Below are 54,627 nucleotides of genomic sequence, written 5' to 3' on the forward strand. Positions count from 1 at the left end.
CAGAATGTCTTCGTCCGAGTATCGCTTCCGAGCCATCCCTTGTTCCCCCTTCTCGGCCAAAGTAGTGGCACAATTTTAGGGGGCAAAGACATTATCAAATCGTGGATGATAAGGTGCGCAAAACAGTTGGTTTGCTCCATGAGCTTTTCTGTAGTGACGAATGACCTAACAGAGTTCGCTTGCCGCTCTCGTTAAACTGCCTCATATCCCCGGCATGGCCACTTGGCCCCGACGAATCCCATTTGACCTCCACGAAGAACTAGAAGCGCGCGCGCTCAATGACTGGCAGGCGGCGCTGCGTGTCTGGGCAAAGCGTCACGCGCTGAAACTCAAGCTGATGTGGTGGGCAGACCTCGAGCGCAAGATATCCGATCTCCACTCAATGCGATTCACACCCAAGCCGCAGGATCACTGGGCCGCTATACGTGAATGGCTGGAGTGTCACGACGTACCAGCGCCGGACAAGCTGCCGGGATGGCCTGAACAGGATTCGGTTCATGGGTACTAATTTCGTGGGACACTCGTCCTGTAAGCCATTGGAATCATATGGGCCACTATCTTCGAATCGTGGGACACACGATCGTTGATTTTAAAGGAAAATTTGCGGATTTTGGTAGGCCCGGCAGGACTTGAACCCGCAACCAAAGCGTTATGAGCGCTCTGCTCTAACCAATTGAGCTACAGGCCCGCCTGAGCGCTTTGAGTACCACGGTGAACGCCCGCGTCAAGCCTGACCGTTGCAACAAGGCGCACAATCGACTAACCCGCGCGGGAACCATTCATGAGAGGCTGGCCATGACGACGGGCAAGAACGGAATCACCTATGCCGATGCGGGTGTTGATATTGATGCGGGAAACGCTCTGGTCGACCGGATCAAGCCTGCGGCCAAGCGAACCAAACGCTCGGGCGTGATGAGCGGGCTGGGCGGATTTGGTGCCCTGTTCGATCTGAAAGATGCCGGGTATCAGGATCCGATTCTGGTGGGCGCGACCGATGGCGTCGGTACAAAGCTGCGGATCGCCATTGATACCGGTGTAGTGGACGGTGTGGGCATCGATCTGGTGGCGATGTGCGTCAACGACCTGATCTGTCAGGGCGCCGAACCGCTGTTCTTTTTGGATTATTTCGCCACCGGCAAGCTGGATACCGACACCGCAGCGCGGATCATCGAAGGCATTGCCGAGGGCTGTGTGCATTCCGGCTGCGCCCTGATCGGTGGTGAAACCGCCGAGATGCCCGGTATGTATCCAGATGGCGATTTCGATCTGGCCGGGTTTTCGGTCGGCGCAATGGAACGTGGTGCGCTTTTGCCTGCGGACGTCCAGCAAGGCGACGTTCTGCTTGGGCTGGCTTCGAACGGGGTGCATTCCAATGGCTATTCGCTGGTACGCAAACTGGTTGAGATTTCGGGTCTTGGCTGGGATGCGGCGTCTCCGTTTAGCGACGGTTCTTTGGGCGAGGCCTTGCTGACCCCGACTCGGTTGTACGTCAAGCCTGCACTGCAGGCGATCCGGGCAGGGGGCGTGCATGCGCTGGCCCATATCACCGGTGGTGGCCTGACCGAAAACCTGCCGCGCGTACTGCCCGAAGGGCTGGGCGCCGAGATCGACCTGAATGCCTGGGATTTGCCGCCCGTCTTCCGTTGGATGGCGGAAACCGGTGGAATCGTCGAGGCCGAGATGCTGAAGACCTTCAACTGCGGCATCGGCATGATCGTTGTCTGTGCCGAAGACCGCGCCGACGAGTTGACTGCGCTTCTGGACGAGGCAGGTGAGACGGTTTCACGTCTTGGTACCGTCACTGACGCCCCCGGTATGGCCTATTCGGGCCAGCTGCTGTGAGCCACAAGCGCGTCGCGATTTTGATTTCGGGCGGTGGGTCCAACATGGTGTCGCTGGTCGACAGCATGGTCGGAGACCACCCGGCGCGTCCCTGCTTGGTTCTGTCGAATGACGCCGAGGCGGGTGGGTTAAAAAAGGCCGCCGCGCGCGGCATTCCGACGGCCTCGGTGGACCATCGCCCGTTCAAGGGCGACCGTGCGGCGTTTGAAGCTGAATTGCTGAAACCACTGGAACGGGCGCAACCGGATATCGTCTGCCTTGCCGGATTCATGCGGGTTCTGACCGGCGAGTTCGTTTCACATTTTCAGGGGCGGATGCTGAACATCCACCCTTCGCTTTTACCGAAATACAAAGGCCTCAACACTCACGCCCGCGCTATCGAGGCCGGGGATGCGGAACACGGATGTTCTGTTCATGAGGTGACGGCGGCGCTGGATGATGGCCCGATCCTTGGACAGGCGCGCGTGAACATCGAACCCGGTGATACGCCGGAAGAACTGGCCGCGCGCGTATTGGTGTGGGAGCATAAACTATACCCCGCAGTGTTGCGCCGTTACGCCAATGGTGATCGGACTCCAGTGCTGCTGCCGTGATCCTCGCAGGGTGATTTACACACGCGTCATATTCGGCCTATGGTCCGCATTACGGCTAGGTACGGAACCTACGAACAGCCGAAGAAAACAAGAGCAAGAATAGCACCGCGCATGAAAACCCTGACAACGACGCAAGAGCTGGCCGATTTCTGCAAGGCCGCGGCGGAATACGACTATGTCACCGTAGATACTGAGTTTCTGCGTGAACGAACTTATTATTCTAAGCTTTGCCTAGTACAACTTGCGGTTCCGTCCGAAGGTGAAGACAGCGCGGTTTTGGTCGATCCTCTGGCCCAGGGCCTGTCCTTGGACCCCTTGTATGAGCTGTTCGGCAACGAGAACGTGGTCAAAGTGTTCCACGCCGCCCGTCAGGATTTAGAGATTTTCTGGGTTGAGGCAGGCGTATTTCCTAATCCGCTGTTCGATACACAAGTCGCGGCGATGGTTTGTGGGTTTGGCGAACAAGTGGGTTATGAAACGCTGGTGCGCAAAATTTGTAAGCAGGGTGTCGACAAGACCTCGCGCTTTACCGACTGGTCCCGGCGGCCATTGTCCGAGGCGCAAAAGACCTATGCGTTGGCCGACGTGACCCATCTGCGCCGGATCTACGAACATCTTGCTGCACAGCTGAAAAAGTCACAGCGCAGCCATTGGGTCGCTGAAGAACTGCAGATTCTGACCCAACCGACGACGTACGACGTTCGCCCCGAGGATGCGTGGAAGCGGGTAAAGACCCGGACGAATTCCGCCAAATTCCTGGCCGTGGTGCGCGAGCTGGCGCAGTTCCGCGAGGCCTATGCGCAGGAAAACAATGTCCCGCGAAGCCGGGTATTCAAGGACGACGCGCTGATCGAATTGGCCTCGACCAAGCCCAAATCGCCGTCCGATCTGGGTGGCTCGCGTCTGCTGTTGCGCGAGGCGCGGAAGGGCGCGATTGCTGAGGGCATTCTGACCGCCGTGAAGAAAGGCGTGAACTGCCCGGCGGACCAGTTGCCGCGCGTGGACAACAGCCGTGACAAGCTGAAGGTAAATCCCGCGTTGGCGGATTTGTTGCGCGTGCTGCTTAAATCTAAAACCGAAAGCTCGGGCGTCGCGGCAAAGTTGATCGCCACAAGTTCGGAACTGGATCAAATCGCTGCGGGTGAGCGGGAACTTCCTGCAATGTCGGGTTGGCGCTTTGAGGTGTTCGGCGAGGACGCGCTGAAACTGTGCGAAGGTAAAATTGCACTGGCCGCTAAGGGTCAGAGCGTCAAGGTTGTATCCCTATAAGCGCGGTTAGCGGCGCCGGGATTCCAGTGCGTTCTGTTGCCCCACGACCCGAACCAGTCGGGTGTTCTTCAGATCTTTCCGGCTGACGTTGATGGCATCAGAAACCATGCGTGAACGCTCGGTTCCCTGATTGGTTGGCTTTTCGGGATAGTCTACGCGGAATGTGAACTCCAGAACGCCGTTCTTTTGGTTCTCTTCGCTGTCCACTCGTACAAGCCGAGCGTTATAGGCCCCTTGCCGGGCGGCCGTACCGGCGGCATAAACTATCGCCCCGTTGGCGGTCGGATCGATCCTCAGCTCATCAATTTTTGCGATTGGAACGCTGATATCTTCGGGCTCTGGGCGTGAGAACAGCCCGCCGCCTTTTCTTCTGTCCGGCACCAAAGCATCCGCATCATTTACCGCCGTTTCAGCCGGATCAGCCGAAGTGCTTGATCCAAACCAGTTGGACGGGTTCGCCCGAGAGTCCCTCCAACCGCTGCAGGCAGAGAGGGTCAGGGTGGCGACCAGAAGAACAGTAAACGATTTTTGCATGGTGCAGACGTCCAGAGCAGTAATTCCTGCAATGGGTTATCGCAAAATCCTCGGTTTGAAAAGCCACGCTTGGGGGTGGACAGGCGCAGGTTGGAGGCATAGGTCACAGATGTGATCGCAACAAAAGGACCGCCGCAACATGGCCACGCCTGCCTTTGAGGAAATCGTTGAGGATTTCGAGTTTCTGGAGGACTGGGAAGACCGGTACCGCCACGTCATTGATCAGGGCAAGGCGATGGACCCGTTGGATGATGCGCTCAAGGTGCCGGCCACCAAGGTTCATGGCTGCGCCAGTCAGGTCTGGCTGCACCCGATCATCGAAGGCGGTGTCTTTCGTTTCGATGGTGACAGCGACGCATTGATCGTGCGGGGGCTAATCGCGGTTTTGCGGTCGCTCTATAACGGCCTGCCGGTCGCCGAGGTTCCCACGGTGGACGCAGGGGGTGAACTGGCGCGGCTGGGTCTGAACGATCACCTGTCGGCGCAGCGCTCGAACGGGTTGCGGGCGATGATCGAACGCATCCGGGACGTCGCGCAGGAAAACGCCTGACGCGGATCAGTCCGCCGGTTTGCGGGTTGCCCAATCCGTCAGGGTGGATTCCAGATCGCCATAACCGGTAAAGCGGCGTTCGAACTCCAACCCCATCCGCTCGGCGCATTCACGAGCGCGTTCGGTCAGGTCCGGATCGTCGATCTGTGCCTGATAGACCAGCTTGGTGTAATTGCCGAAATACATGTCACGCAGTTCGGGGTGCCGGTCGAGTCCCAAGGGTTTCCAGACAAAGGCATCGAACTGCCGCGCCAGAAAATCGGTCAGGTAAAAGGCGGTGGTCTCATCCTCGCCCCGGGCCTCAAAGGCCTGATTTCCTTCGAAGAAGGAATAGCAGTGGGGACCTTTGACCATCTCGACGCCCAATTCCGCGCAGGCTTTTTCCAGCAGACCGCCGGTGCCGCAGTCGGCGTAAACGACAAAAATCTGGTCGTACTGATCGCGATGCTTGGCGACCGCGTCCTGAACCGCCTGAGTGATCCTTTCCGGGTGGATATGAAGAATCGCCGGCAGGCAGGTCAGGGCCATGTGATCCCAGCCGTTTCGTCGCTTCAGATCCAGAATCTCACGCGCAAGCGCGCCGCAGGCCAACAGTAGAATCTGCCCCTGCGTGTCAGAAGCGTAGCCCTTGGTCGTCAGGCTGGCATCGTCCGGCCATTTGTCCTGCTGCATTGGGTGCCCCTCTGAAGATAGGCGACAGATAGTGTGGCTTGCGGAAACAAAAAAGGGGCGCCCGATAACCGGACGGCCCCTGAACAGTCTAACGTGTCCGATCAGCCGGCCAGTTGGTTGTGTTTGCGCGAAACGAAGTCCTTGGCCATTTCCACGGCCACGGCTGCGTCACGGCAGTAACCGTCTGCACCGATCGCTTTGCCGAACTCTTCGTTTAGCGGCGCGCCGCCAACCAGAACGATGTACTCTTCGCGCAGGCCTTGCTCGACCAGGGTGTCGATCACGACCTTCATGTAGGGCATGGTCGTGGTTAGCAGGGCCGACATGCCCAGAATGTCGGGCTTTTCGGTTTCCAGCGCTTCCAGGTAGTTTTCGACGGGGTTGTTGATGCCGATGTCGACAACCTCGAAACCGGCGCCTTCCATCATCATCGAAACAAGGTTCTTGCCGATGTCGTGGATGTCGCCCTTCACGGTGCCAATGACCATCTTACCAACGCGCGGTGCGCCGGTTTCGGCCAGCAGCGGCTTGAGGATAGCCATGCCGCCCTTCATTGCGTTCGCGGCCAGCAGAACTTCGGGGACGAACAGGATGCCGTCGCGGAAGTCGTGGCCAACAACAGTCATACCGCCAACCAGAGCTTTGGTCAGGATGTCATAGGGGGTCCATCCGCGTTCCAGCAGGATGTTCACACCTTCTTCGATTTCTTCTTTCAGACCGTCGTAAAGATCGTCGAACATCTGTTCGACAAGTTCTTCGTCGTTGAGTTCGGACAGGACGATGTCTTCTTCGTCGGACATGGGGCGCTTCCCTGAGCTGTGCGGACCATCGGCCCGTGGTGGCATTTTTGCCGTTTTGGCCAAATCGCCGCAGTTTGACTGTGACGATTGCGACCTCAGTGGTTTCGAGACCGACCTATACGCCAGATTTTTGCACGGCTCGACAGAATTTTCTGCAAGATCATCCTGCATCCCATTCATTTTCCGTTGCCGCCTGTCTTGCCGGGACCAAGTGGCTGAATTCTACGCGAAACTGTAAGGCCTGCTTGTCGGATCACGCACTGGTATGTATATCTTGGATGAGAACATAACGGGAACGAGTATGTCTGCACCGCATATCCGGGGCCGGGGGGCCGTCACAAACACAGCAGGCCGGTTCGAGCAATTCGACACCGTGCCCTGCGATGACGGTTGGGAGATTGAAGAGGATATCCCGCCGTTGCGAACCGATGTCAGGGATGAGGTCGCGCGCAGCCTGATCACCTATAACCGCTCGCCGGACCTGCCATTTGATCGATCCATCAACCCGTATCGCGGGTGCGAACATGGTTGCGTGTATTGCTTTGCGCGCCCGACTCACGCCTACCTCGGACTGTCGCCGGGTTTAGATTTCGAAACCCGCCTGATCGCTCGCCCGAACGCGGCGAATATCCTGCGCAAAGAGCTTTCTGCCAAGAGCTACAAAGTGGCAACTATTGCTTTGGGAACAAATACGGACCCGTACCAGCCGGTTGAGAAAAACCGCAAGATAACAAGAGATTGCCTTTCGGTTTTACAGGAGTTCCGACATCCGGTCGGCATTGTCACCAAAGGAGCTTTGATCGAGCGGGATCTGGATATTCTGGCACCTATGGCCGCCAAAGGATTGGTCCGCGTCGGAATTTCTCTGACCACGCTGGACTCCGATTTGTCCCGCCGGATGGAGCCACGCGCGCCGTCGCCCCGGCGGCGGCTGGCCGTCATTCGCCGCTTGACCGAAGCGGGGGTGCCGGTGCGGGTCATGACCTCTCCGGTGATTCCGGGGCTCACGGATCATGAACTGGAGCATCTGCTAGAGGCGGGCAGGGACGCAGGCGCCGATGCCGCCAGTTGGATCATGTTGCGTCTGCCGCGCGAAGTTTCCGAGCTGTGGCAAGATTGGCTAAAAGATCACGAACCCGCTCGGGCGGAAAAAATCATGTCCAAGCTGCGCGAAATGCACGGCGGCCGCGACTACGATCCGCGCTGGGGTCACCGGATGCGCGGCGAAGGTGAGTATGCGGGGCTGATTGCCAAGCGGTTCGCGCTGGCGGTCAAACGTCTGGGATTGGCGACGCGCACACCGCCATTGCAATGCGATCTGTTTGCCCGCCCAGCCCAAATTGGCGATCAGTTGAGCCTGCTGTAACAAAAAAGCCCCGGACGTAGGTCCGGGGCTTTGGCATTCAATCGCAGCAATCAGCGGTTTTCGATGTCCACATAGTCGCGCATGGTCTCGCCCAGATACAGCTGACGCGGACGACCGATCTTGTTCTGAGGATCGGCAATCATCTCTTTCCACTGGCTGACCCAGCCAACAGTGCGCGACAGGGCAAAGATCGGGGTGAACATCGAGGTCGGGAAGCCCATCGCTTCGAGGATGATGCCCGAGTAGAAGTCCACGTTCGGGAACAGTTTCTTTTCGGCGAAATACGGATCTTCCAGCGCTTCACGCTCAAGTTCCTTGGCGACCTGCAGTTTCGGGTTGTCTTCGACGCCCAGCAGATCCAGCACTTCGTCGGCCGATTGCTTCATCACCTTGGCACGCGGGTCGAAGTTCTTGTAGACGCGGTGGCCAAAGCCCATCAGGCGGAACGGATCGTCCTTGTCCTTGGCGCGGGCGATGTATTCGGGGATGCGATCTACCGAACCGATTTCCTCCAGCATTTCCAGGCAGGCCTGGTTTGCGCCACCGTGCGCCGGTCCCCAAAGACAGGCGATACCAGCTGCGATACAAGCGAACGGGTTCGCACCCGAAGACGACGCCAGACGCACGGTCGAGGTCGAGGCGTTCTGCTCGTGATCGGCGTGCAGGGTAAAGATGCGGTCCATTGCTCGGCTGAGGATCGGGTTGACGTCATATTCTTCGGCCGGAACGCTGAAGCACATGCGCAGGAAGTTCGACGCATAGTCCAGGTCGTTGCGCGGATACACGAAGGGCTGACCGGTGTGATACTTGTAGGCCCAAGCCGCAATGGTCGGCATCTTGGCGATCAGACGGTGCGAGGCGATCTCGCGCTGGCGCGGATCTGAAATATCGGTCGAGTCGTGGTAGAATGCTGACATCGCGCCAACAACACCCACCATGATTGCCATCGGGTGCGCGTCACGACGGAAGCCGCGATAGAAATACTGCATCTGCTCGTGCAGCATGGTGTGCTTGGTGATCGTGGTTTCGAACTTTTCCAGATCCTTGGCGACAGGCAGCTCTCCGTACAGCAGCAGGTAGCAAACCTCGAGGAAGTGAGATTTCTCGGCCAATTGGTCGATCGGATAGCCGCGATGCAGCAGCTCGCCCTTTTCGCCGTCGATATAGGTGATGGTGCTGTCGCAGCTGGCGGTCGAAGTGAAACCGGGGTCATAGGTAAACACACCAGCCTGACCATAGAGCTTTCGGATGTCGATTACGTCGGGCCCTGCGGTCGGCGAATGAACCGGCAACTCGTATGTTTCACCATTGACTTTCAGAGTGGCTGTTTTGTTGTCGGTCATTATTGTCCCTTCCTCGTTCATGCGCATGCCGAAACCGTAATCGGCTGTGCGGTCGGCGGTCGTGCACGGATGTGCTGACCGGGTCGTAGCGGAGCAGCGTTACCTGAATATGAACCCAGGATCAGTTTGCTGCGTCTGAAAGCCGCGCCAGGGTTTCGTCGCGCCCCAGCACAAGCATCATGTCAAAAACCGAAGGTGTTACTGCACGACCTGCCAGTGCCGCCCTAAGTGGGCCGGCCAGCTTGCCAAACTTGATCCCCTGTGCCTCAGCAAAGGCGTTGAGGGCCTCCTCCAGTTCGTTCCGCGACCAGCTAACATTTTGCACGTGCGGCGTCAATTCTTTCAGTATACCGTCGGATACAGATTGTAGCGCCTTGGCCGCTTTCTCGTCCGGCTCAATGGGGCGGGAAATCAACGCAAAGTGAGCTTTTTCAAGGAGTTCCGGGAAGGTACGAGCGCGATCCTTAAGACAATACATCGCACGTTCCAGATCACCGGATTGTGTCGCGGTCAAAGGCGGGAGTTCCGCTGCTTCCAGATAGGCTTCGATTTCCTGCCGCAGTGCAGCGTCGTCTGAAATCGCAATATGTTGCCCGCAGAGATTTTCAAGCTTTTTCAAGTCGAAACGGGCCGGACTTTTACCAATGCCGTCCAGATCGAACCACTCTTTCGCCTGTTCATCGGTAAAGAATTCGTCGTCTCCGTGGCTCCAGCCGAGACGGGCCAGATAGTTGCGCATACCTGCCGCAGGGTAACCCATCGCCTGATATTCCTTCGCTCCCAATGCGCCGTGGCGTTTCGACAGTTTCTTGCCGTCCGGCCCGTGAATCAGCGGGATATGCGCCCAGACCGGTAAGTCCCAGCCCATCGCTTCATAGATCATCATCTGGCGCGCGGCGTTGTTCAGGTGGTCGTCTCCCCGGATCACATGGGTCACGCCCATGTCGTGATCGTCCACCACAACCGCTAGCATATAGACCGGAGTGCCGTCCGAACGCAGCAGGATCATGTCGTCCAGTTGGTCGTTGCGGATTGTCACGTCGCCCTGCACCTGATCGCGGATCACGGTTGCACCGTCCTGCGGGGCCTTGATGCGGATCACAAAAGGCGCGTCCGGATGGGTTGCCGGGTCGGCGTCGCGCCAGGGGCTGCGGAACAGTGTCGATTTACCCTCGGCCCGAGCCTGTTCGCGGAAGTCGGCGATCTCGTCCTGCGACGAAAAGCACTTGTAGGCTTTACCCTCGGCCAGCAGGTGATGGGCCACTTCTGCGTGACGCGCCGCGCCTTCGAACTGGCTGATCACGTCGCCATCATGGTCCAGACCAAGCCATTCCATGCCCTGCAGGATTGCCGCAGTCGCCTCGGGGGTTGAGCGTTCGCGGTCGGTGTCTTCGATCCGCAAAAGGAACTTGCCGCCGCGCCCACGGGCATAGAGCCAGTTGAACAGCGCAGTGCGAGCACCGCCGATGTGCAGAAAACCGGTGGGCGAAGGGGCGAAACGGGTGACGACCTGATCGGACATTGTGTGGATTAACCTTTTGGTAACCGTGTCTGGCATAGTTTGGCGTCTGTCTAACGAGCCCGAAGGACGGGGGCAACCATGCGTGTTCTGGCACGGGTCGAGGCCGCATTGCTGAACCAGACAGGGTATTTGTTCCAGTGGTCTCCGGTCTGTCTTGCGGTTGGTATTGGTCTGTACTTCAGTCTCCGGTTTGAACCGGGCTGGCAGGTGGATTCGTGCCTGCTGGCGCTGATGTTGGGTCTTGTCTGGACCGGTCGCAAGATGCGAACCGGTTGGGCCGCGTTGGCAATTGGGGGGGCGTTGATCGCGGCAGGCTTTGGACTGGCCGGCGCGCGGGCCCATTCGGTTGCAGAGCCGGTTCTGTCCTGGCGCTATTACGGCCCGGTCGAGGGGCGTGTCGTAGCCATGGACCGCTCTGCCTCGGACGCGTTGCGGGTGACGCTGGACCAGGTGCGCATAGGGGACGTGCCCATGGACCGCCGACCGCAGCGCGTCCGACTTTCCTTGCATGGCGAACCGGTCTCACTTTCGCCGGGCCAAAGAATCATGACCACAGGCCACCTGTCGCCGCCACAAGGCCCGGTCGAGCCCGGAGGTTTCGATTTCCGCCGTCATGCCTGGTTGCAGCGTCTGGGCGCGGTCGGTTACACCCGCGTTCCGGTGATGACGGTCGCGCGCCCAGAAGCGGCGACCGAAGGGGTACGCGTTACGGCGTTGCGGATGGCGATTTCCGAGCGGGTTCGTTCAATTCTTCCTGGTGAGATCGGCGGGTTCGCAGCCGCTGTCACAACCGGCGACCGCAGTGGCATGGGGCAGGAGACGCTAAAATCACTGCGTGCCTCGAACCTTGCACATTTGCTGGCGATATCCGGTCTACACATGGGGCTGTTGACCGGATTCGTGTTTCTGGTCTGCCGACTGGCCCTGTCTGCGATCCCCGCCGTGGCCCTGCGTTTGCCTTTGCGCAAGCTGGCGGCGCTATGCGCGCTTGTCGCGGCCGTAATATACCTGATGCTGTCCGGCGGCAACGTCGCGACCGAGCGAGCCTTTGTCATGGCCAGTGTCATGCTGGGGGCCATCCTCATCGACCGTCGCGCAATTTCTCTGCGAGTCGTTGCGGTGGCTGCTTTGATCGTTTTGGTACTGCGCCCCGAATCTTTGCTGAGCCCCGGGTTCCAGATGTCGTTTGCCGCAACAACCGCGCTTGTCGCCGTGTTTGGACAATTGCGGGACTATGGGCCGATGCCCGGGCCGAAATGGACGAAACCTGTGGTGGGGTTGTTATTGTCGTCAGCCATTGCCGGCCTTGCGACAGCGCCGATTGGGGCGGCGCATTTCAACACGATGTCGCATTACGGATTGTTGGCCAACATGCTCTCGGTGCCGGTGATGGGAACGATTGTGGTACCGGCAGCCTTTGTCGCGGCGTTGTTGGCCCCGTTCGGGTTGGAGGCCCTTGCGTTGCATGTCATGGGATTGGGGCTGCGGTGGATATTGATTGTCTCGGACAAGGTCTCGGGTCTGGAGGGCGCGCAAGGATTTGTCGTCAGTCCACCGCATTATGTTTTGCCGATGTTTGCCCTCGGTGCTTTGTGGCTGGCGCTGTGGCGCGGGCGGGCGAAATGGATCGGAGTCGCCCCGGTAGCGGCGGCCTTTTTGTTGTGGGGGCAGGGACAGCGTCCCGAAGTTCTGATCGCGGATTCTGGTGGATTGGTGGGCGTCATGACTGAAAACGGTCGCGCGCTCAGCAAGGAAAAAGGCAGCGGGTTTATTGCGACTGTTTGGTTGGAAAACGATGGTGACGGCGCAGATCAGGCTAGTGCCGCCCGACGCTGGCCCGACACGTCGGGCGCGATTCAGCGTTATGTCTGGCAGGGCAAGGAACTGGTCCACGTGACCGGAAAACTCGCGGCACACGGGTTTCAGGAATGCCGAAAGAATCAGATCGTTGTCTCGGCAGTTCCTTTGGATTTGGTCGGAGATTGCGGCCTCTTCGACCCGGATCGCCTGAAAGAAACCGGAAGCCTTGCTTTATCCGGTGGCGATATAGAAACCAGCCGAGAGGCCATAGGTCACCGATTATGGTCCCCGGAAACGGCTGGGAGCCATCGTTCCAAACAAGCTCAGTAGCTGCGGATCAGTCCGACCAACCGGCCCTGAACCTTAACCTTGTCCTCGGGCAGAACGCGGGTTTCATAGGCCGGGTTCGCGGCCTCGAGCGCGATGGCGTTGCCGCGGCGGAAGAACCGTTTCAGCGTAGCTTCCTGATCCTCGACCAGCGCCACAACGATGTCGCCGTTGTCCGCCACTCTGGTTTCGCGGATGACCACAACGTCGCCGTCATTGATACCCGCGTCGATCATCGAATCTCCGCGAACTTCCAGCGCGTAATGCTCACCTTTGCCCGAGACCATGCTGCCCGGAACGGCAACACGGTGTGATACGTGGCTGATCGCCTCAATCGGGACACCTGCCGCGATGCGCCCCATCACAGGCAATTCCATGGCGTCCACAGTGACCGGTTCGAAATTCGCTGGGCGGGGTCCATCGGGCCGGTCGCCCTCGATAACGCGCGGTTTGAACGCGGCGGTGGGTTCACCGCCCAGGCTTTCGGGCAGTTTGACAATCTCAATCGCGCGGGCGCGGTGGGCGAGGCGGCGGATAAAGCCGCGTTCTTCCAGCGCGGTAATCAGGCGATGGATACCAGACTTGGACCGCAGGTCCAATGCAGCCTTCATTTCGTCGAAACTGGGCGGAACGCCGTCCGCCTGAACGCGTTTGTGGATGAATTCCAACAAATCCAACTGTTTCTTGGTCAGCATTGCTCACACCTCGTCGGTCATGCGTTTTCTTTTGTTCTACGCATGTTCACGTTTTGTGTCAACGGATTTGAACGCTGCTTAGATCGGCAGGTACAGCACCTCATCCCCGGCGGGGCGCGCGGGATCGTGCGGTTCGCGCACCAACAGAGCATTGGCCTGCGCCAAAACACTCAGCAGAGAACTGTCCTGATCGGCACAAGCGCGAATGCCCGTGTGGTCCAATATCGCGCGCATATAGTGTTCGCGTGGGCCGTTTTCGCCAATTGGTTCAGCCAGACGGGCCCGCTGAAATGGAGTCAGAGCCTGCTCAACGCCCAACATGCGGCGCACCATAGGGATCAGGAAGAGATAGCCGCAAACCATTGCACTCACAGGATTTCCCGGCAGGCCAACCATTGCGGCATCGCCCATCCGACCGGCCATCAGAGGTTTCCCCGGGCGCATCCGTATTTTGTAGAACGATCGTTCCATCCCCAGAGACTGTGAAACATCGGCGACCAGATCATATTCACCAACTGAGGCACCGCCGATAGTAACAACCAAATCGGCACCCTTTGCCAGCCCAAAGGCGGTTTCAAGCGAGGCGACGGTATCCCGCGCAATCGGCAGGATACGCACCTGTGCGCCCGCGTTTTCCAACAGGGCTTTCAGGCCAAATGTGTTCGAGGCGATGATCTGATCGGGGCCGGGGGTTTCACCCGGCATCACCAGTTCGTCCCCGGTCGAGATCAGCGCAACAACGGGTTTGCGCGTGACCGGCACGGCCGGAATGTTCATGGCCGCCATCAGCGCAACGTCCTCGGGGCGCAGGACGCGTGGGGCTGAAATTTGCGTGCCGGTTTGAAAATCGATACCGGCTGGGCGGATATTGGTCTTCGATCCGGGCGCATCGGTGATTGTCAGCAGATCGCCACGACGGTCGGTATCTTCCTGAATAACGACAAAATCTGCACCTTCAGGCACTGGTGCGCCTGTGAAGATGCGCACAGCTTGACCCGGCCCGACGGAGCCATCGAACCGACGACCAGCAGCGGATTCTCCGATGACCTTAAACATTGCGTGCTGTTCGACCTCGGTCGACTTCAGCGCATAGCCATCCATCGAAGACGCGGCAAAAGGCGGTTGATCGCGGGTGGCGCTGACGTCCTGCGCCAGCACGCGCCCGGCGGCGTTTGCAAGCGGAACCGATTCAACGTTCAGCGTAGAAACAAGATCAAACAGCAGCGCCCGGGCGTCTTCGACCGTAATCATTTCGCCTCATAACGCCCTGATTTGCCACCGTCTTTCAGTAGTACCCGGATACCGCCGATCTCCATGGCCTTATCGACGGCCTTGGTCATGTCATAGACGGTTAGCGCAGCGGTTGAGGCAGCGGTCAGCGCCTCCATCTCAACCCCGGTTTGCCCCGAGGTTTTGACGGTTGCCTCGATCTGAACGCCGGGCAGGTCGGGGTCCAGCGTCAGCTCAACGGCAACCTTGGTTACCGGCAGCGGATGGCACAGCGGGATCAGATCGGGCGTCTTCTTCGCCCCCATGATTCCGGCCAGACGCGCAACGCCCAGAACGTCACCTTTCTTGGCGCGGCCTTCGGAAATCAAATCAAAGGTATCCTGCGCCATTTTGACATGGGCGGCGGCAACCGCCACCCGGTCGGTGACGGCCTTGTCCGATACATCGACCATGTGCGCCTGTCCCTGAGCATCAAAGTGGGTCAGTGGCATCACATCACTCCGGGGATCAGCGGGTTTGCCAGCAATTGACGTGTTGCGGCCGAGACATCGTCCTGACGCATCAGGCTTTCCCCGATCAGGAAACAACGCGCGCCATAGCGGGCGATATCGGCCAGATCTTCCGGCGTGCTCAGACCGCTTTCACATACGATGGTCCGGTCACCCGGAACCAGTTTCGACAACCGGCGCGTGGTATCAAGCGAGGTCTCGAAGGTCTTGAGATTGCGGTTATTTATCCCGATCAGAGGGCTTTTCAGCTGTGTTGCCCGCGCCAATTCAGCCTCGTCATGAACTTCGATAAGAACGTCCATGCCCCAATCAAATGCAGTTTGCTCCAACTCAGCCGCTTGTCCATCTTCGACCGAGGCCATGATGATCAGAATGCAGTCCGCGCCCAAAGCGCGCGCCTCGATCACCTGATAAGGGTCGTACATAAAGTCCTTGCGCAGCGCGGGCAGGGATGTGGCTGCACGGGCTTCGGTCAGGTATTCCTTGGCGCCCTGAAAACTAGGCGTGTCTGTCAGAACCGAAAGACATGCCGCGCCGCCGTCTTCATAGGCTTTGGCCAGTGCGGGCGGGTCGAAATCCGGGCGGATCAATCCTTTGGAGGGGCTGGCTTTTTTGACTTCGGCGATCAGACCATAGCCCTTGCGCGTGGCGGCTTGCAGGGCGGCGGCAAAGCCGCGAACCTCAGGGGCAAACCTTGCCTCACCTTCCAGAACGTCCAGAGGTTTTTCTGCCTTGTCGGCGGCAACCTCCTCCAGTTTGTAGGCTTTGATCTTGTCCAGTACCGTCTTTGTCATGCGGCCTCCTGAGTCATTCGGGCCAGTGCGGCGATTTTTTCTTTGGCTTTTCCGCTGTCTATGCTTTCGACGGCTTTGGCAACCCCGTCCTTGAGGTCAGTGGCCGCGTCTGCAACCACCAGAGCGGCGGCAGAGTTCAGCAATACCGCATCACGATAGGCCGAGGGCTGCCCGTCCAGCAGCGCGCGGAAGGCAACGGCGTTTTCTTCCGGCGTGCCGCCGAGGATATCCTCGAACGGGTGAACCGGCAGGCCCGCGTCTTCGGGATGAAGTTCAACCTCTTTAACAACCCCGTCTTCAAGAGCGGCAACCCAACTGATTCCGGTGATTGTCAACTCATCAGTGCCATCGGATCCGTGCACCAGCCATGCACGATCAGAACCCAATAGGCCCAGCGTTTCGGCCATGGGCCGGATCAGTTCGCGGCTGAACGCTCCGGTCAGTTGGCGTTTGACGCCGGCTGGGTTGGTGAGGGGGCCAAGGATGTTGAATATCGTTCGGGTTCCAAGCTCTTGCCGCGAGGGCATGACATGGGCGATGGCCGGGTGGTGCATCGGTGCCATCATGAAACCGATACCGACCTCTTTCAAAGCGTTTTCAACCACGTCGGGGCCAACCATCACGTTGATTCCCAGCTGACCCAACGCGTCCGCAGCACCGGATTTCGAGCTGAGATTGCGGTTGCCGTGTTTGGCGACGGTCACACCGGCCCCGGCCACGACAAAGGCCGTAGCGGTCGAGATGTTCAGCGTGCCTTTGCCGTCACCACCGGTGCCGACAATGTCCATCGCACCGGCAGGCGCGGTGACTGCGTTGCATTTCGCGCGCATCACTGCAGCGGCAGCGGCGTATTCGTCGACCGTTTCACCGCGCGTGCGCATCGCCATCAAAAGCCCACCGATCTGGCTGGGCGTGGCTTCGCCGTCAAACAGGATGCCAAAGGCCTGTTCGGCCTCGTCGCGGGTCAGAGGCCGGTCGGCGGAGGCCCCGATCAGCGGTTTCAGAGCGTTGCTCATGCGGGTTCTTTCATCTCGGACAGGAAATTCTTGAGCAGTGCGTGGCCGTGCTCGGAGGCGATGGATTCCGGGTGGAACTGAACACCGTGAATGGGCAGCTCTTGGTGCTGCAGACCCATGATAGTGCCGTCTTCCAGTTCGGCCGTGATCTCAAGGCAATCGGGCAGGGTGGCGCGATCAACGATCAGTGAATGATACCGGGTCGCCTCGAACGGCGTGGGCAGCCCGGCAAACAGGCCTTTCCCGGTGTGATGCATGGTGCCCATCTTGCCATGCACGATCTCGTGACAACGGATAACGTCACCACCGAAAGCCTGCCCGATGGTTTGGTGACCCAGGCACACACCCATTAGCGGCGTCTTGGTCTCTGCCGCAGCCTCGGTCAGAGCCAGACAGATTCCCGCCTGATCGGGATCACAGGGGCCGGGGCTTAGCAGGATGCCTGCTGGCTTCATGGCCATGGCTTCCTGAACATCTAAGGCATCATTCCGCCGAATGACCATTTCGGCGCCAAGTTCGCCTAAATAATGTACCAGGTTGTAGGTAAACGAGTCGTAGTTGTCGATCAGCAGCAGCATTTGGGCACTTGTCTCGGCTTGGGCATTTCGGGCTGGCGATACAACCCCGGGCCACGGTATAATGTCGGAACATACATGCTCAGGCTTGCGCGGCAGCGTCAAGGGGACATCCCGTTCTTGGCGCTGCGGTAAGCAGATGCCGCAGCAGACGGCGGACATGTGATCGAAGCAGGACCAGAACGAGAGGCAATTGTTATGGGCGGATTTGTCGGTGGAATGATCGTGGGAACGATCGTTGTACTCGTGCTGGGGGCTGTGTTGTCTCTGAACACGCCTCTGACGAACAAAACCGAAGTGGCTGTGACCGCTCCGGAACCCGAAACAGCAGAGGTTCCCGACACCACTGTAGATGCAACTGATACGGTTGGGGATGCCGATCTGTTGGACCTGCCGCCAACCGCTCCTGATTCCGCCATCGATCAGAACGATACATTGGCCGAGTTGTCCGATGTTGAGATTGAACCAGAAGCCCAACCCAAGGTGAAAGAGCCTGCGGCACAGGTTGACGAACCGACTGCGGCCCCTTCAGTTTCGGTTGCCGTTTCGACAGAGGCTCCTGTCGCGCCTCAGGCACCACCGACAGCACAAGGGGCTCCTGGTGCCGAGGTCCTGCCCGAAGTTTCGCTGAACGTACCAGCCCCTCTGCCAGAGCCGGTTGTCGAGGAAGAAGCGCAATCGGAAATTGCCAAAGTTGAACCTCAACCTGTCCCTCAGGGCGCGGAAGCCGAAACGCAACCCGAACCTCAAGCGGTTGAAGTGGAAGCGGATGAAAACCCCTTTGTGGATAGCCCGATCGCCGTTGAAGGAGACGAGGACACAGCGCCGCGAAATCTGCCCCGGATTGCGTCGGTTCCCCAAATCGGAGGGGAGGAGGCCGCGTCCGCTTCTCCGACCGTCGGCACGCGTGTCGTACCACTAACCGAACGAGATAACGCTGCTCCGGTCACTGAAACCGACACGGAAGAGGTCGCCCCCGGCAAACCGATCGAGGCCTATGCGGCTTCCTTCGAAAACCCAGAAGCCAAGCCCTTGATGTCGATTATCCTGATCGACGATGAGGGGGCCTATGGGGCTGAGGCATTGCAAGATTTCCCGTATCCGCTGAGTTTCGCGGTCAGCCCCTCTGATCCGGAGGCCGTAGAAAAGATGAACAGGCATCGCGAGGCCGGTTTTGAAGTTCTTGCTCTGGCCGATCTGCCCGAAGCTGCAAGCGCGCAGGATGCCGAAGTATCGTTGGCCGTATGGCTGGACACGCTGCCGGAAACGGTTGGCATTCTCGAAGGTGTGGACTCGGGCATTCATGGCAACCGTAAACTGGCCGATCAGGTGGCCGCGATTGCCGGCGGCACCGGGCGAGGCTTGATCACGCAAGACAACGGGTTGAACACCGTGCAAAAGCTGGCAGCGCGGAACGGTGTACCATCCGGTGTAATCTTCCGAGATATCGATGGTGCGCGTCAGGACCCGAAGATCATGCGCCGCTTTCTGGATCAGGCCGCATTCCGCGCCGGACAGGAAGGTGCGGTGGTAATGCTAGGCCGCCTGCGTCCGGACACGATCTCGGCCCTGTTGCTGTGGGGGCTCGAAGATCGTGGTAACCGAGTTGCGATGGCGCCAATTTCCGCAGTGATGATGACTGAAGTTCGGTAAGCTCAGACACTATTTTACGGCTGGCCAATAAGGTCAGCCGCTAATTTTAGCTGTTGCCAGAACCCGTAAATCGGGCGGCATCCGCTGCGGCCCGCCGGATAGCGTTCGATTTGTGGACGGTCTCCATGTATTCGTACTCGGGGTCGCTGTCGTAAACGACACCGCCACCAGCCTGAATATATAGTTTGTGATCCTTCACGATGGCCGTACGCAGAGCGATACACATATCCATGTCGCCTCCGGCACTGAAGTAACCGACACCGCCGCCATATACGCCGCGTTTTTCCGGCTCCAACTCATCGATGATCTCCATCGCACGCACTTTGGGCGCGCCCGAGACGGTGCCCGCAGGCATCCCGGCAAAGAACGCGTCCAGCGCGTCTTTGTCTTCGGCCAGCTCTCCGATCACGTTGGACACGATGTGCATCACGTGGCTGTAGCGTTCGATGATGAACTCTTCGGTCGGGCGGACTGTCCCGATTTTGGCTACGCGACCGGTGTCGTTGCGACCCAGATCTAGTAGCATCAGGTGCTCGGCCAGTTCTTTCTTGTCGGCGAGCAGATCGGCCTCGTTGGCCTTGTCTTCTTCGGGCGTCGCACCACGCGGGCGGGTGCCAGCGATCGGGCGGATTGTAACCTCATCACCGAAAACACGTACCAGAATCTCGGGGCTGGCGCCCACGACCTGAAAGCCGCCGAAGTTGAAATAGAACATGAAGGGCGACGGGTTGGTTCGCCGCAGAGACCGGTACAGGGCAAAAGGCGGCAGCGGGAAGTCCTGCGTCCAGCGCTGCGCCGGGACTACCTGAAAGATATCGCCCGCGCGAATGTACTCCTTGGCCTTTTCAACCGCTTCCATATAGCCGGACTTTGTGAAGTTCGACACCGGCGGCGCGACTTCGGAGGCATCACCCAAATCGCGAGTCTCGGCGGGCATGGCGCGTTCCAGATCGCGCACCGCATCCATTACACGCTCAGCCGCCTGTGCGTAGGCGGCTTTGGCTGATTGCCCCTCGGCCACCCAGGCGGGAGAAACGACGGTGACTTCGCCTTTGACACCGTCCAGAACAGCGATCACCGACGGGCGCAGCATGATCGCATCGGGTAGGCCCAGCGGGTCGGGGTTCACGTCCGGCAGGTATTCCACCAAACGAACCATGTCATAGCCCAAATAGCCAAACAGCCCGGCCGCGGCCTGCGGCAGGTCGTCGGGCAGTTCAATCCGGCTTTCGGCCAGCAGCGCGCGCAGGTTGTCCATAGGGTCGCCGTCCTGCGCATCGAATGCCTCGGCATCAAAACGGGCAGTGCGGTTCAATTCTGATGTTTCCCCGCGGCACCGCCAGATCAGGTCGGGTTTCATGCCGATGATCGAATAACGCCCGCGAATTTCTCCGCCGGTCACCGATTCCAGCATGAACGCGTCTTTCTGCGCTCCCGTCAGCTTGAGCATAAGGGACACGGGCGTGTCCAGATCCGCCGCCAGACGGGTGTAGACGACCTGATTTTCGCCAGAATCGTAGGCGCGGGCGAAGCTGTCAAACTCGGGGGTCAGGGCCATATTCGGTCTCTTTTAATAGCTTGACTGCACGGCGTTCAGCGCGCGCTGATCAACCACCGGGCGGGCGCGTGTCTGTGCGTCGCGCACATAGGCGTCGAAAATGTTCTGGGCCAGCGCCTGATTCAGCTGCGCCTCAAGCGCGGTCTGAGCTTGACGCAGTTCGTCTGTCTCAGCAGGCGGTAGCAACTCTTCCAGACGGACGACAAATGCGGAACCGTCGCCGGGGACAACTCGCAATTCGTCCGGTTCCATTTCGAACACCTGCACCATGAAGTCCGTGGGTACATCGTCAAGAAACGCGGTGCGTGTCATGGCGTTTTCCACACGGAAGGGCAGGCCTGTGGTGGTGAAATCGCCATCCGCTTTCAATTGCTCCAGAACGGCATTGGCCTGTTCCTCCAGCGCCCTGTTTGTCTCGGTCTGGGTCCATGCAGCCACCACGAGTTCGCGGGCGCTATCCAACGGCTCGGGTCGCTGGGGCAGAACTTCGTTCAGGCGTAACGCAAAGATCGAACCGTCTTCGAGAAACGCAACCTCGGGGAAATCGCCTTCGTTGACGGCTTCGGCAGCGGCGCGGAACCCGTCATAGGCAGCAACGCCATCATCGCTTTGGCGGGTCCAGTCGATCTGGCCCAATTCCATCTCGGTCTCAGCGGTCAGCTCTTCCAAAGTGGCCCCACCAGCCAGCATGTCATTGATGTCTTCGGCCTGCGCCTCGATCTGACGGCGGGCACGGTCCGAGGCGAGTTCCTCGCGCAGGGCCGGGGCGGCGTCCTCGAAAGTGGTGTTGTTTTCGGCCAGTGACCCGTTGATGCGGAACAGCGCGGGACCGAAGGTCGAAGGCAGCGGGCCAATTACGGCATCTATTTCGGCGGCAAAGACAGCATCGGCCGCTTCGCCCAGATCTTCGCGGGTGACGTCACCAAGGTCGATATCGCTCAGTTCCAAGTGGCGATCCTGCACCAGTTGCTCAAACGTGGTGCCTCCGACCTCAAGCTGAGCTTTGGCGCTTTGCGCAGCTTCCTCGCTCGGATAGGTCAGACGTTCAACCAGACGGCGTTCGGGCTGGTGGAATTCCGAGGCGCGCTGATCATAGACGCGACGCACCGAGTCCTCGTCGACCTCGACAGTGTCCAGCAGCATTTCGGGCGACAGGATCGCGTAGGTCAGTTGCTTGGTGCGGGGCAGGGTGAACTGGTCCGTGTTCTCGTCATAGTAGGCCTGTACTTGTTCGTCCGTTGGTGCGGCGACGGGGGTGGCCAAGGCATCCGGTCCGAGCGTGGCTACGGTGAAGCTGCGGCGCGCGCCGACATAATCGGTCAGCACCTGCGTCAGGACCGAAGGCATCTCAACCCCGCTGACCACCGCGTTCTGCACGATAGTGCGCGAAGATTCCTTGCGCAGGTCCGATTCGAATTCGGTATCCGTCATCCCGACCTGGTCCAGTTGGAACTGATAGGCGTCTCGGTCGAATGTCCCATCGACGCCCTGAAAGGCTGGAATGGCGACGATCTCTTGTTGCAGGTTCTCGTCGCCGATCGAAATGCCCAGCTCGCCAACTTCGTTGTCCAGCGCGGCCAGAGCGGTCAGGCGCGAAAGGGCCAACTGATCCAGACCGAACTCATGCGCCTGCGACATTTGCAGGGGCTGCCCGGTCTGGCTTTCGACCGCGCGGATTTCACGCTGCAACTCGCGGACATATTCGTTGATCGAAACCTCTTCGTTCCCCACCTGCGCAACGGTGCGCACGGTGCCGGTCAGGCTGGTTGCGCCAAAGCCCGCAAGGCCCAGCATCAATAGGCCCATGAGAATCCAGACAAAGGTCTTCGATAGGTTTTTCATGCCTGCGGCCATGGTGCCCTCTTATTGATGTGGCAAGTTACTGCCCTGTCGGTTGCGGCCCTGAATACGATGCAGGCCGCCGGGGGGCAAGCTTAGAAGGGCAGGGCCTGCAGACGGTCGAACAATTGAGCGATTTCGGCGCGGTCGAGATTGGCAAACGCAATACGAACCTGACGTTTTCCTGCTGGGTCATCCGCGGGCATGAACATTGTGCCGGGCAGCAGCAGGGTACCGGCCTCGGGCACCAGACGACGCGCCAGTTCGTCCGAAGGGATGTCGAACGGATGCTCGAAATAGGCGAAATACGCGCCCAGCCCCAAAAGGCGCCAGCCCTTGTCGGTCAGCCGGTGCAATTCTTCTTGAATAGCGGCGCGGCGGTCGAGGATTTCAGCGCGCTCTCCGGCCACCCATTGCGACAAGTTTTTCATCCCCCAGAGTGCTGCGAACTGACCGATCTGGCTGGGACAGATCGCTACTGTGTCCAGAAACTTCTCGATCTCGGCCAGAAGGTCCGCACCGGTTGCGATTGCGCCGACGCGGTGGCCGGTCAAGCGATAAGCCTTCGAGAAGGAATAGAGGTGGACCAGTGTATCCTGCCAATTTGGCTGGCTGAACAGATCATGTGGCGGGCCGCTGCGGCTGTCGAAATCGCGATAGGTTTCATCGACCAGCAGCCGAATACCCGCCTCGTGCGCCAGATCATAGAAGGCGCACACCAATTCCGCCGGGTATTCCACACCGCCCGGATTGTTCGGAGTGACCAAAGCGATGGCGCGGGTCTTGTCGGTGATCAAAGAGCGAGCCACTTCGGGGTCGGGCAGCAGATCATCACCGGTTGCCAATGCGACCGCGCGAACTCCCTCCATATCCAACCACATTTTGTGATTGAAATACCAAGGGGTTGGCAGGATGACCTCGTCCCCTTCATCGGTGATTGCCGAGATCGCCGCCGCAAAAGCCTGATTACAGCCAGAGGTGATCGCAACCTGATCAACCGCAACCTCAGCTTCGTAATGCTTGTTGATTTGCGTCGCCAGCTCCGCGCGCAGGTCCGGATTGCCCAAAACCGGCCCGTACAAATGCGCGCTGTCCTCGGTCACCGCAAACTCGGCCATGGCCTGCCGCAGCGCCAAGGGGGGCGGATCAACCGGCGCGGCCTGACTGACATTGATCAGAGGCCGGTCTTCAGGAAAGGCCACGCCTTCCAGCCAGCGCCGCGCCTCCATCACCGGAGGGGCAAAGGTGGCGGCGGTGCGTGTCCGGTTCATGCGTGGTCCTGGTTGTTCAGAAAGGTGTCAGTCGGTGCCGCGATAGGGCTCAACATATTGCAGGGCCATATCCCACGGGAAGAAGATCCACGTATCCTGGCTGACCTCGGTGATGAATGTGTCCACCATCGGGCGGCCTTTAGGCTTGGCGTAGACGGTGGCGAAATGCGCCTTGGGGTACATCGCGCGTACAAGTTCCAGCGTTTTGCCGCTGTCGACTAGATCGTCGATGATCAGAACGCCTTCGCCATCGCCCATCAGATCGGCGTCGGGAGCTTTCAGCACCTCGGCTTCACCCTGCGCCTGATGGTGATAGGATCGCACGCTGATCGTATCCACGGTGCGGATGTCCAACTCGCGGCTGACAATCATCGCGGGGGCCATGCCGCCACGCGTGATGGCGACAACGGCGCGCCATGCGCCGTCATCGGGGCCTTGCCCGTCCAAGCGCCACGCCAAAGCGCGCGAGTCGCGGTGAATCTGGTCCCAGCTGATGTGAAAGCCTTTTTCGTGGGGCAGGCGGTCTTTGGCGCTCATTGAATCAACCCTTTTCAACGTCCGGGGCATCGACGGCCTTCATGCCGACGATGTGATAGCCCGAATCCACGTGCAGATTCTCACCGGTGACGCCGCTGCTGAGATCAGACAGCAGATACAGCGCCGACTTGCCCACATCGTCGATGGTCACGTTGCGGCGCAGGGGCGAGTTATACTCGTTCCACTTCATGATATAGCGGAAGTCGCCAATGCCGCTGGCGGCCAGGGTCTTAATCGGACCAGCCGAGATCGAGTTGACGCGGATACAATCCTTGCCCAGATCCTCAGCCAGATATTTGACCGAAGCTTCCAGCGCGGCTTTGGCAACGCCCATCACGTTGTAGTGCGGCATCACCTGTTCGGCGCCGTAATAGGTCAGGGTAACGGCGCTGCTGCCTTCGGACATCATCTTTTCCGCGCGCTGCATTACAGCGGTGAAGGAATAGACCGACACATCCATGGTCAGCTTGAAATTCGCGCGGCTGGTGTCGACGTAGCGACCGCGCAGCTCGTTCTTGTCGGAAAAGCCGATCGCGTGAACGATGAAGTCCAGCTTGCCCCATTTCTCTTCCAGCGAAGAGAAAAGCGCATCAATCGACGCTTCGTCGCTTACATCGCAGGGCAGAACAATTTCGCTGCCCAGTTGTGCCGCCAACGGATCGACCCGCTTTTTTAGGGCATCGCCCTGATAGGAAAAGGCAAGTTCGGCTCCGGCTTCGGATAAAGCGCGGGCAATTCCCCATGCGATCGATTTATCATTGGCCAGTCCCATGATGAGGCCGCGCTTTCCGGCCATCAACTGATTTGACATGTTCGGTTCTCCGCCTGTCTTCGCGTCATGTTGGGTTGGTTTATGCCATTGGATGCCCTGCTTCAAGGCCACGAACTCTTGCCCACAGCGGGTTCTCGCCCTAGGGTAGTTAATAAAAGTTTCCGGGGGATGGAAATGATCGAGCGAGGTGGCATTTTTGCCGGCTCTGATCCGTTTGAAATTTCGGGTCGGTGGTTGGACGAGGCCAAAGACAGCGAATTGAATGATCCCAACGCAATAGCGTTGGCTACCGTGGACCCGGACGGCATGCCGAATGTACGCATGGTTCTATTGAAAGAGATCGAGCCCGATGCCTTTGTGTTTTACACCAACTACGAAAGCACCAAGGCGGTCGAGCTCGACTCGGCCGGTAAGGCGGCGTTTGTCATGCATTGGAAATCATTGCGGCGGCAAATCCGAGTTCGTGGTACAATAACTCGGGAAAACGGGCCGCAGGCTGATGAATACTATGCGTCCCGCTCATTGAAGAGTCGTCTTGGGGCCTGGGCCTCGAAGCAGTCTCAGCCCCTCAGCAGCCGGTCTGCCCTTATGGCAGAGGTTGCAAAGGTGACCGCGAAACTGGGGCCGAACCCTCCGCGGCCGCCGTTCTGGGGCGGATACAGGCTGGTGCCGACTGAGATTGAGTTTTGGGCCGACGGTGCGTTCCGACTGCACGACAGGTTTCAGTGGCGTAGGGACCAGGTAGGTTCGGCGTGGGAAGTGCAGAGGTTGAATCCATGACGTTCGCGTATCGTGAAATGCAACGCGCAGGAAACAAAGGGTTTTTTCAGCTTGAATTTGCGCGTCATTCCCATACACATCGGACCCTTAACGAACTGTTAAAATTCGCGATGGGAAAACCGTGCCAGAAGATCTGAACAACATGTACCGCGTCCGTGGACACGTAAAATGGTTCGACCCTGCCAAAGGGTACGGGTTCGTTGTGTCTGACGAAGGCGGGCCGGATATTCTGTTGCATGTGAACGTGTTGCGCAATTTCGGTCAAAGCTCTGTCGCGGACGGAGCTGGGATTGAGATCATGACGCACCGCACCGATCGCGGTGTTCAGGCGGTTGAAGTCATCAGCGTTGATCCACCCGTACGGACCGACTCGATGATGCTGGCGGATTTTGCCGAGCTTGATCCTGTTGTGATCGCCGAGGCACCGCTGGAAGCGGCGCGGGTGAAATGGTTCGATAAAGGCAAGGGATTTGGTTTTGCCAACGTCTTTGGGCGCGGCGAGGATGTGTTTCTGCATATCGAAGTGTTGCGCCAGTCCGGTCTTGCGGACTTGCAGCCGGGTGAGGCGTTGGCGATGCGCGTTATCGACGGGAAACGCGGGCGCATGGCCGCTCAGGTCATGGCCTGGGAAGCGGCATTGGACGACTGATAAATTATGATCAGACTTTTCGCGGTTCTTGCAGTTTTTTCAGTGCTTTGGACCGGGGATGTACAGGCGGCCTGCCAAGATGAGCGTGTTGGGCTGCGCAATGACAAGACGCAGATTTCCTTCAATGTTGAGTTGGCGCTTAGCCCTCAGGAGCGTGCGCGCGGATTGATGTTCCGCGAGTCGTTGTCACAACGTTCTGGAATGCTCTTTGTATTCGATCCGCCTCAACGAGTCGCGTTCTGGATGAAAAATACGCTTATTCCCTTAGACATCATTTTCCTGGATCGGACGGGGCTGGTGACACATGTCCACGAGAATGCAGTTCCGGGGGATGAAACCCCGATTGATGGTGGCGAATCGGTGTTTGCAGTACTGGAAATCAACGCGGGGCTGGCGGCTCGCTATCTGATCACTCCGGGAACCCAGATGCAGCACAATATTTTTTCGCAAGGTCCCGCAATTTGGCCCTGTTAGGGCTTTTCAAATCAGATCGGCATCGTTAGGAAGACGCACGGTCCGGGGCGTGGCGCAGTCTGGTAGCGCACCTGTTTTGGGTACAGGGGGTCGTAGGTTCGAATCCTGCCGCCCCGACCACTTCTTTCCTTTATGTCGGTGAACCACCCATCTTCTGGAACAGCGCGCCGAGCGCCTGATCCAGCGCTTTGCTTTCCACCGGCACCTTCACCGCGGGGCCTGCCTTCTGCGGTACGTTGAAGAACAACTCAGCATCCACACGGTAGCCCGATGTATTCTTGGTCGACGTCATTCTCATGACGCTTTTGGGCAGATCCTGCGGATAACCATCATAGTTGAGAATCAGAAATGCCGTTGTGTCCGGTGGCAGCAATTCGGTGCATTCGAACACCCGATTCCCGACTTTTTCGAACTGCTCGCCAGGCCCCGTGCATTGGGTTTCGAATGTACTAAAGAGACGATCAGGGTATCTTTCAAACTGAGCGCTGCGCGTTGGTTGGGGCACATCTTGTGGTGTGCAGGCCACGGTCAGCGCCATTATGGGAAGAAAGCGATATACCAACATTGGACCTGACCCCTTCAAAAACTCGTTTTGCACATTAAACAACTTATCCACCTCACCGAGGGATGGCCTCCCGATTCTAGCTCGGTTTACCCACCTTACATCGGGATTATCAAATGCCGATAACTGTGCTGATAAAAACAGTTAATCTGGATGAGAACTTCACAATTCAACTGCTCGGGGAAGTGGATGATCCTGTGGAGGAATCGCGCTCCGACAATTGGCGGAAGCCGGGAACACTCGGGTCAATATAAAAGATTTTGAAATTGACTGAAAAATGACGTTGACGATCTATGGCTGAATACGCCAAGTTGTATGGGCCGAAAGAAGTGCCACTAAATCTGGTAGAAAATCAGGGCAAGGCACAGGGCGAGGGTCGGAAGGCACAACTATTAAACGTGCAACCGTTTGGTCGGTTCTGCGCTGTTAAAATCAGCGCCCGGCTGTTTGCGTCCAATTTTTCTGGCACGGCTGAAGGTTTGGTGAAACGCCCCTGATGCCAACGGACAAGTTGATTGAATCTAGGGCTGCGGACATGAAGATTGACAGGAAATTCACCAAATCGGGGCAGGACGCTTACGCAGATCTGGACTTTGTGTCTGCGACCTCGGAAATTCGGAACCCGGACGGCACCATTGTGTTTCGCCTCGACGAAATTGAAGTTCCCGCCAAGTGGAGCCAGGTGGCAAGTGACGTCATCGCGCAAAAATACTTCCGTAAGGCTGGTATCCCGTCCGCTCTGAAAAAGGTCAAAGAGAAAGACGTTCCCGAATTCCTGTGGCGCTCGGTTCCCGCAGAAGGCGCTGAGTTCGGGGGGGAAACATCATCGAAGCAGGTGTTTGATCGTCTGGCAGGTGCTTGGGCGTACTGGGGCTGGAAAGGCGGCTATTTCTCAACCGAGGAAGATGCGCGCGCTTACTTTGACGAGATGCGCTATATGCTAGCGACCCAGCGCGCTGCTCCGAACAGCCCGCAGTGGTTCAACACGGGTCTGCATTGGGCTTATGGCATCGACGGTCCTGCGCAGGGACACCACTATGTCGACTACAAGACCGGCAAGCTGACCAAATCGAAATCCGCTTACGAACATCCGCAGCCGCATGCGTGCTTTATCCAGTCGGTCGACGATGATTTGGTGAACGAAGGCGGCATTATGGATCTGTGGGTGCGCGAGGCGCGCCTGTTCAAATACGGCTCGGGTACTGGGACCAACTTCAGCCATCTGCGTGCAGAAGGCGAAGCGCTGTCGGGTGGCGGCAAATCCTCGGGCCTCATGGGCTTTCTCAAGATCGGCGACCGCGCCGCTGGCGCGATCAAATCAGGCGGGACAACCCGTCGAGCAGCAAAGATGGTGATCGTCGATGCAGATCACCCGGACATCGAGCAATTCATCGAATGGAAGGTGATCGAAGAGCAGAAGGTGGCCTCGATCGTTGCCGGATCCAAGATGCACGAGAAGATGCTGAACGGCATTTTCGAGGCCATCCGTAGCTGGGACGGCGCGCAGGACGATGCGTATGATCCCAACAAGAATGACGGCCTGAAGAAAGCGGTTCGCGAAGCCAAAAAGGTCGCAATCCCCGAGACTTATATCAAACGCGTACTGGATTATGCGCGGCAGGGCCACGACAGCATCGAATTCCCCACCTATGACACGGACTGGGATTCGGAAGCCTACAGCTCGGTTTCGGGTCAGAACTCGAACAACTCGATCCGCGTCACCAATGCGTTCCTGACCGCTGTTGAGAAAGACGCCGATTGGGAGTTGATCAACCGCACCGACGGCAAGGTCGCCAAGACCGTGAAGGCGCGGGATCTGTGGGAAAAGGTTGGCCACGCCGCATGGGCCTGTGCCGATCCGGGCATCCAGTTCCACGACACCGTCAACGAATGGCACACATGCCCCGAAGATGGTGAGATTCGCGGCTCGAACCCGTGCTCGGAATACATGTTCCTGGATGATACGGCTTGTAACCTGGCATCGATGAACCTGCTGACCTTCCTGAAGGATGGTGAGTTTCAGGCCGCGGATTACATGCACGCCTCGCGCCTCTGGACGCTGACGCTGGAAATCTCGGTAACGATGGCGCAGTTCCCGTCGAAGGAAATCGCGCAGCTGTCTTACGACTTCCGTACGCTGGGTCTGGGTTACGCGAACATCGGCGGCCTGCTCATGAACATGGGCTACAGCTATGACTCGGACGAGGGCCGGGCGATCTGTGGCGCGCTGACCGCGATCATGACCGGTGTGGCCTATGCGACCTCGGCTGAGATTGCTGGTGAGCTGGGGCCGTTCAAGGGGTACGAACGGAACGCGGATCACATGCTGCGCGTCATCCGCAACCATCGCCGCGCCTCGCAGGGCGTGACCGAAGGCTATGAGAAACTGGCCGTCAAGCCGGTGCCTCTGGACCACGGCAACTGCCCGGACAAGCGTCTGGTCGATCTGGCCATGTCGGCTTGGGATGAGGCACTGAGCCTTGGTGAGAAGAACGGTTACCGCAACGCTCAGGCGACCGTGATCGCGCCCACCGGCACCATCGGTCTGGTGATGGATTGCGACACGACAGGGATCGAGCCGGATTTTGCGCTGGTCAAATTCAAGAAGCTGGCCGGTGGCGGGTATTTCAAGATCATCAACCGCTCGGTGCCGTCGGCGCTTGAGAAACTGGGTTATTCTTCGTCTCAAATCGAAGAGATCGTGGGTTACGCCGTTGGTCACGGCACCATCGGCAACGCGCCGGGGATCAATCACACCTCGCTGACGGGTCATGGCTTTGGCCCCAATGAGCTGGCCAAGGTGGATGCCGCGCTGGAAAGTGCCTTCGACATCCGGTTCGTGTTCAACCAGTGGACTTTGGGCGAGGATTTCTGCACCGGCGTACTGGGCATTCCGGCGACCAAGCTGAATGACCCGACCTTCGACCTGCTGCGCCATCTGGGCTTTACCCGCGCGGATATCGACGCGGCTAACGACCACGTTTGCGGAACCATGACGCTGGAAGGCGCGCCGCATCTGAAGGAAGAGCACTATTCGATCTTCGATTGCGCCAACCCGTGCGGTAAAAAAGGCAAGCGTTTCCTTGGAGTTGATAGCCACATCACCATGATGGCGGCAGCGCAGAGCTTCATCTCGGGCGCGATCTCGAAGACGATCAACATGCCGAATGACGCGACCATCGAGGATTGCCAGAAGGCCTATGAACTCAGCTGGTCGCTGGGTGTGAAGGCCAACGCGCTCTATCGTGACGGCTCGAAACTGTCGCAGCCTTTGGCAGCAGCGCTAGTCGAGGATGATGACGAAGCGGCAGAAGTGTTGGAAAGCGGATCGGCGCAAGAAAAAGCCGTCGTTCTGGCCGAGAAGGTGATCGAAAAGGTTGTGGTCAAGGAAATCATCCGCAGCCATCGCGAGAAACTGCCGCATCGTCGCAAGGGGTATACCCAGAAGGCGATCGTGGGTGGGCACAAGGTCTATCTGCGGACCGGTGAGTTCGAAGACGGCAAGCTGGGCGAGATTTTCATCGACATGCACAAGGAAGGCGCTGGCTTCCGGGCGATGATGAACAACTTTGCCATCGCGGTGTCGGTTGGCCTGCAATACGGCGTGCCGCTTGAAGAGTTCGTGGATGCCTTTACCTTCACCAAGTTCGAACCGGCTGGGATGGTGCAGGGCAACGACTCGATCAAGAACGCGACGTCGATCCTGGATTACATCTTCCGCGAGCTGGCCGTGTCCTATCTGGACCGCACCGATCTGGCCCATGTGAAACCCGAAGGCGCAACCTTCGACGATCTGGGCCGCGGGGAGGAAGACGGTCTGTCCAATGTCTCGGAAATCAGTGACAGCGCGGCGACCAAGTCCTTGGAAGTGCTGAAACAAATCAGCTCGACCGGGTATCTTCGCAAGCGTTTGCCGCAGGACCTGATGGTCTTCAATGGCGGTCAGGCCGAGTTGAACGGCATGGCCGAAACCGCGCCCACCTTTGAAGCGCCTGTTGCTGAAACAGCGGTTGCTACCGGAATGGACGCGCGGACCAAGGCCAAGATGCAGGGCTATGAGGGCGATCCTTGTGGCGAATGCGGAAACTACACGCTGGTGCGCAACGGCACCTGCATGAAATGCAACACCTGCGGCGCGACCAGCGGATGTAGCTAAAACTAACGTCCCGGCAACCCGGGGCGTAGGGGTCGGAACGCTGCCTAAGTAACCGACCCCGACGAATACGGAGCAAGGCGCTGAGACTTACCATCGATGCCTCGCTCCACTCGGTCGACATGCCCGTGTCGGCCGGGAACAGGGTGGGGCGGAATATTTGCTCTTTCCCACTCTTTCACGGGGCGGGTGCGCTCGTCCCATGCGCAGTCCAGGCCGCAGGCAAAAAAACACCGGGCGGTCAACGAAATGAGCCTGGAAGGCGAAACTGACAGGGGGCTTCGGCCCCCTTTCTTTTTGCGAAAGCTTCATCGGGAATTTGAGCAGAGCTTTGCCGGATTTTGCATCTCGCGTCGGGCAAGACTTGCCGAGATGCGACAAGGGCGTTTTTTCCGGCGGGCACCCGCAGACACGACTCTGTAAAACACGCGGAGATTGGCGCGAAAGCTCTGAAAACACTTAAAACGGGTGACAGCGGATCAGGCTCGGGTGTTTCTGATGCTGTCCGGACGACAACACGCAAAAAGCTCTATCAGGAGGCATCACAATGAAACCGCAAACTCTGGCCGTTATCTCTGCCATTGCACTTGGATTTCCGACACTGGCTGTCGCACAATCCTCGGCTGACGCAAATGGCGATGGCGTGCTGACAATCGAAGAGGTTCAAGCCGTTCTGCCCGACGTTGACGCAGATGGTTTCTCGGCGATGGACGCAAACGGTGACGGTGCGCTGGATGAGGCCGAAATTGCCGTGGCACAGGAAGCAGGTTTGCTGCCGGCGACCGACGGCTAACCCCGAAATAGAAAGCGGCCAGATGTTTTCTGGCCGCTTTTACAATACTTTATTGACGCAGATGAATGTTGAAATTTTCACGAAGTTCGGCATCCAGCAGCGGATCGAACCGGGCCGGGGACGGGGTCGACAGAATCTCTTCCTTCCGCTTAATTGCCTTTTCAATCAGGTCGGGTTTGCCCAGTTCTGCCCATTCCTTGGGTGAGGTGCGGTCACCAAAGGTTGGATAGACATAATCCGCCTGCATCCGGCTCAGCGTTGCATCGGTGCCAAGATAATGACCCGGTCCGCCCATGCAGACTTCTGCGATCTGGTCGAGCGCCAGAGTTTCGTCGGTCACCTCAATCCCACGCACGCAGCGCTGCGCCTGACCGATCAGATCGTCGCTGAGGATGAGGCTTTCCAGACAGAAGCCCAGCAACGAGGCGTGCATACCGGCCGCTTCGTACACCATGTTCACACCCGACAGCCCGGCCATGACGTTCGAACACATCTGCTCCCATCCCGCCTGCATGTCGGGCATCTTCGAATCGGATGCACCAGCGGCTGAACCGCCCGGCAAGTCGTAGAACCGGTGCATCTGGGCACAGCCTGCGGTTAGCAGGGCCTGTTCGCCGGACCCGATCGACATGGCGCCCGTACGCAGGTCCAGGCCAAAGGGCCATGTGCCAAAAATCGCAGGAGCACCGGGACTTACGGCGTTTACATAAACCAATCCCGCCAGGCATTCTGCCGTGGCTTGGGTGATCGCTCCGGCGATTGTTGAGGGCGCGGTCGCACCCGCCATCCCGGCCGACAGCAACAGAACCGGCATCCCGGCCTTGATGCACAACTCCATTACCTCGCAGCTTTCCGTTGCGAATTTCATCGGCGGCACGACAAAACAGTTCGAGTTCGAAACGAACGGACGCTCTCGGTATTTATCTTCACCACCGGCGATCATGTAGATCATCTCCATCGCAGGGGCCACGTGGTGAGGTTCGGTGAAGGATGTGCCGATATGTTTGAATGTGCCCGAACATGCGGCGTAAATCGTGTTCAGATCCATTTCCAGGTTGTCGGGAATGTCTCGGCAAACCATTGGACGCTGGACAAAGTGAATGTTTTCAAGCTGTTCGCAGATTCTGGATGCGTCGTGCAGGTCTTGAACCGTGGAATCCCGATATTCATTCCCATGAACGTCAACCATGCTGACGGCCGCACCTGCAGTACCGTAGTGAACCTTGGTACCAGACAGGTCCAGGTCGGTTTTTCCGTCACGGCTGTACAGGGTGACCGAACGGTTTGCTTTCGCGATCGTGTCCTCGACCAGGGCGCGGGGGAAACGGATTCGGCCATCGTCGCCCAACGTGCAACCGGCTCCGACAAGGTAATCGATTCCGCTTTGCGGTGCGTCGGCCAGACCAATGGTCTCCAACGCGGTCAACGCGGCCTCGTGAATGCGTTCGATCTGTGCCTGGGTCAGAACATTGAGGACACCTCCCTCCATGCCAGGGCGGATGGGTCGCAGATGTTCAGGAAGGGCGGTGGCGCGGGCAGCACGACGCGCGGCGCGTCCGCCGCTGCGGGAAGAGGTACGGGTTTGATCGTTCATGGGTCAGAATCCAATAGAAAAAGCGTCAGGAGTGAGGGGTATTCACACCTTTGTTGGTCGCCCTCGTGCTGCACGACCACGGTCCGCACCGATGGTGCGGCTGATCAGCCGAATTTTCCAAACGTCGCTTTGCATCTGTCCTCGCGTTTTGACGATCAGTATTCCGATGTGCACAGCTGCTTTCTGTCCTGTTTGCGACCTGAGAGTTCAAAAGCGAAACTGTTGTGCGGGTGTCACGGCGTTTCCTCTGATTTCCAAAGTTTTTTCCCGCTAAGGAAGAAATCTGTTATAGTTCCTTCACTTATTTAAGAGTGGTTCGTGATCTCAATTGAATCTTAATAATCGTGAGCCAGGTTTCTAAGTTAAGGTAACCCGAACGACCAACTGCATTGGCGAAAGGTCCGGTAGGAGAAATTTATGAAAGCCCTTAAGGCCCTCAGTTTTGTTTTGGTGGCGAGCATCGCAACCCCGGCAATGGCTGAGGATTGGACCGGGGCTTATGCCGGATTCAGCTTTGGGTATGCGGAAGCCGATGGCCCGAACGGGTCGAGCGGTAACGACACGGCCTTTGGCCCTCATATCGGGTATGACCGCGATTTCGGCAGCTTTGTTCTGGGCGGTGAGCTTGAATATAATCGCCTTTCATTTGACCTGAGTGATGGCGAAGGCAGCCTGGATGGTATGACCCGTTTGAAACTGCGTGGTGGTTACGATTTCGGTGGAGCCTTGGGGTACGTAATCGTTGGCGCAGCCAGATTGGATGCCTCGGTCGAAAACGACACTGCTGCGGTTTACGGAATCGGTGTTGCCTATCCCATAAATGATCGCTTAGTGATCAGCGGCGAAGCGTTGCGTCAGAATTTTGACGATGCCACGCGCACAGAAGGCGGTTTGGGGTCGAATGTGTTCAACCTGCGTACCTCTTTCCGGTTCTGAAATCGGTCAACCGACGACGGCGTGATGTTTAGCTAATTCAGCCGCAAACGTACAGATTGTGGTAAGAGCGCTTGCGAACCTTTCGTCATCGATGGTCATAGCCACGCGGATATGACCCGCGGCGGCTGACCCGAAACTTTCACCCGGCATTACGGCGATCGCGTGGGAATCGAGCAGGGCGTTGGCGAATTCATCCCCGCTGAGCCCGGTGGCGCGGATATCCAACATCAGGTACATCGCTCCCTGCGCCGGAACCATCCCGATGGTGTTCTGCGCGTCGAGAATACCAACCGCAAGCGCGCGGCGTCGGCGGAAGGGTTCGGCGATCTGCTCCTCCAGATCATTGCCCGCGTTCAGTGCGAAACTGGCCGCGTCCTGAATGAATCCCGGTACGCCATAGGTTGTGTTTGTGGCGAGGTTGATCAGATGCGAGATCACCTCTTCCGGGCCGACAATCCAGCCGCAGCGGGACCCGGTCATCGCGTGGGATTTCGACATTGAACCGACAACCAGCGTGCGTTCGGCCATGCCGGGCAGGGTACGGGGTGAGATATGTTCGCCTTCCCAGACTTGCGTGTCATAGACCTCGTCGGAAATCAGCCAGAGATCGCGCTTGCGGCACACCTCGGCGATCCCTTCGAGGGTCTGGCGGGAATACACCACGCCGGTTGGATTGTTCGGCGTGTTGACCAGCAAGGACACTGCGCCATCGGCAGCGGCCTCGATCTGCTCGGCGCGGGGCTGGAACGCGTTTTCGGCGGTGGTCTGGATCGATCGAGCCACGGCTCCGGCGCCCCGGATCGTGCCGGGATAGGTGGCGTAAAAGGGGTCGAGATACAGCCCCACATCACCGGGATCACACACCGCGACATGGGCTGCAAACAGCGCCGATTGCCCGCCGGGCGTTATCAATACGTTGTTGCGCGTGGTGGGGATACCGGTGCGAGCCCGCAACCGGGCGGCGACTGTGTCGCGCAGCAGATCGGTGCCGGGAACCATCGCATAACCGGTGTGACCCTGCCGGGCAGACAAGTCCATCGCCTCAAGGATCGATGCATCGGTGCGGATGTCATGTTCGCCGATGGTCAGCTCGGTTACCGCATAGCCGTCGCTGATCATCTGGCGGGCGCGATAGAACACATCCCAACCGTCACTGCCGCCTTCGGTCAGATGCGTGATGCGCTGTGACAATTTCATGGTCCGTCTCCGTCTGATGTCTTGCGCAGACTGGGCCAGAGGCGTTCGGGAATGTCAATCGGTGACCGTAGGCTCGGAACTGGGGGCTTGGCGCAAAGCGATCCGCATGCTACTGGAACAGTATGAACCGGATGACCTGCATCATTATCTGCTGCATTACCTGCTGATTTATCAAGCGGGCCGGTTTCTTTCGTTTTCATCCCTGAGACAAGTTGCTAAGCCCGCGCCAACGCGAGAAGCCACGCTGTTTTTAGGAGCCGACCGATGACGACGATCAAACTGCACAACACCCGGACGCGGACGAAAGAGGATTTCGTTCCGATCAGCGCCGACAATGTGCGGATGTATGTCTGCGGGCCCACCGTCTACGATCGTGCTCATTTGGGTAATGCTCGGCCGGTGGTGGTGTTTGATGTGCTCTATCGCTTGCTGCGGCACACCTACGGCGCAGATCACGTGACTTATGTGCGCAATTTCACCGACGTGGATGACAAGATCAACGCGACTGCTCTGGCGCGTCAGCAGGCCGGGGCCGTGGGCACATTGGAACAATTGGTGCAGGAGCGCTCGGACGAGACCATCGGCTGGTATCTGCATGATATGGGCGCGCTTGGGGCATTGGAGCCGAATGAGATGCCGCGCGCCACGCAATATATCGACCAGATGATCGCGATGATCGAAGGTTTGATCGAGAAGGGACACGCGTACGCAGCCGAAGGCCATGTTCTGTTCGCCGTGGACAGTTGGAGGGAGAAATACGGCGCTTTGTCCGGCCGGTCCGTCGATGACATGATCGCGGGCGCGCGGGTTGAGGTTGCGCCTTACAAAAAGAACCCGATGGATTTCGTGCTGTGGAAACCCTCGACTGATAATCTCCCAGGATGGGACAGCCCTTGGGGCCGTGGGCGTCCGGGGTGGCACATTGAATGCTCGGCCATGAGCTATGAGTTGTTGGGCGACAGCTTTGACATTCACGGCGGCGGCAACGATCTGATGTTCCCGCATCATGAAAACGAGATCGCCCAAAGCTGCTGCGCGCACCCCGAGGGTGAGTTCGCACGCGTCTGGTTGCACAATGAGATGTTGCAAGTGGAAGGCAAGAAGATGTCCAAATCGCTGGGCAATTTCTTCACTGTGCATGATCTATTGGAGCAGGGCGTTCCGGGCGAGGTGATCCGTTTTGTCTTCCTGCAGACCCATTATCGCAAGCCGATGGACTGGACTGAGAAGAAGGCCCACGAGGCCGAGGCGACGCTGCGCAAGTGGCGGGCGCTCACAGCGGGCATCGAGCCCGCCGCCGGCGCGGCGCCCGCTGTTGTCACTGCGCTGAGTGACGACCTGAACACGGCGGGCGCTTTGGCCGAGCTTTATCGCTTGGAGCGCCAGATAAACCGTCAAGAAACCGCATCAAATGATCCGGTTGATTTGCACAAAGGATTGCTGGCGAACTTTTTGGCGTCTGCACAATTGCTGGGTCTGTTGACACCGGAAATGGGCGCGTGGGCGGATACAGCTTCGGTGGACTTGTCCGCTCATGCGGACCGGCTGGCGGACGCGCGGGTCATCGCGATGCAGAGCAAGGACTTTTCGGAAGTGGACCGCCTGAAAGCGGCGTATCTGGCTGCCGGGTTGGAAGTTCGTATGAGCAAGGATGGGGTCGAACTGGTGCCAGGCACTGGTTTTGACGCGGCCAAGTTGGAGGAGGTTTGATGGCAAAGGAACGTCTCTACCTCTACGACACGACTTTGCGGGACGGGCAGCAGACGCAGGGCGTTCAGTTCTCGACCGCTGAAAAAGTGCAGATCACGCAGGCCCTGGACGAGTTGGGCGTGGACTATATTGAGGGTGGCTGGCCCGGCGCGAACCCGACGGACAGCGCGTTTTTCGAGGTTGCACCAAAGACGTCCGCCCGTCTGACCGCGTTTGGGATGACCAAGCGATCGGGCCGGTCTGCCGAGAATGATGACGTTTTGGCCGCGGTGATGAATGCGGGGACGCAGGCCGTATGTCTGGTCGGCAAATCGCATGATTATCACGTCACCCATGCGCTGGGGATCTCGTTGGAGGAGAATGTCGAGAACGTCCGCGCTTCGGTCGCGCATATCGTGGCGCAGGGGCGCGAGGCTCTGTTCGATGCCGAGCATTTCTTTGACGGCTACAAGGACAATCCCGGTTATGCGGTTGAGGTGTGTCGGGCCGCTCTGGACGCAGGCGCGCGCTGGGTCGTGCTGTGCGATACCAACGGTGGCGCTCTGCCGGCTGAGGTGTCGCGGGTCGTATCAGAGGTGATTGCAGCAGGGATGCCCGGGGATAAGTTGGGCATTCACACCCATAACGATACCGAGAACGCGGTGGCTTGTTCTCTGGCCGCCGTCGATGCGGGGGCGCGGCAGATTCAGGGAACGCTGAACGGATTGGGTGAACGTTGTGGCAACGCCAACCTGACGGCGCTGATCCCAACATTGTTGTTAAAAGAGCCCTATGCTTCGGGTTTTGATACCGGCGTTAGTTTGCAGGCTCTGGGTGGTCTAACGCGCATTAGCCGGATGTTGGACGATATCCTGAACCGGGTGCCCAGCAAGCAATCGGCCTATGTCGGGGCATCGGCCTTTGCCCATAAGGCGGGGCTGCACGCCAGCGCGATCCTCAAGGACCCATCGACCTATGAACATGTTGATCCGGGTTCGGTCGGGAACGCTCGGATCATTCCGATGTCGAACCAGGCAGGGCAGTCGAACCTGCGCAAACGCCTGACCGAGGCCGGCCTGGTCGTCGAGAAAAACGACCCGGCGCTGGGGCGTATTTTGGACCGGATCAAGCAGCGTGAGGCCGAGGGGTATTCGTATGACACTGCTCAGGCCAGCTTCGAGTTGCTGGCGCGGGATGAACTTGGCCAATTGCCTGAATTCTTTGAGGTCAAGCGCTACAAGGTGACCGTCGAGCGGCGCAAGAACAAGTACAATAAGATGGTCAGCCTGTCCGAGGCTGTGGTTGTTGTTAAAGTCGACGGTGAGAAAAAGCTGTCGGTTAGTGAGTCGCTGGACGATGATGGCAGCGACCGGGGGCCGGTGAACGCGCTGGCCAAGGCACTGGCGAAGGATCTGGGACAGTACTCACAGGTTCTTGCCGATATGAAGCTGGTCGATTTCAAGGTGCGCATCACCCAGGGTGGGACCGAGGCGGTGACCCGCGTCATCATAGACAGCGAAGACGGGCAGGGGCGGCGCTGGTCGACCGTGGGCGTCAGCGCGAACATAGTCGATGCCTCGTTCGAGGCACTACTAGACGCGATCCAGTGGAAATTGGTGCGCGATTGCGGGCCAAAAGCGGCGGTGGCCGAGTGACAGTAGAATTTGACGAAGACGTCAAAGCCTGTGCGGAACTGGTGCATCGCGCCGATCCCGATCGGTTCATGGCGGTGATGGCAGCACCGGTCGCGGCGCGGCCGCTGTTGTTTCCATTGTACGCACTGAATGTCGAGGTCGCGCGCGCGCCATGGGTCACGCAAGAGGCGATGATCGCAGAGATGCGGCTGCAATGGTGGCGCGATGCGCTGCAGGAGATTGCCGAGGGTAAGCCCGCACGCCGGCACGAGGTCGTGACGCCCTTGTCGCAGGTTCTGTCGCCGCATCTGGCTGCTATGCTCGATGAGTATGTCGCCGTCAGGCGTTGGGACATTTACCGCGATCCGTTTGAGGATGAGGCGCATTTCGACGCCTATATCAACCACTCGGCCGGGTCGCTGATGGTTGCGACGGCGCAGGTTTTGGGCGCTGCGGATGAGGGCGTGCTGCGCGACTTTGGCTATGGCGTCGGCGTGGCGAATTGGCTGCGGGCCATTCCTGGTCTTGAGGCGCGGGGCCGTATCCCCTTGCTGGTTGGCACATCCGAAGGTGTGCAGGCGCTGGCGCAAAAGGCGTTGGACCGGGTTCAGCAGGCGCGTTCCAACGCCTCCGGTGTTTCGGCAGATGCCCGTCCTGCGATGTATGCCGGGTGGCAGGCGGAATGGGTTTTGCGTCAGGCCGTGGCACGCCCGGATCGCGTGGCTGCTGGGGATTTGGCGCAGGGCGAAATTCGGCGCAGGCTGTCTTTGATGTGGACCGTGGCCAGCGGGCGTTGGTAGGTTCTAGACCGTTTCCGCCTCGGACGGTTTCAGGACCAACCACAACAGTGCACCGCCAGCCAGGGTCAGCAGCGGGATCATGGCGAGGTTCACCGCCGTCCAGCCCTCGACTGCCGAACCGCCCGAGCAGTTCATCAACCCGCCTGATGCCAGCGACGCAAGCGTGACGCCGCCAAACACCAGCAGGTCGTTCAGGCCCTGCATCCGCCCGCGTTCGTTCACGTCGTGCGAAGCGGCCAGCATCGTGGTCGCGCCGATAAAGCCAAAGTTCCAGCCGATCCCCAACAGGATCAGGGCGACAAAGAAATTGCCCAACTCGACGCCTTGCAGGGCAACCACGCCCGCGCCCGCCAATATGGCAAGGCCGAGGGCTACGATTCTCTCAACTCCAAAGCGCGCGATGAGCTGCCCGGTGAAAAAGCTGGGCACGTACATTGCCAGCACGTGGCTGGTGACCACGTCGGCGGCGTCATTGGCGCTGAACCCGCAGCCGACGACCGCCAGCGGGGTCGAGGTCATAACAAGGTTCATCAGCGCGTACGATACCATAGCGCAGATGATGGCCACGGCGATGCGCGGTGTCTTCAGCATTTCCAGACGGGTCCGCCCGTGGGGTGCGTCTGCCTTGGGGGCCTCGGGCGTGGGAATGTCGAGGAAAAAGAACAGTACCGAACCGAAGACATTCAGCGCAATCACCGCCATGTACGTGCCAAGGAACGGGATCACATAGGCAGTCGAGGTCAGCTTGACGATCTGCGGCCCGATGATCGCCGCAGCGAGGCCGCCTGCCATGACATAAGAGATCGCCTTTGGGCGAAACGCGTCCGATGCGGTGTCAGCGGCGGCAAAGCGGTAGAATCCGTGCGCGCTCATGTAGATGCCGGTCAGAAGGCTGCCCAGAAGGAAGACCGGAAATGAGCCGAGAAACAGCCCATACGCACCAACAAGACCGCCGCAAGCACCGGCCGTGGCACCGACTAGAAACCCGGTGCGTCTACCCCAGCGCTGCATGATCGCTGAAATCGGCGTGGCTGCCAGCATCGAGCCCAGAACGATCAGCGAAATGGGCAGGGTGGCCAGACAGGGATTAGTCGCGAGCGACTGCCCCGCAAGCCCGCCAACAATGAAGATCATAGGCATCTGCGACCCCAGCACGGCCTGTGCCGCCACCAATACGGCGACGTTGCGTTTGGCCTGTCTGTTGTCCGGGGCGTTGGCGGTCTGTGTCATGGGCCCATGGGTATCCGCGAAAACGTAGCCGCACAAGCGGGTTGCATATGCGGCAAAGCAGCCTAACGTGCGTGTGAGCATCAGCCCGGAGCGCGCATGTCCGTCGGACGTATCATCGAAACCAACGAGTGTGTGTCGGAAGGGGCGGCGTGGCTGGCCGAAACGTGTCCGCGCATGGCTTATGCGATGGACCAAACCGGGCCATTGCCCTTGCGTCGCCGTCCGGACGGGTTTGCCCAGCTTCTCAGTGCGATTGTCAGCCAACAGGTTAGCGTGGCCTCGGCCAATGCGATCTGGAAACGGCTGCAGGAGGCAAAACTGACCGGCCCACGCAAGATCATGTGGGCCACGGATGACGACTTGCGGGCCGTGGGACTGAGCCGCCAGAAAATTCGCTATGCTCGCGCGCTGGCCGAAGCGCGCATTGATTACAAGACTTTACGTGATGCACCCAACGCTGACGTTGTCGCCACATTGACCGAAGTGCCGGGCATTGGCGTCTGGACCGCCGAGATTTATGCAATGTTCTCGCTGGGCCGCGCCGATGTGATTGCGCCGGGTGATCTTGCGCTGCAAGAGGCCGCGCGGATTCTCTATGACCTGCCCAAACGCCCGACCGATAAGGAACTACGGCAGATGGCCGAGGCCTGGTCGCCCTGGCGGTCGGTTGCGGCGCGGGTGTTGTGGGCCTATTACCGGGTGGCCAAAGAACGAGAAGGGATCAGATGACTCGAGTTTTGAATGCGCTCCGAAAAGAGCCGGTTTCGGGCGATACACGCTCGGTCGTGGTGTTCGTGCACGGCTATGGGGCCAATGGTGCCGATTTGCTGGGGCTGGCCGATCCGCTGGGGGAACACCTGCCGGATACGCTGTTCGTCGCCCCCGACGCGCCCGAACAGATCCCCGGAATGCCCAACGGTTATCAATGGTTCCCGATCCCGTGGATCGACGGTTCCTCCGAGGAAGAAGCGCGTCGCGGTATGGAGATGGCTGCCGATGATTTCAACGCCTTCCTCGATGCGCTGATGGTGGACGAAGACGTGCTGCCCGAACAAGTTGTGCTGTTCGGCTTTTCGCAAGGCACGATGATGAGCTTGCACGTCGCCCCGCGTCGCGAAGACCCGGTCGCCGGGATCGTCGCGTTTTCTGGCCGGTTGCTTGAGCCCGATTTGCTGCCCGATGAAACCGTCAGCCGGATGCCGATCCTGTTGGTGCACGGTGACGCGGACGACGTAGTGCCGCCGCAATCTTTGCCCGAGGCGGCCGAAGCCCTGCAGGCGGCGGATTTCAAGGAAATCTACGCGCATGTGATGAAGGGCACTGGTCACGGCATCGCGCCCGACGGCCTGAGCGTCGCACTGGCGTTCATGCGCGACAAGCTGAGCCTATAGCCATGATCGCTGTCCGCCCCATGATGCCCGAAGATGTCAGCACTGCGTGCCGCATCCTGAATGATATCATCGAGATCGGGGGTACGACCGCGTTTGAAATCCCCTTTTCGGAGGCATTGTTCGCGCAAAGCTACTTAAAGGGAACGGACATCATTTGCTGCCACGTCGCCTTAGACGATCAGGGCGAAGTGGCAGGTTTCCAATGGCTGGGAGCTCACGACGCTTTGCCCGAGGATTGTGCAGACATCGCCACATTCGCGCGTAGGGAGCCGCTTTTGAAAGGGGTGGGGCGTGCGCTGTTCTCTGAGACCTCGAAATTCGCCGCTGGGCTGGGTTTGAATGCGATCAACGCAACGATCAGAGCCGATAACAGGCAGGGGCTGAGTTACTATGACAAGATGGGATTTCAGGACTATTCGGTCGCCTATGGCGTGCCGCTGCGGAATGGTACACCGGTTGATCGGATCTCGAAACGGCTTGATCTGCGAGCAAACACCGCTTTCTGACCGATAAGGGACGGTCAGATTTGTCAGTCCCAAAGATGTCCTTCGGCAAACTCGACCGAATTGCCGGACGGGTCGCGTACATAAAGCGAGCGTGCACCGTCCGGCCAGTCGAATTCGGCATCCACTGGAATGTTCCAATCCAAAAGGTGTTTGCGCATCACGTCGATCTGAGCCCGCGTCAGGATAAGGCAGACGTGACCGGGGCCGCGCGCTCCGTGGGGTGGAACTGGAAGGTCGGGGTTGCTCGGCGGTTTCTCGGTCTCCTCGGCGTTGAACAGCAACAGGACCGAGGCACCTACACGGAAGAAAACGTGCCGGTCCGCCACCCGCTGGATTTTCTCCAACGCCAGAACGTCGCCGTAAAATTGCTCTGCCGCGTCCAAATCATCAACATAAAGCGCAGCTTCGAGAATACCGGCAGGTGAGGGTATGTCCGGAGTGACCTTCATACCCTAAACCTATCACAACACGCGGTTTTTGTCACCGGCGCGGTCGGCGGTCCCGTTTGCGTTGCGGTGCGGAGTTCAAGGCCGGGGCGGGCAGGCTGTCCCATTGACCGGATTCCAGCCCCTCCAATGACCAGTCGCCAATCCGGGCGCGGATAAGGCGCAGGGTTGGGTGGCCCACAGCTGCCGTCATCCGCCGCACTTGACGGTTCTTCCCTTCCCGCAGTGTCAGTTCGATCCAGCAGTCGGGTACTGTCTGGCGCTCACGGATCGGCGGATTGCGCGGCCACAGGTTTTCGGGCTCATCCATCAGCCGGGCCTTGGCGGGTCGCGTCTTTCCGTCTTTCAACTCAACCCCGTCTCGAAGGGCTTTTAGGGCTGCGGCATCCGGCAGACCCTCGACCTGCACCCAATAGGTTTTGGGCATTTTGTGCTTGGGGTCGGATATCTGAGCTTGCAGTCGCCCGTTATCGGTCAACAGCATCAACCCCTCGCTGTCCCGGTCCAGGCGCCCCGCCGGATAAACTCCGGGCAGGTCGATGTAGTCTGACAAAGTGCTGCGCGGCGAATCCGCATTGGCGCGGTCGGTAAACTGCGGCAGCACGTCAAAGGGTTTGTTGAATCGGATGAACCAGCTCATGTCCCACGCCATAGCCCGCAGACCACACCGGTGCAACCTGTGGATAACTGTCACGCAAATGTTACGGATTCGCCTTACCCAATACCCGAGATATTGTGGAAACTCAGGGCTTGTCAGAGTTTTAACACGATATATAGTTAAGTTAAGGCCGGGGCGGGTGTTCCCCGCTCTGATGTCAAAAAACGGGCAGAGCAGAGCGAGGAGCGATTCTGATATGGATGGAGACTTCAGGACCGAATTTGTCAGGGAACCCGGTGCGCTCAAGCATCATCCGGCATTGGTTTTGAACGCCGATTATCGCCCCTTGTCCTATTACCCGCTTTCCCTGTGGCCGTGGCAAGAGGCGATCAAGGCGGCCTGGCTAGACAGGGTAGACATTGTGGCCGAGTACGACGAGGTCGTCCGAAGCCCGAGTACCGAGATACGAATACCGTCGGTCGTTGTTCTAAAAGACTATGTAAAACCCAGAAAGCGCGTGGCCTTCACGCGCTTTAATTTATTCCTGAGGGACGAATTCCGGTGTCAGTACTGTGGCAGCAAGGGTGATCTGACCTTTGACCATGTGGTGCCGCGTGCCGCTGGCGGCGTGACAAGCTGGCAGAACGTGGTGGCGGCGTGCAGTCCCTGTAACCTGAAGAAGGGTTCGAAATCGCTGCGGCAGGCGGGGATGACGCTGCGCAAACCGCCGCGCCAACCGGATGCCGAAGCTCTGCGCAATGTCGGGCGCAAGTTCCCGCCGAACCACCTGCATGACAGCTGGATCGACTTTCTCTATTGGGATGCGGAACTGGACGAGTTCTAACGGCCCGCCCGCCACGAGGCGATCCAGACCAGCACCAGAACGCCCGACAGGATGGCGTTCCAGCCAGCCATCGAAATGCCCATCATCTGCCACGGGATGTCGTCGCAGCGCACCAGCGGTGCGGACATGATCTGATCCATCAACTCCTGGGTCGACAGGCCACCGATATCGCCGGAGGTGCAGCTTGTGGGGCCTTCCCACCATTTTTGTTCGACCCCAGCGTGGTACACACCGATAATTGCGGTCGTCAGCGCAGCGAGCGCGCCCAGCAGGGGCAGCAGGTTTACGCGCGGCAGCGCCAAAGCCACAGCGCCGATCAGGATGGCCGCGCCGTGCGGATACCGTTGCCAGATACACATCTTGCAGGGCGCCATGCCACCGAGATGCTGAAAGCCCCATGCCCCAAGCAGCAACGCCAATGAACCGCAACTCGCGATCAGGACCAAAGTGTTTTTGCGTGTCATAGGTATTTCACCACCAAGAAACCGCCAAACAGCAGAATGACGAACAGAGTGAACATCAGGCCCAAACGTTTTTCAATGAAGTCACGGATCGGTTCACCAAATTTCCAAAGCAACCCGGCGACCAGGAAAAACCGTAGAGCGCGGGCCAGGATCGAGGTGGCGATGAAGGTGCCCAGCGGCATCCCGGTCCAGCCGGACATGATGGTGATGACCTTGTAGGGGAAGGGCGTGACACCGGCCCCCAGCACGGCCCAGAAACCGAAATCGTTAAAGCGGGTGTTGAACTCTTCCATGGCGTGCGCCTTGCCCATGGATTCCAGTATCGGCTGGCCGATGCTTTCGTAAAAGAAGGCGCCGATGGCGTAGCCCAACAAGCCCCCCAGAACCGAGGCAACCAAAGCAACCGTTGCAATCAACCACGCTCGCGACGGGCGGGCCAGGATCATCGGAATCATCAGCACATCCGGTGGGATCGGAAAGACCGAACTTTCGATAAAGGCCACAAAAGCCAACGCCCATAGGGCATGCGGATGTTCGGCCAGACGAATGGTCCAGTCATAAAGCGATCGCAACATACGGTGCTAAAATCCTGTTCTAACGTTGCGCAAGCCAAACCACGGGCCCGGTAGGGCGTCAACCGCTGCGGTGAAAACAAACTGGATTTTGGTTGGTTTTTGCCTCTGGACCTTCCCGGTCATGGACGCTAATCCAGTGTTCGTGGCCCAAGTGGCGGAATGGTAGACGCAGGGGATTCAAAATCCCCCGGTAGTGATACCGTGCCGGTTCGAGTCCGGCCTTGGGTACCAAAGTAAAAACAGAGGGTTTGGGGAACCTGCTCTCTGTTTTTTCTTTTAGGGCATTTCCTTTGCTCACACTGCTAACTCACACTTTCACGTTCTGGCCTTGTTCTGATCTCGTCTCAGATTCGACGGGTTTGCGCAGCTTTGGAAAGATGCCGGCGGTCGGCCTTGCGTCGATAATACGCGTCCATTTCGGCGCTCTGATTTGTCACGGCCTGAATCATGGCGTCGGTACAGCCAGCTTCGGCCAGTCGGACAATCGCCAATTTGCGCAGCCCGTGCAGTACGTAGGGTTTGGCTTTGGGTCCCAGATCCTTGCGCCCCGCACGAAACGCTTTTTCGACTGTGTCGTATCCGAGCGGTTCGCTAAGGTTCTTGGCCAAAACTTGTTTGCCGGTCTTCGGTAGGGCGGCGACGTAGTGGCGCAGATCGCGCGGGCAATAGGTTTCGAAATACTCGTCAGACTTTTCGTCAAGAACGTCCATCCACTCGCCCCGGAACTGTTTGTGTTCCATCCGAATGGCGGCATTGGGGCGCTGCCCTTTGCCAAGGATCAGTTCGGCAGCTGTGCGCACGATCACCGGCGCGTCGGGCAGCTTTTCAACCATCCATTCGGGCCACGGCTCAAATTCTAGTTGCGGCCCAAAATGGTCGATCCCCTTGGCTGGGTTCGGGCCCAACGGCCAATCCAGTTTGTTCGCGGCATAGTTCCAAAGCAGGCTTACGGTTTGCAGCCGCTTATCGGCCTGCCGTGGCGTGGCGGCCAGCTGGTCATGCACCTTGCGTAACCCTTGTCGCGTCGTGCGTCGAACATCCTTGCCGGAGTTTTTGACAAGTAGGGCGTCCATTGCGCGCCGGTATGACTGTATTGTGCTGTCGCTCAGCTTGGATTGAATGCGCTTATCGGTGAGCCAGGCTTCGACCAGCGATTGCCACGTGTATTTCTCGGTCTTCTGTTGCCGTTCATGGCGGCCCGCCTGGCAGGCCCAATAAAGCCGGTCCAGTTCCTGCGGATCGCCTTTCCATTTAAGCAGTATCACCCGTTGTTTCGCTTTGCCGCCCTCGGTCCAAGTGATCCGGAAATAGGGATCCCAAACCTCTTTCGACTTGTTCCACTTCTAAACTAGCCGGGGCTTTGCGATCCGAGGTTTAGGCGGGCGTGTCATGCTTCCATATCATCCTCTGGCCGGGCAGCGTCTCCATTCAAGACTGCGCACAAGTCCGGCACGTTCCAGCGCTCTAGACCACCTGCCAGCTTCGTAGGAGGCGGTAACGAGCCTGCATCGACTAGGCCACGAAACTCTTTGGCCGTCATGCCCAGCAGCTTAGCGGCAGTCTGCTCTTTGGCAAACACGGGTATCAATCGGGGAGGGAAGTCTCGCTGTTGAGGCATGTCACGAATCCCCTCACTGCAGGTACTTGGGCGGTGGTATGTGGGCATAAATCGGTAGCGGCGGGCGCAACTGACCAAGAAGCCGATCAAAGTCTATCAAACCGCGGGTCTGCATCAGATAGAAGTTGTGAAGTGTGTTGTGGAAGAAATGTGTGACGGCTAGTGCGTCCGTGCGCCCTGATGCTTGCCTTTTGCTGTCGCTATTATTTGGAACTTCAGCGAGATCGAACAGCGTCTCCAGTTCCGAGAACGAACGATTTACCAAGTCGGCTTTCAGAAGGTAGGGGAAGTGGCGCAACACGTTCAGTCGTGCGAGCGCGAACCCAAGCAACAACTCGTTTTTGATTGGTACGACGTCAGGGCTCTTGGCAAGCAGCGTGCGTACATCTGCAAATACGTAGCAAAGGTTATAAAGATCGATGCAAAAATCCTTTGGCGCCGACCATTCGTCACTGTCGCTGCCGTTGAACATCTCAAGCCACATCCTGATGCGCTCGTCCCGCTCTTCGTCCGTTTTCAGAAACGCTTCCTTTGACGCGTAAAGCATCTGCTCACCCTTTCGCCTGTTTGGTCTTGGCGAATCATTCGCAGATGAAGTCTTTAAGAAAAATAGGGAATTCGGGGGTGGTTTCTCGAAGCCAGTTTGTGGCTGGACTAAGGAACCAAATCACTGATTATGGCTTCACAAAACGACCACAAAGTAGTCGTTCTCTAGAAGGTATAATGCTCCAAAACGTCATGCCGCGCGCCCTGAGGGCGCAAGGTGGATTGATAAAGGGTAAAGCCAGTGACTAGCATTTCTTGCAAAGCGTTTATTGTGCCGGAACCATGTAAGTGCTGAACTGTCACGTGTTGCTTTGGTTTTAAGCGGGCAACAGTCACGTGCGGACGGAAGCGCCGACGGGGCAGCACGATACCGGCTCGTCGTGCGGCGGTCTGTATTTTTCGATGCAAAGCTGTGAGCGCAGGGCAATCCGCAACATCGACAGCCATCACCTGTCCAAAAATGTTAATCCCCGTAAAAGAAACTTCAAAAGGCGAGGCGGTAAGTTCCAAAAGCCCCTCATGCAATGCCCCCAACGTCTCCACTGGCTGATCATCCAGAAAGGCTAGCGTTAGATGCATGTTGTCTGGTGATACCGGTCGACCAGCCGGCAGATCACGTTGCAGTAGCGTGAGAGCATCTTTTGCCTCATCGCTTAGCGATATAGCTACGAATGACCGCATGACTCCCTCGGGTCTTCCTAGCTCATATGAATAGCATCACGCCAGACGCGCATCAAAGATGCGCCAGGTAAGCCAATTAAAAGGTATGATGACTGTATGTTTTGGCTCAAAGCGCCCCTTGCTGTCCATGGATGTGGTGACTTACTAGGTCAACACAAAAGACCGATGGAGGTGCCTCGGCTATTGTTCGAAAACACGGCTACCCTCAGATTAAATCAACGCAAGATTTTGCTTTTCCGCCTAAAAAGGCATAAGGTTGCAACGACCGCTACCAACCGAGGGCAGAGAAATGCTTGATCTTCTGGTCGCGCGAACACGCTCCGTTGCGACAACGATTTTCATCACCGCCTTGTTAACGTCATGGCTCACAGCGGCCGCGCTGGCGCAGATGTCGCAGCCCGAACAGGGTATCAATCGCCCGGGTCAGGATTTTCATAGCTTTAAGGTCAAGGACTGGGTGACGTGCAGTTCGTCTTGTGGGAGCCAGGATAAATGCTTCGCCTACACATTTGTTAGACCGAGTCAGGCCGGCGGCAACGGCACCTGCTGGCTCAAGAGCGGTGTCCCGGCGCTGAAGGCTGACCAATGCTGCATTTCAGGTGTTCGCATCATGTCGAAGGACTATGTCAATCTCGACAAGCCGGGGTCCGACCTTGGTACTGGCTACAACGTCAATCTCTCATCGCAATGCCGAGATGACTGCCAACGAAACCCGAAGTGTAAAGCGTGGACATTTGTGAAGCCAGGCTATCAGGGGTCGCAGGGAAAATGCTGGCTCAAGAGTGAGAACAGGCGTGGCAAAGCCAATAATTGCTGTATCTCCGGAGCTCGTTTGCGCACAAGTGGATCAGCAAGCCAAGGACCGCAACAGTTCGGCTCCGGTGACTAGATCTAGCCACTGTCTACCGAAGATTACTCCGCCTCGATTAGAATTTGCCCTGGGTCAAAATTACGCTTGTCGAACGCTTCGCCTGCGTCCGGATTACAGCGAATTGCGTCATTCGAATGCAGCGACCTATCTGGTCAACACTAAGGACTGTTCAATGTCTGCTAAGCGGACAAACCGGACCTTCAACCTATGATTCTGAACGTCCGCTCTCCTATTCCTGAGTGTGTAAGTGTTTCGCCCATTCCTTACTGAAGTCTCCGAGTGGGCAGAGATGATCATAGAGGTGTTTTCCCAGATCAGTCGACGCATATCCTTCGGCAACGCGGTGAACAAATCCCGCCGCTTGGAGCTCTTTCAGTCGGGTGTTTAGTACCGCAGGTGAGATTGTTTCGCATTCTTCTTGTAGCTTTCGGAAGGTGCAAGGGCCAGCCTCGTTCAGCGTCCAAAGGACTCCCATGGCCCAGTGCCGTCCTAGCAGGTCGAACAGAGCCATAATGGGCGCGCCGCTTTTTGAACCACGGACAGGCTGACCTGGTATTGGTATCTTAGTCACTTGCTGTACTTTCTGTAGCGACTTATGTTGCTATGTAATTTGTAGCAAGCCGAGGCAGTATTGCCAATGACCAAGACAGACACTTACGAAATCTGTGATGATCGATTCAAACGCAGCATCAAACTGGATGAGCCGATCGACCAAATCTGGACAGGTGGCAAATGGACAGAAGGACCGGTGTATTCTCCGGCGTTCAGATGCCTGATCTGGAGCGACATTCCTAATGATCGACGGCTCCGCTGGGACGAACTAACCGGAGCAGTCGGAGACATCCGCTCAGGCCTCGGATGCTACACAAATGGCTCAACGCTCGACCGGCAAGGGCGGATCGTGGCATGCGAGCATGGGACGCGCGGTGTCACCCGGATTGAGCATGATGGGTCGGTTACGACTCTGGCCAGTCATTTCGAGGGAAAGCGGTTCAACAGCCCCAACGATGTTGTGGTGCGATCAGATGACACGATCTGGTTCAGTGACCCAGCCTACGGGATAGAGTCTGACTACGAAGGGTTTCAGGCAGACCCAGAGCTTAACGGTGAACATGTCTATCGTCTCGATCCGGCCACCGGCGATGTCACACAAGTGACTACTGACTTCGCCTGTCCGAATGGACTTGCATTTTCGCTAGACGAGCAAACGCTGTATATCGCCGACAGTGGTGGCACGCGTTACGCAAGCGGAGAGCATCATATCCGCGCGTTCTCCGTTAGTGCAGACGGCAAGCTCTCAGGCGGGGATGTCTTTGCTGAATGCGAAGAAGGCGTCTTTGACGGATTTCGGCTCGATACCCAAGGCCGTATCTGGACGAGCGCGAAGGACGGCGTTCATTGTTACCACCCGGATGGCACGCTGCTGGGCAAGATTTTCGTCCCAGAAGAGGTCTCGAATGTTTGCTTTGGCGGGCCGAAACGCAATCGCCTGTTCATTACCGCCTCCACAAGCGTATATGCAGTCCTCCTGCCAACAACTGGCGCTTTTCTGTTCTGATGGCAGAGGCTACTATGTTGAAGGCCTTAACGGGCCGAGCGTTTCGTCTTGTCCAAGGCGCAAAATTGAGAGTTACTAATACCTTCGGCTCTCAGGTTATCGACGCGCGGGCGTTCATGGCTGGTGACATCGATTTAACCGCGTTCTGGGCTAGCAAGGCAATACGGTATCCCTCCCGTGCAAACCGGCGGGCAACCGATGCTCCGGTTCCGTCACCGACACCTGTAATCAGACAGACTTTATCGTTCATGGCGGCTCTCCTTTGGGAAAGCTCAGCTTGTATCAAGCCGCTCTAAATCAAAGATTTCATATCCGCAGCGAATGTCGGAAACGCATATAGCGAGGACTTGAGATCGCTGGCAGAGATGTTGTGACGCATGGCCATGGCAAAGAGATGGATCAGTTCGTCACCGTGATGGCCCAGAATATGAGCACCTAGGACTTGATCGGTACTCTTGTCGACCAAAACTTTGGACCAGGCTGCCGTTTCCGCGTAGGTCTTGGTGGAAAACCACCCGGACATATCAGAAACCGTAACTGAAACATCGAGACCCTTTTCACGCGCTTCAGCTTCGTTCAGGCCAACGGTGCTGAGCGCCGGAACGGTGTAGACGGCGCTGGGGATCACGCTGTAATCCGGCCTTTTAGTTGGTCCACGCACGATGTTGTGGCCGACAATCTGACCCTCATACGTTGCGATGGGGGAAAGTTGAGCGGAGCTAGTGACAGCATCGCCCGCAACCCAGACTGAAGAGTTGGAGGTGGACCGCATCGTATCGTCGATCAGAATGCGCAGTCCGTCATGCTCGACACCGGCGGCATCGAGGTTAAGCCCGTCGATATTGGCGACGCGGCCTGCGCCGTTGACGACCCGCTCGGCCAAAAGACTTTGATTTCTGCCGTCATGTTCGAATTCAACGCGCAACCCGTCGGCAGTCTTCTTGATTGCCGTCACCGATACTCCGGTTTTGACCGCTACGCCCAGGCGTTCGGTTTCCACTTGCAGAGCCGATACGGCGTCACTGTCCATACGTGGCAGCAACTGTGGCAACGCTTCAAGGATTGTCACCTGCACTCCGGCTCGCGCGTAGACATGACTGAACTCCATGGCAATGACGCCGCCGCCAATGAAGACAACTTCTTTCGGCAGTGTCGCATCGGACAGAACTTCGTCGGACGTGATCATGTGCTCGGTGCCGGGGATAGGCAGAGGCCTTGGCTTCGATCCTGTTGCGATAACGATGTCCTTGCCATGTATAATCTGACCGTCGACCTCAACCTCGTTCGGCCCGATAAAACGCGCAGTGCCTCGAAAGACATCCCCGCGTTTTTCGGCCAGCCCCTGCATGGCTTCAGGGATGAAACCAATCAGACTCTTCTCTCGCTCGATCAGTTTCGCCCAATTGAGCTTTGGCTTGCTGACTTCGATCCCGTGGATGGGCGCTTGTTCGATCTCGTGCATTGCATGGGCAGCTGCCACAAGAACTTTTTTTGGCGTGCAGCCGCGATTGGGGCAGGTCCCGCCAAAATCGCGCGCTTCGATAAAGGCAATGGATTTTCCGGCTTCATGTGCCACGGAGGAAACACCGAACCCTGCATTGCCCCCACCAATAATGATCACATCATATGACCCGCGCATATTGTTACTCCTTTCGTTCTAATTTCCGATTGCAGATTTTCGTCTATAGAGATCACATGGCGGAACCGAAATTTTCGGTGTGGATCTGCTCGGCGGGAACGCCTTGGCTTTCCAGATCAGCCTGCACGTCGCCCATGAAACTGACTGGTACGCACAAAAAGTAATGCGCGTCAGGTTTTTTGATCAGTCGAGCAAGCAACGCTCCGGTGAAGCGTCCCCGGGAATTGTATTCGTGGCCATAGACGTCTCCAGTTGCCGGTCTGCTAACGGTTAGGCAAGCTCACGCGCAATATGACGTGCCTGGGCCTGAGCTGAGGCAAGCGAAGCTTTGTGACGCTCATCGGCAAATTCCTGATACTCGGCCGCAGCTTCGAACATGCGTTCTGCGCCCAGGTACTTGCGCAATGTGCTGATATGCGCGGAAAGGTGACCCGAGTCATTGCGAATTCCACCCTCATCAAAGCCGAATTCACCAGCCGATGTGAGTAGCACCAGTGTTTTGCCGGACATGATCGGTTCCAGAGGGAAGTCGCCGCGCGCCAAATCAAACGTAAATGTCTTGTTGATCCGGATGATCTGATCAAACCAAGCCTTCAGGGCTGCGGGCATGCCATAGTTGTACATGGGCGTCGAAATAAGAAGGATGTCGGAGCGGTCGAGCTCGTCAATCAGCGTATCAGACAAGCTGACCAAAGCGCTCTGTTCAGGAGTGCGTTCCTCTTCTGCTGTAAAGACGGACGCGATCCAATCGTTGGAAATGAAATCCGGCGGGGTCATTCCGACGTCACGCACAATAACTTCGACGTTCGGATCAACCGTTTTCCATTCTTCCACGAAACTGTCCGCCAAAGCACGGGAAATGGAGTTATAGGCCGCAACAGGGTTGTCGGTGCGGCGCACACTGGCGTCAATTCTCAGGATTGTGGTCATCTTGTCACCTAGTCAGTTTGCAATGAACCATTCAAAGGTGACGCCAGAGACGCGCAGGTACAAATGAAGAGAATTCTGAATAGAGTGAACAGACCTCAGCCATCTCTAATCGCTGAAAAAAACTTCTCCAAATGAGACGCCGTCGCAAGTACATCCGCGTCCCTGTTTGCGCCGCCGCTCAAGGATAGGCTGACCCCCGGTCTCCGGTCCCCAAATGGAATGGAAATTGTTGGGGCATTGAGGAAAGCGGCTTTCATCGATACCGACAGGATAAGGGCGTTTTCCCGTGCAAAGACCCCTTTATCGCGGGTCACAGCCAGAACAGATGGCGGGTACGACGGCAATGTCGGATAAAGCAGCATCTTCCCTGCCAGTTCCCTGCCAAAGTCCAGGATGAGGGCC

At 58.1% G+C, this 54,627-nt stretch carries 58 protein-coding genes and 3 tRNA genes (1 of these 61 only partly in view); 27 read left to right on the top strand and 34 right to left on the bottom strand.

Annotation, left to right across the window (positions count from 1 at the left end; translation table 11 throughout):
* Positions 1-214: 214 nt before the first annotated feature.
* Positions 215-508, top strand: a complete 294-nt coding sequence (locus ACR0ER_RS15995) for a hypothetical protein (RefSeq protein ID WP_480769793.1) — start codon at positions 215-217, stop codon at positions 506-508.
* A gap of 103 nt (positions 509-611) precedes the next feature.
* On the opposite strand, the gene ACR0ER_RS16000 is transcribed toward ACR0ER_RS15995, so the two are convergent.
* Positions 612-688: transfer RNA gene (locus ACR0ER_RS16000), tRNA-Ile, on the bottom strand.
* 107 nt (positions 689-795) lie between these two features.
* Between ACR0ER_RS16000 and purM the strand changes: the two genes are divergently transcribed.
* From purM to rnd, 3 genes are all read left to right on the top strand, one after another.
* Positions 796-1,842: a phosphoribosylformylglycinamidine cyclo-ligase gene (gene purM / locus ACR0ER_RS16005; RefSeq protein ID WP_480769794.1), complete on the top strand. Its 1,047-nt coding sequence runs from the start codon at positions 796-798 to the stop codon at positions 1,840-1,842.
* Positions 1,839-2,435, top strand: a complete 597-nt coding sequence (gene purN / locus ACR0ER_RS16010; RefSeq protein WP_170335762.1) for a phosphoribosylglycinamide formyltransferase — start codon at positions 1,839-1,841, stop codon at positions 2,433-2,435. Before purM ends, purN begins: the two co-directional genes overlap by 4 nt.
* A 111-nt stretch (positions 2,436-2,546) precedes the next feature.
* Positions 2,547-3,704, top strand: coding sequence for a ribonuclease D (gene rnd, locus ACR0ER_RS16015; protein WP_480769795.1), 1,158 nt, complete (start codon positions 2,547-2,549; stop codon positions 3,702-3,704).
* A 6-nt stretch (positions 3,705-3,710) separates the two neighbouring features.
* Here the strand turns inward: rnd and ACR0ER_RS16020 are convergent, their stop codons facing one another.
* Positions 3,711-4,238: a hypothetical protein gene (locus ACR0ER_RS16020; RefSeq protein ID WP_480769796.1), complete on the bottom strand. Its 528-nt coding sequence runs from the start codon at positions 4,236-4,238 to the stop codon at positions 3,711-3,713.
* A 139-nt stretch (positions 4,239-4,377) separates the two neighbouring features.
* Between ACR0ER_RS16020 and ACR0ER_RS16025 the strand changes: the two genes are divergently transcribed.
* Positions 4,378-4,788 (top strand): SufE family protein, encoded by a 411-nt coding sequence (locus tag ACR0ER_RS16025; protein WP_480769797.1) that lies wholly within the window; start codon positions 4,378-4,380, stop codon positions 4,786-4,788.
* Positions 4,789-4,794: 6 nt separating this feature from the next.
* Here the strand turns inward: ACR0ER_RS16025 and ACR0ER_RS16030 are convergent, their stop codons facing one another.
* The gene (locus ACR0ER_RS16030) at positions 4,795-5,460 is read right to left on the bottom strand and encodes a DUF1638 domain-containing protein (RefSeq protein WP_480769798.1); all 666 of its coding nucleotides are present in this window, start codon (positions 5,458-5,460) and stop codon (positions 4,795-4,797) included.
* 101 nt (positions 5,461-5,561) lie between these two features.
* Positions 5,562-6,260 (bottom strand): corrinoid protein, encoded by a 699-nt coding sequence (locus tag ACR0ER_RS16035; protein WP_170335752.1) that lies wholly within the window; start codon positions 6,258-6,260, stop codon positions 5,562-5,564.
* 301 nt (positions 6,261-6,561) lie between these two features.
* Between ACR0ER_RS16035 and ACR0ER_RS16040 the strand changes: the two genes are divergently transcribed.
* Positions 6,562-7,626 (top strand): PA0069 family radical SAM protein, encoded by a 1,065-nt coding sequence (locus ACR0ER_RS16040; protein ID WP_480769799.1) that lies wholly within the window; start codon positions 6,562-6,564, stop codon positions 7,624-7,626.
* Positions 7,627-7,676: 50 nt separating this feature from the next.
* Here the strand turns inward: ACR0ER_RS16040 and gltA are convergent, their stop codons facing one another.
* Positions 7,677-8,969 carry a citrate synthase gene (gene gltA, locus ACR0ER_RS16045; protein ID WP_480769800.1) on the bottom strand — a complete coding sequence of 431 codons (1,293 nt, stop codon included), beginning with the start codon at positions 8,967-8,969 and terminating at the stop codon, positions 7,677-7,679.
* A gap of 121 nt (positions 8,970-9,090) precedes the next feature.
* Positions 9,091-10,491, bottom strand: a complete 1,401-nt coding sequence (gene gltX / locus ACR0ER_RS16050; protein ID WP_480769801.1) for a glutamate--tRNA ligase — start codon at positions 10,489-10,491, stop codon at positions 9,091-9,093.
* A gap of 78 nt (positions 10,492-10,569) precedes the next feature.
* Here gltX and ACR0ER_RS16055 point away from each other — a divergent pair, with 78 nt between their 5' ends.
* On the top strand, positions 10,570-12,621 hold the full coding sequence (locus ACR0ER_RS16055; protein WP_480769802.1) for a ComEC/Rec2 family competence protein: 2,052 nt from the start codon (positions 10,570-10,572) through the stop codon (positions 12,619-12,621).
* Here ACR0ER_RS16055 and lexA read toward each other — a convergent pair.
* From lexA to ACR0ER_RS16085, 6 genes are all read right to left on the bottom strand, one after another.
* Positions 12,615-13,313, bottom strand: a complete 699-nt coding sequence (lexA, locus tag ACR0ER_RS16060) for a transcriptional repressor LexA (protein ID WP_480769803.1) — start codon at positions 13,311-13,313, stop codon at positions 12,615-12,617. The two genes, ACR0ER_RS16055 and lexA, sit on opposite strands and share 7 nt — an antisense overlap.
* Positions 13,314-13,391: 78 nt before the next feature.
* Positions 13,392-14,564, bottom strand: coding sequence for a molybdopterin molybdotransferase MoeA (locus ACR0ER_RS16065; protein ID WP_480769804.1), 1,173 nt, complete (start codon positions 14,562-14,564; stop codon positions 13,392-13,394).
* Positions 14,561-15,034: a cyclic pyranopterin monophosphate synthase MoaC gene (moaC, locus tag ACR0ER_RS16070; protein WP_480769805.1), complete on the bottom strand. Its 474-nt coding sequence runs from the start codon at positions 15,032-15,034 to the stop codon at positions 14,561-14,563. The genes ACR0ER_RS16065 and moaC overlap by 4 nt, the downstream gene beginning before the upstream one ends.
* Positions 15,034-15,846 carry an indole-3-glycerol phosphate synthase TrpC gene (trpC, locus tag ACR0ER_RS16075; RefSeq protein WP_480769806.1) on the bottom strand — a complete coding sequence of 271 codons (813 nt, stop codon included), beginning with the start codon at positions 15,844-15,846 and terminating at the stop codon, positions 15,034-15,036. Before trpC ends, moaC begins: the two co-directional genes overlap by 1 nt.
* Positions 15,843-16,862, bottom strand: coding sequence for an anthranilate phosphoribosyltransferase (gene trpD, locus ACR0ER_RS16080; protein ID WP_480769807.1), 1,020 nt, complete (start codon positions 16,860-16,862; stop codon positions 15,843-15,845). Before trpD ends, trpC begins: the two co-directional genes overlap by 4 nt.
* Complete coding sequence (locus ACR0ER_RS16085) at positions 16,859-17,440, bottom strand: anthranilate synthase component II (RefSeq protein ID WP_480769808.1); 582 nt, start codon at positions 17,438-17,440, stop codon at positions 16,859-16,861. Before ACR0ER_RS16085 ends, trpD begins: the two co-directional genes overlap by 4 nt.
* 195 nt (positions 17,441-17,635) lie before the next feature.
* On the opposite strand from ACR0ER_RS16085, the gene ACR0ER_RS16090 reads away from it, so the two are divergent.
* On the top strand, positions 17,636-19,090 hold the full coding sequence (locus ACR0ER_RS16090; RefSeq protein ID WP_480769809.1) for a divergent polysaccharide deacetylase family protein: 1,455 nt from the start codon (positions 17,636-17,638) through the stop codon (positions 19,088-19,090).
* 46 nt (positions 19,091-19,136) lie between these two features.
* Here ACR0ER_RS16090 and trpE read toward each other — a convergent pair whose 3' ends face one another.
* The 5 genes from trpE to fabI form a co-directional block, all read right to left on the bottom strand.
* Positions 19,137-20,648 carry an anthranilate synthase component I gene (gene trpE, locus ACR0ER_RS16095; RefSeq protein ID WP_480769810.1) on the bottom strand — a complete coding sequence of 504 codons (1,512 nt, stop codon included), beginning with the start codon at positions 20,646-20,648 and terminating at the stop codon, positions 19,137-19,139.
* A 12-nt stretch (positions 20,649-20,660) separates the two neighbouring features.
* Positions 20,661-22,502, bottom strand: coding sequence for a peptidyl-prolyl cis-trans isomerase (locus tag ACR0ER_RS16100; protein ID WP_480769811.1), 1,842 nt, complete (start codon positions 22,500-22,502; stop codon positions 20,661-20,663).
* Between the two features lie 80 nt (positions 22,503-22,582).
* Positions 22,583-23,758 (bottom strand): aminotransferase, encoded by a 1,176-nt coding sequence (locus ACR0ER_RS16105; protein WP_480769812.1) that lies wholly within the window; start codon positions 23,756-23,758, stop codon positions 22,583-22,585.
* Positions 23,759-23,785: 27 nt separating this feature from the next.
* A complete protein-coding gene (gene gpt, locus ACR0ER_RS16110; RefSeq protein ID WP_170325041.1) occupies positions 23,786-24,295 on the bottom strand; it encodes a xanthine phosphoribosyltransferase in 510 nt (169 codons plus the stop codon).
* Positions 24,296-24,299: 4 nt separating this feature from the next.
* Positions 24,300-25,106: an enoyl-ACP reductase FabI gene (gene fabI / locus ACR0ER_RS16115; protein ID WP_480769813.1), complete on the bottom strand. Its 807-nt coding sequence runs from the start codon at positions 25,104-25,106 to the stop codon at positions 24,300-24,302.
* Between the two features lie 135 nt (positions 25,107-25,241).
* On the opposite strand from fabI, the gene pdxH reads away from it, so the two are divergent.
* The 4 genes from pdxH (at position 25,242) to ACR0ER_RS16135 (ending at position 27,090) form a co-directional block, all read left to right on the top strand.
* Complete coding sequence (gene pdxH / locus ACR0ER_RS16120) at positions 25,242-25,847, top strand: pyridoxamine 5'-phosphate oxidase (protein ID WP_480769814.1); 606 nt, start codon at positions 25,242-25,244, stop codon at positions 25,845-25,847.
* Between the two features lie 142 nt (positions 25,848-25,989).
* Positions 25,990-26,496 carry a cold-shock protein gene (locus tag ACR0ER_RS16125; RefSeq protein ID WP_217359677.1) on the top strand — a complete coding sequence of 169 codons (507 nt, stop codon included), beginning with the start codon at positions 25,990-25,992 and terminating at the stop codon, positions 26,494-26,496.
* A 6-nt stretch (positions 26,497-26,502) separates the two neighbouring features.
* Entirely contained in the window at positions 26,503-26,970 is a 468-nt protein-coding gene (locus ACR0ER_RS16130; RefSeq protein ID WP_480769815.1) for a DUF192 domain-containing protein, read from the top strand.
* 43 nt (positions 26,971-27,013) lie between these two features.
* Positions 27,014-27,090 (top strand) — tRNA-Pro (locus ACR0ER_RS16135).
* 10 nt (positions 27,091-27,100) lie between these two features.
* Here the strand turns inward: ACR0ER_RS16135 and ACR0ER_RS16140 are convergent.
* Complete coding sequence (locus ACR0ER_RS16140) at positions 27,101-27,535, bottom strand: hypothetical protein (RefSeq protein WP_480769816.1); 435 nt, start codon at positions 27,533-27,535, stop codon at positions 27,101-27,103.
* Positions 27,536-27,825: 290 nt separating this feature from the next.
* Here ACR0ER_RS16140 and ACR0ER_RS16145 point away from each other — a divergent pair, with 290 nt between their 5' ends.
* From ACR0ER_RS16145 to ACR0ER_RS16155, 3 genes are all read left to right on the top strand, one after another.
* Positions 27,826-28,029, top strand: coding sequence for a hypothetical protein (locus ACR0ER_RS16145; protein ID WP_480769817.1), 204 nt, complete (start codon positions 27,826-27,828; stop codon positions 28,027-28,029).
* A 38-nt stretch (positions 28,030-28,067) separates the two neighbouring features.
* Positions 28,068-31,688: a vitamin B12-dependent ribonucleotide reductase gene (locus ACR0ER_RS16150; RefSeq protein ID WP_480769818.1), complete on the top strand. Its 3,621-nt coding sequence runs from the start codon at positions 28,068-28,070 to the stop codon at positions 31,686-31,688.
* A 544-nt stretch (positions 31,689-32,232) separates the two neighbouring features.
* The gene (locus ACR0ER_RS16155) at positions 32,233-32,478 is read left to right on the top strand and encodes an EF-hand domain-containing protein (protein ID WP_480769819.1); all 246 of its coding nucleotides are present in this window, start codon (positions 32,233-32,235) and stop codon (positions 32,476-32,478) included.
* A 49-nt stretch (positions 32,479-32,527) separates the two neighbouring features.
* On the opposite strand, the gene ACR0ER_RS16160 is transcribed toward ACR0ER_RS16155, so the two are convergent.
* Positions 32,528-34,072: a trimethylamine methyltransferase family protein gene (locus ACR0ER_RS16160; RefSeq protein ID WP_480769820.1), complete on the bottom strand. Its 1,545-nt coding sequence runs from the start codon at positions 34,070-34,072 to the stop codon at positions 32,528-32,530.
* A gap of 417 nt (positions 34,073-34,489) precedes the next feature.
* On the opposite strand from ACR0ER_RS16160, the gene ACR0ER_RS16165 reads away from it, so the two are divergent.
* Positions 34,490-35,008, top strand: a complete 519-nt coding sequence (locus ACR0ER_RS16165; RefSeq protein ID WP_480769821.1) for an outer membrane protein — start codon at positions 34,490-34,492, stop codon at positions 35,006-35,008.
* Positions 35,009-35,014: 6 nt separating this feature from the next.
* Here ACR0ER_RS16165 and ACR0ER_RS16170 read toward each other — a convergent pair whose 3' ends face one another.
* The gene (locus tag ACR0ER_RS16170) at positions 35,015-36,205 is read right to left on the bottom strand and encodes a pyridoxal phosphate-dependent aminotransferase (protein WP_480769822.1); all 1,191 of its coding nucleotides are present in this window, start codon (positions 36,203-36,205) and stop codon (positions 35,015-35,017) included.
* A gap of 61 nt (positions 36,206-36,266) precedes the next feature.
* On the opposite strand from ACR0ER_RS16170, the gene ACR0ER_RS16175 reads away from it, so the two are divergent.
* The 4 genes from ACR0ER_RS16175 to ACR0ER_RS16190 are packed head-to-tail and all read left to right on the top strand — an operon-like array spanning position 36,267 to position 40,328.
* Entirely contained in the window at positions 36,267-36,473 is a 207-nt protein-coding gene (locus tag ACR0ER_RS16175; RefSeq protein WP_480769823.1) for a hypothetical protein, read from the top strand.
* Positions 36,470-37,915: a cysteine--tRNA ligase gene (cysS, locus tag ACR0ER_RS16180; protein ID WP_480769824.1), complete on the top strand. Its 1,446-nt coding sequence runs from the start codon at positions 36,470-36,472 to the stop codon at positions 37,913-37,915. The genes ACR0ER_RS16175 and cysS overlap by 4 nt, the downstream gene beginning before the upstream one ends.
* Complete coding sequence (cimA, locus tag ACR0ER_RS16185) at positions 37,915-39,549, top strand: citramalate synthase (protein ID WP_480769825.1); 1,635 nt, start codon at positions 37,915-37,917, stop codon at positions 39,547-39,549. Before cysS ends, cimA begins: the two co-directional genes overlap by 1 nt.
* A complete protein-coding gene (locus ACR0ER_RS16190; RefSeq protein ID WP_480769826.1) occupies positions 39,546-40,328 on the top strand; it encodes a squalene/phytoene synthase family protein in 783 nt (260 codons plus the stop codon). The genes cimA and ACR0ER_RS16190 overlap by 4 nt, the downstream gene beginning before the upstream one ends.
* Before the next feature lie 3 nt (positions 40,329-40,331).
* On the opposite strand, the gene ACR0ER_RS16195 is transcribed toward ACR0ER_RS16190, so the two are convergent.
* Complete coding sequence (locus ACR0ER_RS16195) at positions 40,332-41,558, bottom strand: MFS transporter (RefSeq protein WP_480769827.1); 1,227 nt, start codon at positions 41,556-41,558, stop codon at positions 40,332-40,334.
* A 96-nt stretch (positions 41,559-41,654) separates the two neighbouring features.
* On the opposite strand from ACR0ER_RS16195, the gene ACR0ER_RS16200 reads away from it, so the two are divergent.
* From ACR0ER_RS16200 to ACR0ER_RS16210, 3 genes are read left to right on the top strand one after another with little or no spacing between them, the layout of a single operon-like run.
* Positions 41,655-42,287: a DNA-3-methyladenine glycosylase family protein gene (locus tag ACR0ER_RS16200; protein WP_480769828.1), complete on the top strand. Its 633-nt coding sequence runs from the start codon at positions 41,655-41,657 to the stop codon at positions 42,285-42,287.
* Entirely contained in the window at positions 42,284-42,949 is a 666-nt protein-coding gene (locus ACR0ER_RS16205) for an alpha/beta hydrolase (RefSeq protein ID WP_480769829.1), read from the top strand. Before ACR0ER_RS16200 ends, ACR0ER_RS16205 begins: the two co-directional genes overlap by 4 nt.
* A 2-nt stretch (positions 42,950-42,951) precedes the next feature.
* Positions 42,952-43,455, top strand: a complete 504-nt coding sequence (locus ACR0ER_RS16210; protein ID WP_480769830.1) for an N-acetyltransferase family protein — start codon at positions 42,952-42,954, stop codon at positions 43,453-43,455.
* A 23-nt stretch (positions 43,456-43,478) separates the two neighbouring features.
* Here ACR0ER_RS16210 and ACR0ER_RS16215 read toward each other — a convergent pair whose 3' ends face one another.
* Positions 43,479-43,904 carry a VOC family protein gene (locus tag ACR0ER_RS16215; protein WP_480769831.1) on the bottom strand — a complete coding sequence of 142 codons (426 nt, stop codon included), beginning with the start codon at positions 43,902-43,904 and terminating at the stop codon, positions 43,479-43,481.
* Between the two features lie 31 nt (positions 43,905-43,935).
* Positions 43,936-44,541 carry an rRNA large subunit pseudouridine synthase E gene (locus ACR0ER_RS16220; RefSeq protein ID WP_480769832.1) on the bottom strand — a complete coding sequence of 202 codons (606 nt, stop codon included), beginning with the start codon at positions 44,539-44,541 and terminating at the stop codon, positions 43,936-43,938.
* A gap of 214 nt (positions 44,542-44,755) precedes the next feature.
* Here ACR0ER_RS16220 and ACR0ER_RS16225 point away from each other — a divergent pair, with 214 nt between their 5' ends.
* Positions 44,756-45,343 carry an HNH endonuclease gene (locus tag ACR0ER_RS16225; RefSeq protein WP_170335684.1) on the top strand — a complete coding sequence of 196 codons (588 nt, stop codon included), beginning with the start codon at positions 44,756-44,758 and terminating at the stop codon, positions 45,341-45,343.
* On the opposite strand, the gene ACR0ER_RS16230 is transcribed toward ACR0ER_RS16225, so the two are convergent.
* Positions 45,340-45,807 (bottom strand): disulfide bond formation protein B, encoded by a 468-nt coding sequence (locus ACR0ER_RS16230; RefSeq protein WP_480769833.1) that lies wholly within the window; start codon positions 45,805-45,807, stop codon positions 45,340-45,342. The genes ACR0ER_RS16225 and ACR0ER_RS16230 overlap by 4 nt on opposite strands.
* Complete coding sequence (locus ACR0ER_RS16235; protein ID WP_480769834.1) at positions 45,804-46,382, bottom strand: YqaA family protein; 579 nt, start codon at positions 46,380-46,382, stop codon at positions 45,804-45,806. The genes ACR0ER_RS16230 and ACR0ER_RS16235 overlap by 4 nt, the downstream gene beginning before the upstream one ends.
* Positions 46,383-46,527: 145 nt before the next feature.
* On the opposite strand from ACR0ER_RS16235, the gene ACR0ER_RS16240 reads away from it, so the two are divergent.
* Positions 46,528-46,613, top strand: a tRNA-Leu gene (locus ACR0ER_RS16240).
* A 113-nt stretch (positions 46,614-46,726) separates the two neighbouring features.
* On the opposite strand, the gene ACR0ER_RS16245 is transcribed toward ACR0ER_RS16240, so the two are convergent.
* From ACR0ER_RS16245 to thpR, 4 genes are all read right to left on the bottom strand, one after another.
* The gene (locus tag ACR0ER_RS16245; protein WP_480769835.1) at positions 46,727-47,647 is read right to left on the bottom strand and encodes a hypothetical protein; all 921 of its coding nucleotides are present in this window, start codon (positions 47,645-47,647) and stop codon (positions 46,727-46,729) included.
* A gap of 122 nt (positions 47,648-47,769) precedes the next feature.
* Positions 47,770-48,000: a hypothetical protein gene (locus ACR0ER_RS16250; RefSeq protein ID WP_480769836.1), complete on the bottom strand. Its 231-nt coding sequence runs from the start codon at positions 47,998-48,000 to the stop codon at positions 47,770-47,772.
* A 13-nt stretch (positions 48,001-48,013) separates the two neighbouring features.
* A complete protein-coding gene (locus ACR0ER_RS16255; protein ID WP_480769837.1) occupies positions 48,014-48,547 on the bottom strand; it encodes a hypothetical protein in 534 nt (177 codons plus the stop codon).
* 164 nt (positions 48,548-48,711) lie between these two features.
* Positions 48,712-49,227: an RNA 2',3'-cyclic phosphodiesterase gene (gene thpR / locus ACR0ER_RS16260; protein WP_480769838.1), complete on the bottom strand. Its 516-nt coding sequence runs from the start codon at positions 49,225-49,227 to the stop codon at positions 48,712-48,714.
* Between the two features lie 289 nt (positions 49,228-49,516).
* Here thpR and ACR0ER_RS16265 point away from each other — a divergent pair, with 289 nt between their 5' ends.
* On the top strand, positions 49,517-50,116 hold the full coding sequence (locus ACR0ER_RS16265; protein ID WP_480769839.1) for a PAN domain-containing protein: 600 nt from the start codon (positions 49,517-49,519) through the stop codon (positions 50,114-50,116).
* 211 nt (positions 50,117-50,327) lie between these two features.
* On the opposite strand, the gene ACR0ER_RS16270 is transcribed toward ACR0ER_RS16265, so the two are convergent.
* A complete protein-coding gene (locus ACR0ER_RS16270; RefSeq protein WP_480769840.1) occupies positions 50,328-50,609 on the bottom strand; it encodes a winged helix-turn-helix transcriptional regulator in 282 nt (93 codons plus the stop codon).
* A 126-nt stretch (positions 50,610-50,735) separates the two neighbouring features.
* Here ACR0ER_RS16270 and ACR0ER_RS16275 point away from each other — a divergent pair, with 126 nt between their 5' ends.
* Positions 50,736-51,656 carry an SMP-30/gluconolactonase/LRE family protein gene (locus ACR0ER_RS16275; protein WP_480769841.1) on the top strand — a complete coding sequence of 307 codons (921 nt, stop codon included), beginning with the start codon at positions 50,736-50,738 and terminating at the stop codon, positions 51,654-51,656.
* Positions 51,657-51,747: 91 nt separating this feature from the next.
* On the opposite strand, the gene ACR0ER_RS16280 is transcribed toward ACR0ER_RS16275, so the two are convergent.
* From ACR0ER_RS16280 to ACR0ER_RS16295, 4 genes are all read right to left on the bottom strand, one after another.
* The gene (locus tag ACR0ER_RS16280; RefSeq protein WP_480769842.1) at positions 51,748-51,906 is read right to left on the bottom strand and encodes a hypothetical protein; all 159 of its coding nucleotides are present in this window, start codon (positions 51,904-51,906) and stop codon (positions 51,748-51,750) included.
* A gap of 42 nt (positions 51,907-51,948) precedes the next feature.
* Positions 51,949-53,295, bottom strand: a complete 1,347-nt coding sequence (locus tag ACR0ER_RS16285; RefSeq protein WP_480769843.1) for a dihydrolipoyl dehydrogenase family protein — start codon at positions 53,293-53,295, stop codon at positions 51,949-51,951.
* Between the two features lie 270 nt (positions 53,296-53,565).
* Positions 53,566-54,225, bottom strand: a complete 660-nt coding sequence (locus ACR0ER_RS16290) for an FMN-dependent NADH-azoreductase (RefSeq protein WP_480769844.1) — start codon at positions 54,223-54,225, stop codon at positions 53,566-53,568.
* Between the two features lie 95 nt (positions 54,226-54,320).
* Positions 54,321-54,627 carry the 3' end of an amidase family protein gene (locus tag ACR0ER_RS16295; protein ID WP_480769845.1) on the bottom strand. The gene runs 965 nt beyond the window's last position, so only the last 307 of its 1,272 coding nucleotides appear in the window; its start codon lies off the right edge, out of view; it ends in the stop codon at positions 54,321-54,323.

The organism is Ruegeria sp. CH8 (genome assembly GCF_056536985.1).

What these genes read in the sequence shown, in the direction of transcription:
- ACR0ER_RS16150 (WP_480769818.1), top strand. Translation starts at nt 28,068, where the DNA reads ATGAAGATTGACAGGAAATTCACCAAATCGGGGCAGGACGCTTACGCA.
- rnd (WP_480769795.1), top strand. Translation starts at nt 2,547, where the DNA reads ATGAAAACCCTGACAACGACGCAAGAGCTGGCCGATTTCTGCAAGGCC.
- ACR0ER_RS16255 (WP_480769837.1), bottom strand. Translation starts at nt 48,547, where the DNA reads ATGCTTTACGCGTCAAAGGAAGCGTTTCTGAAAACGGACGAAGAGCGG.
- ACR0ER_RS16280 (WP_480769842.1), bottom strand. Translation starts at nt 51,906, where the DNA reads ATGAACGATAAAGTCTGTCTGATTACAGGTGTCGGTGACGGAACCGGA.
- ACR0ER_RS16195 (WP_480769827.1), bottom strand. Translation starts at nt 41,558, where the DNA reads ATGACACAGACCGCCAACGCCCCGGACAACAGACAGGCCAAACGCAAC.
- lexA (WP_480769803.1), bottom strand. Translation starts at nt 13,313, where the DNA reads ATGCTGACCAAGAAACAGTTGGATTTGTTGGAATTCATCCACAAACGC.
- ACR0ER_RS16215 (WP_480769831.1), bottom strand. Translation starts at nt 43,904, where the DNA reads ATGAAGGTCACTCCGGACATACCCTCACCTGCCGGTATTCTCGAAGCT.
- ACR0ER_RS16025 (WP_480769797.1), top strand. Translation starts at nt 4,378, where the DNA reads ATGGCCACGCCTGCCTTTGAGGAAATCGTTGAGGATTTCGAGTTTCTG.
- ACR0ER_RS16170 (WP_480769822.1), bottom strand. Translation starts at nt 36,205, where the DNA reads ATGAAATTGTCACAGCGCATCACGCATCTGACCGAAGGCGGCAGTGAC.
- ACR0ER_RS16085 (WP_480769808.1), bottom strand. Translation starts at nt 17,440, where the DNA reads ATGCTGCTGCTGATCGACAACTACGACTCGTTTACCTACAACCTGGTA.
- fabI (WP_480769813.1), bottom strand. Translation starts at nt 25,106, where the DNA reads ATGTCAAATCAGTTGATGGCCGGAAAGCGCGGCCTCATCATGGGACTG.
- thpR (WP_480769838.1), bottom strand. Translation starts at nt 49,227, where the DNA reads ATGCGGTCATTCGTAGCTATATCGCTAAGCGATGAGGCAAAAGATGCT.
- gltX (WP_480769801.1), bottom strand. Translation starts at nt 10,491, where the DNA reads ATGTCCGATCAGGTCGTCACCCGTTTCGCCCCTTCGCCCACCGGTTTT.
- trpE (WP_480769810.1), bottom strand. Translation starts at nt 20,648, where the DNA reads ATGGCCCTGACCCCCGAGTTTGACAGCTTCGCCCGCGCCTACGATTCT.
- ACR0ER_RS16030 (WP_480769798.1), bottom strand. Translation starts at nt 5,460, where the DNA reads ATGCAGCAGGACAAATGGCCGGACGATGCCAGCCTGACGACCAAGGGC.
- gltA (WP_480769800.1), bottom strand. Translation starts at nt 8,969, where the DNA reads ATGACCGACAACAAAACAGCCACTCTGAAAGTCAATGGTGAAACATAC.
- ACR0ER_RS16145 (WP_480769817.1), top strand. Translation starts at nt 27,826, where the DNA reads ATGGCTGAATACGCCAAGTTGTATGGGCCGAAAGAAGTGCCACTAAAT.
- ACR0ER_RS16040 (WP_480769799.1), top strand. Translation starts at nt 6,562, where the DNA reads ATGTCTGCACCGCATATCCGGGGCCGGGGGGCCGTCACAAACACAGCA.
- ACR0ER_RS15995 (WP_480769793.1), top strand. Translation starts at nt 215, where the DNA reads ATGGCCACTTGGCCCCGACGAATCCCATTTGACCTCCACGAAGAACTA.
- ACR0ER_RS16220 (WP_480769832.1), bottom strand. Translation starts at nt 44,541, where the DNA reads ATGAGCTGGTTCATCCGATTCAACAAACCCTTTGACGTGCTGCCGCAG.
- ACR0ER_RS16065 (WP_480769804.1), bottom strand. Translation starts at nt 14,564, where the DNA reads ATGATTACGGTCGAAGACGCCCGGGCGCTGCTGTTTGATCTTGTTTCT.
- pdxH (WP_480769814.1), top strand. Translation starts at nt 25,242, where the DNA reads ATGATCGAGCGAGGTGGCATTTTTGCCGGCTCTGATCCGTTTGAAATT.
- ACR0ER_RS16270 (WP_480769840.1), bottom strand. Translation starts at nt 50,609, where the DNA reads ATGGCTCTGTTCGACCTGCTAGGACGGCACTGGGCCATGGGAGTCCTT.
- ACR0ER_RS16235 (WP_480769834.1), bottom strand. Translation starts at nt 46,382, where the DNA reads ATGTTGCGATCGCTTTATGACTGGACCATTCGTCTGGCCGAACATCCG.
- ACR0ER_RS16225 (WP_170335684.1), top strand. Translation starts at nt 44,756, where the DNA reads ATGGATGGAGACTTCAGGACCGAATTTGTCAGGGAACCCGGTGCGCTC.
- ACR0ER_RS16265 (WP_480769839.1), top strand. Translation starts at nt 49,517, where the DNA reads ATGCTTGATCTTCTGGTCGCGCGAACACGCTCCGTTGCGACAACGATT.
- ACR0ER_RS16290 (WP_480769844.1), bottom strand. Translation starts at nt 54,225, where the DNA reads ATGACCACAATCCTGAGAATTGACGCCAGTGTGCGCCGCACCGACAAC.
- ACR0ER_RS16285 (WP_480769843.1), bottom strand. Translation starts at nt 53,295, where the DNA reads ATGCGCGGGTCATATGATGTGATCATTATTGGTGGGGGCAATGCAGGG.
- ACR0ER_RS16140 (WP_480769816.1), bottom strand. Translation starts at nt 27,535, where the DNA reads ATGTTGGTATATCGCTTTCTTCCCATAATGGCGCTGACCGTGGCCTGC.
- ACR0ER_RS16055 (WP_480769802.1), top strand. Translation starts at nt 10,570, where the DNA reads ATGCGTGTTCTGGCACGGGTCGAGGCCGCATTGCTGAACCAGACAGGG.
- ACR0ER_RS16275 (WP_480769841.1), top strand. Translation starts at nt 50,736, where the DNA reads ATGACCAAGACAGACACTTACGAAATCTGTGATGATCGATTCAAACGC.
- ACR0ER_RS16160 (WP_480769820.1), bottom strand. Translation starts at nt 34,072, where the DNA reads ATGAACGATCAAACCCGTACCTCTTCCCGCAGCGGCGGACGCGCCGCG.
- ACR0ER_RS16020 (WP_480769796.1), bottom strand. Translation starts at nt 4,238, where the DNA reads ATGCAAAAATCGTTTACTGTTCTTCTGGTCGCCACCCTGACCCTCTCT.
- cimA (WP_480769825.1), top strand. Translation starts at nt 37,915, where the DNA reads ATGGCAAAGGAACGTCTCTACCTCTACGACACGACTTTGCGGGACGGG.
- ACR0ER_RS16200 (WP_480769828.1), top strand. Translation starts at nt 41,655, where the DNA reads ATGTCCGTCGGACGTATCATCGAAACCAACGAGTGTGTGTCGGAAGGG.
- ACR0ER_RS16205 (WP_480769829.1), top strand. Translation starts at nt 42,284, where the DNA reads ATGACTCGAGTTTTGAATGCGCTCCGAAAAGAGCCGGTTTCGGGCGAT.
- ACR0ER_RS16130 (WP_480769815.1), top strand. Translation starts at nt 26,503, where the DNA reads ATGATCAGACTTTTCGCGGTTCTTGCAGTTTTTTCAGTGCTTTGGACC.
- purM (WP_480769794.1), top strand. Translation starts at nt 796, where the DNA reads ATGACGACGGGCAAGAACGGAATCACCTATGCCGATGCGGGTGTTGAT.
- ACR0ER_RS16100 (WP_480769811.1), bottom strand. Translation starts at nt 22,502, where the DNA reads ATGGCCGCAGGCATGAAAAACCTATCGAAGACCTTTGTCTGGATTCTC.
- trpD (WP_480769807.1), bottom strand. Translation starts at nt 16,862, where the DNA reads ATGAGCAACGCTCTGAAACCGCTGATCGGGGCCTCCGCCGACCGGCCT.
- moaC (WP_480769805.1), bottom strand. Translation starts at nt 15,034, where the DNA reads ATGCCACTGACCCACTTTGATGCTCAGGGACAGGCGCACATGGTCGAT.
- ACR0ER_RS16125 (WP_217359677.1), top strand. Translation starts at nt 25,990, where the DNA reads ATGTACCGCGTCCGTGGACACGTAAAATGGTTCGACCCTGCCAAAGGG.
- cysS (WP_480769824.1), top strand. Translation starts at nt 36,470, where the DNA reads ATGACGACGATCAAACTGCACAACACCCGGACGCGGACGAAAGAGGAT.
- ACR0ER_RS16230 (WP_480769833.1), bottom strand. Translation starts at nt 45,807, where the DNA reads ATGACACGCAAAAACACTTTGGTCCTGATCGCGAGTTGCGGTTCATTG.
- ACR0ER_RS16105 (WP_480769812.1), bottom strand. Translation starts at nt 23,758, where the DNA reads ATGAACCGGACACGCACCGCCGCCACCTTTGCCCCTCCGGTGATGGAG.
- gpt (WP_170325041.1), bottom strand. Translation starts at nt 24,295, where the DNA reads ATGAGCGCCAAAGACCGCCTGCCCCACGAAAAAGGCTTTCACATCAGC.
- ACR0ER_RS16035 (WP_170335752.1), bottom strand. Translation starts at nt 6,260, where the DNA reads ATGTCCGACGAAGAAGACATCGTCCTGTCCGAACTCAACGACGAAGAA.
- ACR0ER_RS16155 (WP_480769819.1), top strand. Translation starts at nt 32,233, where the DNA reads ATGAAACCGCAAACTCTGGCCGTTATCTCTGCCATTGCACTTGGATTT.
- ACR0ER_RS16210 (WP_480769830.1), top strand. Translation starts at nt 42,952, where the DNA reads ATGATCGCTGTCCGCCCCATGATGCCCGAAGATGTCAGCACTGCGTGC.
- ACR0ER_RS16090 (WP_480769809.1), top strand. Translation starts at nt 17,636, where the DNA reads ATGGGCGGATTTGTCGGTGGAATGATCGTGGGAACGATCGTTGTACTC.
- ACR0ER_RS16165 (WP_480769821.1), top strand. Translation starts at nt 34,490, where the DNA reads ATGAAAGCCCTTAAGGCCCTCAGTTTTGTTTTGGTGGCGAGCATCGCA.
- trpC (WP_480769806.1), bottom strand. Translation starts at nt 15,846, where the DNA reads ATGACAAAGACGGTACTGGACAAGATCAAAGCCTACAAACTGGAGGAG.
- ACR0ER_RS16250 (WP_480769836.1), bottom strand. Translation starts at nt 48,000, where the DNA reads ATGCCTCAACAGCGAGACTTCCCTCCCCGATTGATACCCGTGTTTGCC.